Origin of the sequence: Flavobacterium sp. (assembly GCF_027484705.1) — a bacterium.
Lineage (GTDB): Bacteria > Bacteroidota > Bacteroidia > Flavobacteriales > Flavobacteriaceae > Flavobacterium.
Map to the genome: position 1 here is coordinate 1 of NZ_JAIXSL010000015.1, position 57,671 is coordinate 57,671.

Genomic DNA, 57,671 nt, shown 5'->3' on the forward strand with positions numbered 1-57,671 from the left:
CAAAGAGGCGTTTCTTTAGAGAAAGTTTTTAAAGGTTAATTCAAGGAAATTATGGCTAAATTATTAGTAAAACAAGTTAGAAGTAAAATCAACTGTCCTCTTACACAAAAAAGAGGTTTGGAAGCTTTAGGTCTACGTAAAATGGGCCAAGTTGTAGAGCACGATTCTAATCCTGCGATCCTTGGAATGATAAATAAAGTTAAACACTTAGTTTCCGTTGAGGAAGTTAAATAACACTATACAGTTATGAATTTAAGTAACTTACAACCTGCTGAAGGTTCTACGCACAATCAGAATAAAAGATTAGGTCGTGGAGAAGGTTCTGGAAAAGGTGGTACCGCTGCAAGAGGTCACAAAGGAGCCAAATCGCGTTCTGGTTATTCTAAAAAGATTGGTTTTGAAGGAGGTCAGATGCCACTTCAAAGACGTGTACCTAAGTTTGGTTTCACCAACATCAATCGTAAAGAATACGAAGGTGTAAATTTAGATACTTTGCAAGCTTTAGTTGATAATGGAATTGTTACTGATGCTGTTGACATGACAGTCTATGTAACCAACCGTTTGGCTACCAAAAATGAAATCGTTAAGATTTTAGGTAGAGGCGAACTAAAAGCGAAATTGAAAGTATCTGCTCACAAATTTACTGCAACTGCAAAAGCCGCTATCGAAGCTGCCGGAGGAGAAGCTGTAACCCTATAATTTTTCTATTACGATGAAGAAATTTTTTGAATCATTAGCCAATGTTTGGAAAATCGAGGAACTGAAAAACAGAATCTTGCTTACGTTAGGTTTGCTTTTAGTTTATCGTTTCGGAGCACACGTGACTCTTCCAGGTATTGATGCTACACAGTTACACAGTTTAGCAGGCCAGACTAAAAATGGTATTGGTTCAATTCTCGATATGTTTACAGGAGGTGCTTTCTCGAAAGCTTCTGTATTTGCACTTGGGATCATGCCTTACATTTCGGCGTCTATTGTGGTTCAGTTGATGGGAATTGCGATTCCTTATCTTCAGAAATTGCAGAAAGACGGCGAAAGCGGCAGAAAAAAAATCAACCAGATTACACGTTGGTTGACGATCCTGATTACCTTGGTACAAGGTCCTGGTTATATCTATAACCTTTACAGAACTTTGCCAGGTAGCGCATTCATGTTAGGATTTGATTCGTTCAGTTTCTTATTCTCCTCAGTTTTGATTTTGACTACAGGAACCATCTTTGCGATGTGGCTTGGGGAAAAGATTACCGACAAAGGAATCGGAAACGGAATCTCATTATTGATCATGGTCGGGATTCTTGCAAGATTGCCACAGGCTTTCATTCAGGAATTTACTTCTACAATTACAAATAACAACGGAGGCCCAATGCTATTGGTTATCGAAGTGATTATTTGGTTATTGGTAATTATCGCTTGTGTACTTTTAGTCATGGCGGTGAGAAGAATACCGGTACAATATGCACGTCGTACGACCACCGGTGATTTTGAACAAGATATGATGGGCGGTAACAGACAATGGATTCCTTTGAAATTAAATGCATCTGGTGTTATGCCAATCATTTTTGCTCAGGCCATTATGTTTATACCGGCAGCATTGGCAGGGTTGTCTCAATCTGAAACTTCTCAGTCTATTGCTGGTGCCTTCAGTAATATGTTTGGATTCTGGTATAATTTCGTATTTGCATCGTTGATCGTTGTGTTTACGTTCTTTTATACTGCGATTACGGTTCCAACCAACAAGATGGCGGATGATTTGAAACGAAGCGGCGGATTCATTCCAGGTATCAGACCCGGAGTTGAAACTTCTGACTACTTAGATCACATCATGTCATTGATCACATTCCCTGGCTCATTATTCCTTGCCTTGATTGCTGTGTTCCCAGCCATTGTAGTAAGTTTTGGTGTGCAACAATCTTGGGCGATGTTCTTTGGAGGAACTTCTTTAATCATTATGGTTGGTGTGGCGATCGATACGATCCAACAGATCAATTCATACTTATTGAACAAACATTACGACGGTTTGATGAAAAGCGGTAAAAACAGAAAAGCGGTAGCTTAATTTTATGGCAAAACAATCAGCAATAGAACAAGACGGATCCATCATCGAAGCCCTTTCGAATGCGATGTTCCGTGTAGAATTAGAAAACGGACACATAGTAATTGCCCACATTTCCGGAAAGATGCGCATGCATTACATCAAATTATTACCTGGTGATAAAGTGAAACTGGAAATGAGCCCTTACGATTTGTCAAAAGCAAGAATTACTTATAGATATTAAAAGGCTGTAGGCTGTAGGCTGTAGGCAATAAGCTTAAAGCATAAAGCATAAAGCATAAAGCAATTTACAATGAAAGTAAGAGCATCAGTTAAAAAAAGAAGTGCCGAGTGCAAGATTGTACGCAGAAAAGGCAGATTATACGTAATCAACAAAAAGAATCCTAGATTTAAACAAAGACAAGGATAGTTATGGCAAGAATAGCAGGGGTAGACATCCCGAAAAACAAAAGAGGAGTTATCGCTTTGACCTACATCTTCGGAGTAGGCAGAAGTCGTGCAAGCGAAGTATTGGCAAAAGCTAATGTAAGCGAAGACATTAAAGTTCAAGATTGGAATGATGACCAGATTGGAGCAATTCGTGAGGCCGTTTCATTTTACAAAATTGAAGGTGAACTACGTTCTGAAGTTTCCTTAAACATCAAACGTCTTATGGACATCGGATGTTACAGAGGAATCCGTCACAGATCTGGTCTTCCGTTAAGAGGACAAAGAACTAAAAACAACTCCAGAACGAGAAAAGGTAAAAGAAAAACTGTTGCGAACAAGAAAAAAGCAACTAAATAATAAGTAATATGGCTAAAGCAACAACAAAAAAACGTAAAGTTATCGTTGAATCAACGGGTGAAGCTCATATTAGTGCCACTTTCAACAACATCATTATTTCATTAACCAACAAAAAAGGTGAAGTGATCTCTTGGTCTTCAGCTGGGAAAATGGGTTTCAGAGGTTCTAAAAAGAACACTCCGTACGCAGCCCAAATGGCCGCAGAAGATTGTAGTAAAGTAGCGATGGAAGCTGGACTTAAAAAAGTGAAAGTCTATGTAAAAGGACCAGGAAACGGACGTGAGTCTGCGATTCGTTCTTTGCATAACAGTGGGGTAGAAGTAACTGAGATCATCGACGTTACACCAATGCCGCACAACGGATGTCGTCCTCCTAAAAGACGTAGAGTTTAATTACTCAAAATTTATAGTATAACCTAGACAGGAACACGATTATCGAAGGATAAGACCTGAATTCATAATCGCTGTCTTAAACAATTAAAAATGGCAAGATATACTGGTCCAAGTACAAGAATCGCCCGTAAATTCGGCGAAGCAATCTTCGGAGAAGACAAAGCCTTCGAAAAAAGAAATTACCCGCCGGGACAACACGGAATGGCGAAAAAAAGAGGTAAAAAATCGGAATATGCTGTCCAATTAATGGAAAAGCAAAAAGCGAAGTACACCTACGGAATCCTTGAAAAACAATTCAGAGGCCTTTTCGAAAAAGCATCTGCAGCTCGTGGAGTTACAGGTGAAGTTTTAATCCAACTTTGTGAAGCAAGACTTGACAACGTAGTGTACAGAATGGGTATTGCTCCTTCTCGTCGTGCTGCCCGTCAAATCGTTTCTCACAGACATATTACCGTAAATGGAGAATTGGTAAACATTCCATCCTACCATTTAAAAGCTGGCGATAAAGTAGCCGTTCGTGAAAAATCAAAATCAGTAGAAGCTATCGAGCGTTCTTTGGCGAACTCCTCTCATGTATATGAGTGGATCACTTGGAACAACGATACGAAAGAAGGTGTTTTTGTTTCGGTTCCTGCAAGATTGCAGATTCCGGAAAATATCAAAGAGCAGTTAATCGTCGAATTGTACAACAAATAATAATTGACTTAGTCGAAATTATGGCAATATTTAATTTTCAGAAGCCCGATAAAGTTATCATGATCGATTCTACCGATTTCGAAGGGAAATTTGAATTTCGTCCTTTGGAACCAGGTTACGGATTGACCGTTGGTAATGCACTTAGAAGAGTGATGCTTTCCGCTTTAGAAGGATATGCAATCACCTCTGTCAGAATTGAAGGTGTAGACCACGAATTTTCTACTATCTCAGGAGTTGTTGAAGACGTTACCGAAATCATCCTTAATTTGAAACAAGTGCGTTTCAAACGTCAGATTGAAGACGTAGATAACGAATCTGTGACCATTTCTGTAACAGGGAAAGACCAACTTACTGCGGGTGATTTTCAAAAATTCATTTCAGGTTTCCAAGTGCTGAACCCAGAATTGGTGATCTGTAACTTAGATAGCAAAATCAAGCTTAATTTCGAACTAACGATCGAAAAAGGGCGCGGTTATGTTCCTGCAGAAGAAAACAAAAAACAGAATGCGGCGATCGGAACCATTTTCACTGACTCTATTTTTACGCCTGTAAAGAACGTAAAATACGCGATTGAAAATTTCCGTGTGGAGCAAAAAACAGATTACGAAAAACTGATTTTCGAAATCAAGACTGACGGTTCCATCAATCCAAAAGATGCGTTGACCGAAGCAGCCAAAGTTTTAATCCACCACTTCATGTTGTTTTCTGACGAAAGAATCACTTTAGAAGCTGACGAAATTGCACAAACGGAGTCTTACGACGAAGAATCATTGCACATGCGTCAGTTGCTTAAAACCAAATTAGTCGATATGGACCTTTCAGTCCGTGCGCTAAACTGTTTGAAAGCTGCAGAAGTAGATACTTTAGGAGACTTAGTGTCTTTCAACAAAAACGACTTGATGAAGTTCCGTAACTTCGGTAAAAAATCTTTGACAGAATTAGACGAATTGGTCGCTGTGAAGAATCTTACCTTCGGAATGGACTTAGCCAAATACAAATTAGATAAAGAATAAATGACTTCATATTTTGCTCTCCAAAGCGGATTGAGCAAGATGAAGTTTTAAAAAACACGTCATGAGACACGGAAAAAAATTCAATCACTTAAGCAGACAGAAAGGTCACAGAGCAGCAATGCTTGCTAATATGGCTTGTTCTCTAATCGAGCACAAACGTATCAACACCACTGTTGCTAAAGCCAAAGCGTTAAAACAATTCGTTGAACCGCTTATTACAAAATCAAAAGAAGATACAACCCACAACCGTCGTATCTGTTTTTCTTACTTGCGTAGCAAATATGCCGTAACTGACTTGTTCAGAGACGTCGCTGCTAAAGTAGGCGATCGTCCGGGTGGTTACACACGTATCATCAAAGTGGGGAATCGTTTGGGAGATAACGCTGATATGGCGATGATCGAGCTTGTAGATTTCAACGAACTATACAACGGTGGTAAAAAAGAAGAGAAAAAAGCAAAAAGCCGTCGTGGTGGAAAAGCTAAAGGCGCTACTACAGCTCCAGCTGCTGCTCCTAAAGCCGCTCCGGTTGCTGAAGCTCCAGAAGCAAAAGTGGAAGAGCCAATCGTTGAAGAAGCGGTGGTGGAAACTCCAGTAGCTGAAGTTGAAACTCCAGAAGCGGAAGCTCCAGAAGCACCAGCCGCTGAGGATAACACCGAAGAAAAAGCCGAATAATGAATTTCATCATTCAATACAAATCAAGGATAAACTTTTAAAGTTTGTCCTTTTTTTTTGCTATAATTATTCCTTTATGAATCGCGTGTTGAAATTGCCCTTGTCAGTTGATAGCTTTGCTAAATAATAGCCTGGTTCTATGTTTGAAACATCAACGATTGACGTTTCAGATACTAAAATTATTTGCCCCAGCAAATTATAAATGCTTACATTCCTTATGACAGCGTCAACTTCTATGGTTAGAATGTTTTTGGCAGGATTCGGATACACTTTTATTTTGTTCGTTGGAATGGTTACTTCTGTAACCGATAAATTACAGTCGGAAGTAATGACGCAGTTGGGATTGCTAATACGGCTGTCGATCGCCCATAATTGGAATTCATCCGCACAAACATAATTAATGTTATTGTTGTGGTTTGCATTTAGACTTTCATTAGCGCCATTTTTTATATATAAAGAAGATAGTTGGTAATTGTTTTGACACCCTAAAAACACTAAATTCGGGGTTTCGCTTGCGTTCAATGTTGTGAGTTGATTATATCTACATTCCAACATCTGTAAATTATTTAAACCACCCAAATTTAAGACATTGAGTTGATTATAAGTGCAATCTAAATACAACAAATTACTCAAACCGCTTGCATTTAATGTAGTCAGATCATTGTTATTACAATATAACGCTTGTAAGTTTAAACTACTAGCTATGTTTAATGTGGTGAGATGGTTGTAACCACAATGCATAGTTTGTAAATTACTCAAACCACTTGCATTTAACGTATTGATATTATTGTCTTCACAATTTAATTCTTGTAAACTGCCTAAGTTTTGTAAATCTATTTCAGTGAGTAGGTTATAGCGACAATCAAGAAATTGTAAATTGCTCAACGCTACGGTGTTTAATGTAGAGAGTTGGTTATTACTGCAAATTAGATTTTTTAAATTATTCAAACCACTTAATCCTAAAATAGTAATTTGATTATTCCCACAATTTAAACTTTGCAAATTACTTAAACCAGTTACTTCTAACATGGTAAGTTGGTTATTTATACAGTTTAGATCTAGTAAATTATTCAAGCTATTTACATCTAATGCATTGATTTGGTTGTTCTCACAATTTAAAAATTGTAAATTAATAAAGCTTTCGATACCAACTAAAGATGAAATATAAGCATCTGATATATTTAGAGCACTTACATTGGCTGCTTCATTTATTTGTATTTCTTGATCACTATTATTATCAATTTTAAAATAATTTCCGTTTAAATCTTTTGCTATTTCGTTACTCGGATCTGAAGATAATAGTTTGTTCTTAAAATTGGCATCAGGTATATTTACAATTTGTGCATTCAAATTCCACACAAAAGCAATGCTCAAAAATAATATGTAGTTTTTTTTCATAACGTTAAAGTATAAATAAATAATCGATTTGTCAATTATCTAATGAAATTAGTCTTTGTGGGCTAAATAATATTTGAAAAGATTTCATAAATCAATCTACAATTTTAAGTTCTAAAAGTTTAAATTTGCGCCACACAACTACTGCAAAATGAACTACACAACAAGACAACCCGCCATCCTCTTACTCAACGACGGCACCATTTTCCACGGCAAATCTATCGGAATCTCCGGAACCACGTTTGGAGAAGTCTGCTTCAACACCGGAATGACCGGCTATCAGGAAATCTTCACTGATCCTTCTTATTTCGGACAAATCATGGTCGCCACGAATCCGCACATCGGAAACTACGGCGTCAACGAAAACGAAGTTGAATCTGATTCCATCAAAATCTCGGGCTTGGTCTGCAAGAATTTCAGCTTCAATTATTCCAGAGAAAATGCGTCTGAAAGCCTCGAAGATTATTTCAAAAAGCAAAACCTAATCTGCATTTCCGACGTCGATACGCGTGCGCTCGTGAGTTACATCCGTGACAACGGCGCCATGAATGCTGTCATTTGCACCGACGGAACTTCCATTGAAGATTTAAAAATCCAACTCGCTCAAGTGCCTGATATGAAAGGTTTGGAACTCGCATCCAAAGTCTCCACCAAAGAACCTTATTTTTTTGGCAACGAAACTGCCAAATACAAAATCTCAGCTTTAGATTTAGGCATCAAAACCAACATCCTGCGCAACCTTGCCAAACGCGACTGTTACATCAAAGTGTTTCCTTACGACGCGACTTTCAAGGATTTGGCAGAATTCAATCCCGATGGTTATTTCCTTTCTAACGGCCCCGGCGATCCGGATCCATTGTTCGGGGCGATTCAGGTCGCGAAGGATATTTTAGAAAATAACAAACCCTTATTCGGAATTTGTCTCGGCCATCAAGTGATTGCGTTGGCGAACGGAATTCCAACCTATAAAATGTTCAACGGACACCGCGGTATCAACCATCCCGTGAAAAACATCATCACCGGAAAAGGCGAAATCACATCTCAAAATCACGGATTCGCCGTTAACAAAGAAGCGCTGGAACAGCATCCGGAAATGGAAATCACACACTTACATCTCAACGACCATACAGTAGCCGGAATGCGTCTCAAAAACAAAAATTGCTTCTCGGTGCAATACCATCCCGAAGCGAGTCCGGGCCCGCACGATTCTTCGTATCTGTTCGATCAATTCATAGAAAATATTGAATCCCAAAAGAACTAAATCGTTATCGTTGATAACATTCATTATAAAAAAAGAAACATGATTGAAGATTAAATATCTTTGTAAACAAGTGTTAAAACTTCCATTCAAAATTTATAATTCAACATTTAAAATAACAGACATGAGCATTATTATCAAAATCCACGCAAGACAAATTTTTGACTCCAGAGGAAATCCTACGATTGAAGTGGATGTAGTTACCGAAAACGGAGTTCTCGGAAGAGCCGCAGTACCATCAGGAGCTTCGACCGGAGAACACGAAGCCGTAGAATTGCGTGATGGCGGAAAAGCTTATCTTGGCAAAGGTGTGCTCAAAGCCGTTGAAAATGTCAATACCAAAATAGCCGAAGAATTGCTCGGCACTTCTGTTTTCGAACAAAATCATATCGATCAAAGAATGATCGAATTAGACGGCACAGCCAACAAATCTAATCTTGGCGCCAATGCCATTCTAGGCGTTTCTTTAGCCGTTGCCAAAGCAGCCGCAAATGAATTGGGCATGCCTTTATACCGATACGTCGGTGGGGTTTCTGCCAATACGCTTCCGGTTCCGATGATGAATATCATCAACGGTGGTTCGCATTCCGATGCGCCGATTGCGTTTCAGGAATTTATGATCATGCCTGTAAAAGCGACTTCTTTCTCACAAGCTTTGCAAATGGGAACGGAGATTTTCCACCACCTCAAAAAAGTATTGCACGACCGTCATTTATCGACAGCCGTTGGTGATGAAGGTGGATTCGCTCCAAATCTCGCTGGCGGAACAGAAGATGCTCTGGATACGATCAAAAAAGCCGTAGAAAATGCAGGTTACAAATTCGGAGATGAGATCATGATCGCCTTGGATTGTGCTGCGTCTGAATTTTATGTGAACGGAAAATACGACTACACTAAATTCGAAGGCGAAACCGGAAAAATCAGAACTTCTAAAGAACAAGCGGAATATCTTGCCGAACTCGCTGCGAACTATCCAATCATTTCTATTGAAGACGGTATGCAGGAAGACGATTGGGAAGGTTGGAAATACTTAACCGAACTCATCGGAAGTAAAACCCAATTGGTCGGCGACGATTTGTTCGTAACGAATGTGGAACGTTTATCCACAGGTATCGAAAAAGGAATTGCAAATTCTATTCTTGTAAAAGTAAACCAAATCGGAACTTTAACCGAAACGATTGCCGCGGTAAACATGGCGAAAAACGCGGGCTACACTTCTGTAATGTCGCACCGTTCGGGTGAAACTGAAGACAATACGATTGCGGATTTAGCGGTGGCATTAAACTGCGGTCAAATTAAAACGGGTTCGGCATCACGTTCGGATCGTATGGCAAAATACAATCAGTTGCTACGCATCGAGGAAGAATTGGGCGACACTGCGTATTTCCCGGGATTGAAAGCGTTTAAGTAAGATTATATCAAAATAAATTATAAACACCTGATTCAGCTAAAATGAGTCAGGTTTTTTTATATCCTATGCTCAAATGTTTTTAGTACTTTTATAAATCCAATTTTTAAACGTTTAATATTCAGAGATTTTGAAAAAACTATACTACCCTTTAATATTTTTTACAATATGCATTCAGGCACAAATTGTCAATATTCCTGATGCGAATTTTAAGCAGATTTTGGTTTCGGCTAATTATGATAATCAAATTGCATCAGCCAACGAAGGCGGTGCCTACATGACTATTGACAGTAATAATGATGGGGAAATTCAAGTGGATGAGGCACTAATGGTAAGAGGTCTGAATCTTGAAGGTTACAATATCAGTAATCTCACCGGTATAGAATACTTTACGAACCTTATCAACTTAAGCTGTAAACATAATAACCTGACACAACTTGACCTTTCGACGCTCGACCATCTGAGCGGACTAAGCTGTTCTTACAACCAACTTACAAGTCTTGTCTTACCTCATTGGGTATGGTATTTATATTGCGATCATAATCAATTAACCAGTTTGGATTTGACGAATTCTCCCCATGTTATCAATTTTGATTGCAGTGACAATACACTTACTTCTCTGACTTTTGCACCAGATAATTTTTACTTGATGCATATCTTTTGCGACAATAACCAATTGACTACATTGAATACGGACGAATTGCATAAATTATATACAGTAAGATGCCGCAACAATGCGATTACGTCTTTGGATTTTCAGTACAATCCACATTTTTGGGCTTTACTATGTAATGACAACAACCTAAATTTTGTCAATCTAAAAAATGGAACCAATATGATTGATGGGAATTTAAGCAATTCTTTCTATAATAATCCGAACTTGAGAAGTATATGTGTCGACGAAACCGAAGAAGATACCATTCTGGCTTTGTTAGCCCAAAGCAATATGCAGAACGTTTCGGTAAGTACTTATTGCTCGCTTTCGCCTGGGGGTAGTTACAACACCATTGTCGGATCAGTACGTTTTGATGCCAATGAAGATGGATGTAGTCTAAGCGACCCTGCTCTTCAAAATATGAAGATCGATATTAATGATGGTGTTTCGGCTGGTGCTGCATTTACTTCATTAAATGGCGTCTATACTTTCTATGTTCAGCAGCCTAATCTTACGCTTACTCCCGTTTTTGAAAATTCACTTTATTTTACAGTTGATCCAAGCAGTGCGACAGTAGATTTCCAATCAAACAATAATAGCATGCAGATCCGAGATTTCTGTGTTAAACCTAATGGTTTTCATCCCGATATAGAAGTGATCATAGCGCCCTTAACCAACGCACGACCGGGTTTTGACGCCCAGTATAAAATTACCTACAAAAATAAAGGTAATTATGCTTACACGGAAGGCGTTGTAGGTTTGCAGTTCGATGATGCTGTTTTAGATTTTGTATCGGCTTCTGAAAACCCATTGACACAAGCTTCGGGTCAAATTAATTGGAATTTCATCAATCTGATGCCTTTCGAATCCAGAAGTATTGAAGTCACTTTGAATGTCAATGGACCGATGGAAACGCCAGCTGTGAATAATGGAGATTCTTTGAATTATATAGTATCATCATATCCGTCAGAAGTCGATGAAACGCCACAAGACAATACTTTCGCCTACCATCAAACTGTAGTAGGTTCTTTCGATCCAAACGACAAAACCTGTCTTGAAGGCAATGTGATCAGCCCCGAAAAGATTGGAGATTACCTGCATTACAGCATCAACTTTGAAAATACAGGAACGGCAACAGCAGAAAAAATCGTAGTGAAAGATAGCATCAACACGACAAAATTTGATATTAGTACTTTACAAGTTTTAAGCACTTCGCATCCGGCAGTCACAAAAATTACAGGAAACAAAGTGGAGTTTATGTTTGACAATATCAATCTGGCCCCGACCTTTCATGGCAATGTCGTTTTTAAAATCAAAACCAAAACCGGTCTTACAATTGGCAGTAACGTTTCGAACCAAGCGCAAATTTATTTCGATTATAACTTCCCGGTGGCAACCAATACGGCGACTTCTACATTCCAACTGTTAAAGACAACAACTTTCGATGCGGATCATGCTATTGCGGTTTACCCAAATCCAACGAAATATCAAGTTTCTGTTAGTGCCGATAATACTATAAAATCAATACAGCTTTTTGATGCGCAAGGAAGAATCATCAATTCTCGTTTGGTCAATGATTCAAAAACAAATCTCGATATCAGCACGTATGTTAAAGGAATTTACTTCCTCAAAGTGCTTACAGACAAAGGAAGCAAAGTCGAGAAAATTATTAAAGAATAATTCTGGCTTCGCCCTATTTTACAAGCCTTTCAGTTCCTTAAAAACGAGTTGAAAGGTTTTTTTATATAAGCCTGTAAAAGGAATAATAGGTGAAAACGCCCAGTTACTAAGTCAAACGCAGCTATTACTAAATGGCTTCATTTTTTACAATGATGTTCGACTATATTTGAATTGAAATTAAATCGGACTGTTGTGAAAAATACAAACTACTTATCGCTTCTTATTTTGCTTACAGGCATGAGCGTGTTTGCACAAACCTCTTCCACGGCGGTTGATAGTTTGAAACGCGTGCTTTCGGTAGTCAAAATTGATACGGCCAAAGTCAATGTCCTGAATTCGATTGCCGACAAATACAAAGAATCCAATCCGGATTCTACGGCTTCGTATGCTTTGAAAGCTGCGGCTTTATCACAAAAACTCGATTACGATTTCGGGCTGGCCAATGCGCTTGTCAATTCTGGAAATTCCAATATCATTTTAGGTAATTATCGCAAAGCCAACGAATATTTCGCAAAAGCCCAAGCCGTTTTTGAAACTTTATTAAATGCCAATACGGAAATCGAAACCAAGCGCATCCAAAACGGTTTGGCAAGGGCTTTTGCAAGCCAAGGCATCGTGTTTTCGCAGGAAAGCAATTATTATATGGCGCTCGAAATGTATCAGAAAGCTTTGAAAATCTACCTCGATATAGGGCAGAAGATCAATATTTCTAAAGCGTACAACAATATCGGTATCGTTTATAAATCCCAGCAAAACAATGCGAAGGCACTTGAATATTTTAAGAAGGCGTTCAAGTTGCAAGAAGAAATAGGCGAGCAGACCGCAGCGGTGACGCTGACCAATATCGGTGTGATTTATGCCGAGCAAGGCAACAAAACCCAAGCGTTTCAGTATTATCAAAAAGCCGAAAGGCTGTTCCAAAAAATGGACAACAAACGCGGTTTTGCTTTGCTGAACAACTACTTTGGCGATTATTACAAAGCACAAAAAGACTACACCAAAGCCACACAATATTACACCACGGCTTTGTCGATGTATGAGGAAATGCAGAGCAAATTCGGCGCATCCTTAGCGTTATACAATCTCGGGCAACTCCATCGCGACCTCAAAAAATACGATGAGGCGCTTGTCTTTGCGAACAAATCTTTAGAATATGCCAAAGCAATCGGCATTTTAGATCAGACTTACCATTCTGAAAAATTACTTAGTGAATTGTACGGTGATCAAAACAACCTCGAATTGTCGTTTTTCCATTACAAGAATTACATCGCGGCGCGCGACAGCATTACGAACCAGGAAAACAACAAAAAAATCCTGCGCTCGGAAATGGAATCGGAGTACAAAAGAAAAACTGCCGTCCTTTCGGAGCGTGCCAAACGAAATACGCAGTTTACGATCTTCTCGATCATCGGTGTCTTATTGTTGGCCGGATTGATTTTCGTGACTTACAATCGCCGACAAATCAAACGCCGGTTGACGTTGCAGAAAGAAGTGGCCGAATACGAACAGAAAGCTTTGCATTTGCAGATGAATCCGCATTTTGTGTTCAATTGTCTTGGATCGATTTCGAGTTTTATTGTGCAGAACGGAACGGATTCGGCTTTGAAATATTTGTCGAAGTTTTCAAAATTGATGCGGCTTACCCTTGAATATTCGAAAGGTTCTTTGATTCCGATTGATAAGGAAATCGAGAGCTTACAGAATTACCTCGAATTGGAGCAGTTGCGGTTTCACAATAAGTTTACGTTTGAAATCCACTCCAGTGATAAAGTCGAATTCAATATGGGCATTCCGCCACTTTTGATTCAGCCTTTCGTAGAAAATGCGATCCTGCATGGTTTGGTTCCCAAAGAAGGCAACGGAACAATCGAAGTCCATTTCGATGTGCAGAACGGACAATTCATCTGCAGCATTTCAGACGACGGCATCGGACTCTCAAAATCGAAACATCTGAAAGAAGATTCGGTGACGGCGCACAAATCGATGGCGCTTGAAATCACCAAAAAAAGGCTCGAAATTATGGAAGCCACGACCTTGAAATCAGCACAGATTGACATTAAGGAACTGACGAGCAACAATGAAGTCACAGGAACAAAAGTGATTTTAAGATTACCTATCCAATACATACAATAAAAACAAACCATAAAAATATGATCACAGCCATACTCATAGACGACGACAAACATTTACGCGAAGGCCTTAAAGCACTGCTCGCGCGCTACACCAATGACATCAACATCATCGGGGAAGCCGAAAGCGTGAAGACCGGAATCATCGCAATTGAAAAGTTGCAACCACAGGTGATTTTTCTCGACATTCATTTGAGTGACGGAACCGGTTTCGATATTCTCGAACGTCTGAAAAAAACCAATGGAAAAATCGCCTCGCACATCGTTTTTATTACCGCGCACGAAAAATATGCGGTGAAAGCGTTTAAGTTCAGCGCGCTCGATTTTATCCTCAAACCCATCGATCCTGAGGAATTGCAGGATACGATGATGAAGATCAAAGCCATTTCATCGTCTACCAAATCGTTCGATCATATCGATTTGTTGCTCGAGAACATTCGCAGGAAAGTCGATAATTTCAAACGCATCGCGCTGTCGACCAGCGACGGCATCCATCTTTTTGACGTGGCCGACATCATCCGACTGGAAGCCAAAGGGAATTATACCGAGTTTTTCATTAAGAACCATAAACCGGTACTGATTTCGAAAACGCTCAAAGAATATGAGGAAATGCTGACCGAGCATGGGTTTGAACGCATTCACCAATCGCATCTGATCAATCTGTCGTTTCTGAAATCGTACATCAAGACCGATGGCGGTTATGTGATTATGGCCGACAACACCAACATTCCGATTGCGCAGAGTAAAAGGGAAAAATTGCAGGAACTGATTAAGGCACTTTAAAAAACAGAACTCATGAACACACTATACAACACCGACAATATGAAAAAAACGCTATGGTTACTGCTGATGTTTACCGGGATGGTAAATGCGCAACCTGTTATCAACACGCCGACACCGTATCAAGTTTGCGATGACAATACCAATGGTATTGCGGCTTTTGATATTAATGTTAAAACGCCTACCATCATCACTCAAGCGGGTACTTTGGTTTCTTATCATAGAACCTCAGAAGACGCTCAAGCAGGAATTAATTCCATTGATTTAGCGGAGCCGTTTACCAATACCACGCCTTTCAATCAGACTATTTACATCAGGGCGTGGGACGTTGCTGACCCGGGCCTTCCTTCGTTTACTACTTTAAGTTTGATTGTCAGTCAAAAGCCTTCGGTTAGTATGTTCAATAACACAAATTGTGTAGGATTTGATATTACGGTGACAACAACAGCAAGTCCTCCAGGTTTGTACAACTATTTCTATACAACACCTGTTGGGTTTACGAATCCTGGTAGTGTAACTTCTTTTAATACAAATGTTGAAGGTTATTACAGCGTGATCGCTACAGATGCTGCATCGGGTTGCGTCTCCAGTCAAGCAGCAGTGTATGTTTCTTTTATTCCAAGTCCAGTAGTGACCGTAAATGCCACTTCTATTTGTGATGGCAATCCGGCAATCGTATCCACTTCGGTAAGTTCAGGTAATTCGCTTACTTATGTTTGGACAAATTTTCCAGCGGCCGCCATAGATCCTGGTAATGTTGGCAGTTTTTCAACTTTGGCTGCAGGCAGCTACTCTGTTGTTGCTATTGATGGCGGCACCGGATGCACCTCCAATACAGTTTCTGTAGAGGTGTTCAATCAAACTAGTGTAACACCTACATTTTCAATCCCGCCTTCGGTTTGTGCTGGTTTTGAATTGCCCACCACTTCCGATGATGGATTTGCAGGAACTTGGTCACCAACTTTAGACACCACGGGAACTTATATTTTCACTCCATCAGTCGGACAATGTGCCAGTACTTATTCGACATTGATTACGGTGATCAGTGGCATCAATGCCAATCAGGCGCCAGACTTGGTTCAGAATAGTGCGACTAACAATGCTGTTTTCGATTTGACGAGCCAAAATAGTATTATCAACAGTGATACGAATGTACAATTTACCTTCTTTGCGAGTCTGGCAGAGGCCGAAAGTAATAGTAATCCGATCGGAAATCCGACCACTTACGTCAATACCAGCAGTCCGCAAACCATCGGAATTAGGGTTTTCGACCCAGCCTCACCCAATTGTGCCAATATCACAAGTTTTAAATTGATCATCAATAATCCGAATAACGTATATATTCCTGATGCCAATTTCAAAGCTAGAATAATTGCCTTCGGAGTAGATACTAATTTCGACAATGAAATTCAAGTTACAGAAGCTGCTGCCTATAGCGGTGAGTTGAATGTCAGTTATGCGCTTATCGCTAATTTGACCGGAATTGAAGCGTTTACCAACCTTACTGTTTTGAGATGCAATAATAATAATTTGAGCAGCTTTAGTGTTAATGGTTTGACTTCCTTGACTTATCTGGACTGTTCTTACAACCAGTTGACTACACTAAATTTAGTAAATTTTCCAAACCTGAAATTTCTTTATTGTTCCAACAACTTGTTGACTGCTCTTGATATTACGGCTTTCCCTCAATTGGAAGAACTGAACTGTTCTTTAAATCAGCTGACATCACTCAATGTTGCTCCTTTATCGATTTTAAAGAAATTAGTTTGCAATTTTAATTCAATTCATACTTTAAGTTTAAATGACTTGCCCAATTTTGAGTATCTTGAATATGAATACAACCAAAGTACATCGATTACTTTTTCTAACGTGCCTAACATGAAATACTTAGATTGCTCTTTAAATTTTTACATCACGAATTTAGATTTAAGCGCGTTGCCTTTGCTAGAACACCTGGATTGTAGATATAATTCGTTGTCAGCATTGAATATGACCGGTTTGTCGAGTTTGAATTATCTTGATTGCAGTGTAAATCAATTTACTACGATAGATATTTCTGGATTAAATAATTTAGCGACCTTTTATGCTTACAATAATTATTTCGCCACAATAGATTTAACCAACCATCCAAGTTTATTGTCTGTTAGTATTGATAACAATCAATTAACCACTTTAGATTTTACGGGTTCCAATAATGTGACCAGTATTAGTTGTAATAACAACCTTTTAACCAGCCTGAACATCAGCGGATTGATCAGTCTAAACAGTTTATACTGTCAATACAATCAATTGTCAGCCATTGATTTTACAGGATTAAAGGGTCTTACTTACTTACTATGCGATCATAATTTATTGACGAGTTTGGATTTTTCTACAGCCATTAACTTACGGGCTTTGAGCTGTTCTTACAACAATTTGAGCAGTATCAATATCAAAAACGGGAATCCTTACATTGATACCAACAGCTATTATAACTGGAGCCAAAATCCGATTTTGACTTTTATCTGTACTGATGAAGCAAAATTAACCGCTATTGGTCTGATTTTAAGTCAAAGTACGAATGTCAATAATGGGAATGTCGTATTCAATACTTATTGTTCGTTCGTTCCCGGTGGCTATTACAATTCGATCACAGGACAAATTAAACTGGATGCCAACAACAACGGTTGCGACTCCAATGATTTGCCAAAACAATTTATAAAAGTAAAAATCAACGACGGCGGAAATCAAGGTGCGACATTCACTGATGCTGAAGGAAATTATAACTTCTATACGACGGCAGGAAATTTGAACATCACACCTGAAACTGAAAATCCTACGTGGTTTAACTTTTCGCCACCCATCGCGACGTTTTCTTTTCCGAGTATTGATCAAAGTATCAATACACAAAACTTCTGCATCGTGCCGAACGGCAGCCATCAGGATTTAGAAGTGGTCATCGAACCGATTGATATAGCCATACCGGGCGATAATGCCACTTATAAAATGGTATACCGAAACAAAGGAAACCTGACAGTTTCGGGCAACGTAACTTTCAATTATGACGATGCGCTTTTGGATTTCGTGTCAGCAACCCTGGCGCCCAATGCTCAAAATACAGGCGTTTTAAACTGGAATTATACCGATTTATTACCTTTTGAAAGCAGAAGTTTTTATGTCACGCTGCATGTGAATTCGCCAGCCGCAAGCGTTGGGACTATTTTAGATTTCAGTGCTTCACTAAATCCGGTAGCGATTGATGAAAATCCGGCCGACAATCAGTTTACTTACCACGAAACCGTTGCGGCTTTGGTTGACCCGAATTCGATTACTTGTATTGAGGGAACGGCAGTCGCTCCAGTTGAAATTGGAAACTACTTACATTATGTGGTGAATTTTGAGAATACAGGAACTTATCTTGCCCAGAATGTCGTGATCAGAATCGAAATTGATACTACAAAATATGATATCAACAGCGTACAATTGTTAAGCGCTTCGCATCATTGCTATACGCGAATTGCGGGCAATATTGTAGAATTTATTTTTGAAGGAATTGATCTTGACGCCAAAAGTGGCAATCCGCCCGTAGGAGGTCATGGCGATATTTTATTCAAAATTAGGACTAATAATGATTTGGTCGTCAATAATGTCGTGTCGAAAGTAGCCAATATTTATTTTGATTACAGCCTTCCGGTAACAACCAATACAGCAGAAACCGTTTTCGCCACATTAAGCAACGCCGGATTTGATTTGGATCAGAGCATCAGCGTGTATCCGAATCCGACAACTTCTAAAATCAATATTCAGGCGGATACCGATATCCAAATGGTTTCTTTGTATGATGTTCAGGGTCGCGTACTGCAAACGGTTTTAGGCAATCAGAAAGTATTAGACACCGTCAGCCAATCCAACGGAATCTACTTCCTCAAAATCACTACTGAAAAAGGAAGCAAAGTAGTGAAGGTCGTGAAGCAATAAGATTTTTTAGTTAGTTATTTTGAAACCTTTCAGGTCGTTTTGATCTGAAAGGTTTTTTGCTTTTTCTAAGTTTGTAGTTGCAATATTTAATATTCTCGGTCAAATCATACCTATACTCATCAAAATCTATGATATCTTCATTGGCCTTATATTAAGTAATTGGAAGTATTACATTTGCTTATCAATCATTAGCAAAATGAAAACACCCATCCTTTTATATTTATGCTGGAGCTTTTTCTCGTTAGCGCAGGCACAAAACAAAAGCGCCGACAGTTTGTTGGTGGTTTTGCAGCGTTCTAAAAACGACCTTGATAAAGCACAGACTTTAAACGCACTAGCCGATGCGTATAAAACCAGCAATCCGAAACTGATGGCTGATTATGCTTCAAAAGCATTAACCTTGTCTCAAAAAATTCAATACAAAGTTGAAGAAGGCTATGCGCAGTTGAATTTAGGAAACGCCAGCATCATCCTCGGGAATTACGCGGAAGCCTTAAATCATTTTTCTGAAGCCCAGCATCTTTTTGAAAACGAACCTCAAACCGATTCCAAAAATAATCGGGTCATCCAAAAAGGACTCGCCAAATCCTACGGCAGTATCGGGATTGTTTTCGCGGAGCAAAGCAATTATGCCAAGGCGTTGTTATACCATTTAAAATCAGTCAAGATTTACGAAAGCATTCACGACGACAAAAAATGTGCGCAGGTATATAATAATATCGGTGTGGCATACCAATCACAAGAACAGATTTTTAAAGCGTTGGAGTATTTCATCAAGGCGCAGAAAATACAGGAGAAAGTTAACGATACACAGGTTGGTATTACGCTGACCAACATTGCCAATTGCTATCTGAAGCAGAAAAATTACGACAAAGCGTTTGAGTATTATACGAAAGCAAAATCCAGCATTGACCGCAATCCGGGCGCCCGTGCCCTTGGCGAATGGTATAACAATATGGGATTGTATTATGCAACAACCAAAAATCCCGCAAAAGCCATTGAAAGCTGGAATGCCGCGATTCAGCAATTTGCCGAAATTGAAGACAAATTCGGAGTGGCCGATACTTATATTTACTTAGGACAATTGTATCTCGACCAAAAAAATCCGGCGGCTGCATTATCCAACACCAATAAAGCGTTGCAACTGGCTAAAGAAATTGGGGTTTTAGAACAGATTGTGGTCGCTGAAAAATTGCTTAGTGCGATTTACGATCAGCAAAGCAATACGGCGCAATCGCTGTTGCATTTCAAATTATACAGCCAAGCCAAAGACAGTCTGACCAATGCAGAAACCATCCGCAAAAGTGTGGAATCGGCAATGAATTTCGAATTCGAAAAACGCGAAGTGATTCAGAAAGAAGAATTGCAGAAGAAAGAATTGCTGCTGCAGGAGCAAGCCAAACAGAACAAACTGCAGTTGTTGTTCGCCGGTTTGTTTGCGCTGATGCTCGCCGGAATTGGGTTTTTGTTCTTCAACAGAATGCAGCTTAAGAAAACACTGACGCTTCAGAAAGAACTCGCGGAATACGAACAAAAAGCGTTGCACTTGCAGATGAATCCGCATTTTGTGTTCAATTGTCTGGGTTCGATATCGAGTTTTATTGTGCAGAACGGAACGCATTCGGCGGTAAAATATTTGGCGAAGTTCTCGAAATTGATGCGACTCACGCTTGAATATTCGAAACAATCGTTAATCCCAATCGATAAAGAAATCCAAAGCCTGGAAAATTACCTGGAGCTCGAGCAATTGCGGTTCAACCACAAATTCCTTTTCACCATTACCAAAGACAAAGCGATTGAAGATGACATTGCGTTGCCTCCGCTGTTGTTGCAGCCTTTTGTAGAAAACGCCATCATTCACGGAGTCATTCCAAGCAAAGAAACGGGAACAATCTCGATTGCGTTTTTCATCGAGCAGCAACATTTGGTTTGCATCATCAAAGACACGGGAATCGGTTACACCGCATCGAGAGCCATCAAAGAAAAATCGGTGACCGTACACCAATCCATGGCACTCGATATTACTAAAAAACGTTTGCAGATGATTGCCACATCGACTTCCAAAAAAGCGGAAGTATCGATTGAAGATATGACGTTTGAGAAAGACGGAACCAAAGGCACCAAAGTTACTTTATACCTGCCTTTGCAATACATTTCAAAACAAAACCAAAACCGACAACTGATCACAGATACTTTATAAGATGATTACAGCGATATTAATAGACGACGACAGTAACCTAAGGAACGGCATGCGCGAATTGCTCGCCTTTTACGCCCCGGATATCCGCATCATCGGGGAAGCGGAAGACGTGGAAACCGGTGTGGCCGCGATGTATAAACTCAAACCACAAGTGGTGTTTCTCGATATTCAGCTCAATGACGGAACGGGTTTCGATGTACTCGAACAACTTGCCCAGAAAAATGGCAAAACGACTTCGCACATTGTGTTTATCACGGCGCATGAAGAATACGCGATCAAGGCTTTCCGTTTTAGCGCACTCGATTTTCTGTTGAAGCCCGTAGATCCGGACGAACTCGAAATGGTCGTCGGGAAAATCAGAACGGTACTCGAAAAAAACAACAGCTACGCACACATCGATTTGCTGCTCGAGAACATCCGCAAGAAAGTCGATAATTTCAAACGCATTGCGCTGACCACAGCCGACGGCATTCATCTTTTTGAAGTCAGCGATATCATCCGGTGCGAGAGCGAAGACAATTACACGACGTTCTACATCAAGAACAGCAAGCCGATCATCATCTCAAAAACACTCAAGGAATACGAAGATTTACTTTCGGAATACGGATTTGAACGCATTCATCAGTCGCATCTGATCAATCTGGCTTATCTGAAATCGTATGTCAAAAAAGAAGGTGGTTATATCGTGATGGCCGACAATGCGCAGCTGCCGATTTCGGCTCGCAAAAAGGAAAGGTTGCAGGAATTGATTAAAGCACTATAAAAGAATAACAATCAAACAGAACAAACATAAATCAAACGCTATGAAAAAGATATTTTTACTTCTGTTGCTCTTTGCTGGTATAGCAGAAGCACAAATCGTCAACATTCCGGATGCTAATTTTAAAGCGGCATTGCTTTCCTCCAGTGAAACCAATGGGATAGCCACCGACAGCTTTGAGGTCGGAATTAGAATTGACACCAATAACGATGGGGAAATTCAAGAAACTGAAGCCCTGGCGGTGAGTCGGATTAATCTTGGGAATAATGGGTTTGAGGTTGCTTCCTATAACATTGCTGATCTTACCGGCATTGAAAGTTTCATCAATGTAACACAACTGAACTGTCGCGGCAATCAAATCACCAATTTGGATGTGAGCGCATTGACTTTGCTCGAAGTATTAGATGCTGCGGAAAACCAAATCACTGCTATAAATCTCACGGGTTTGGTGAATTTAAAGTTTGCTTATCTGTATTCTAATCAAATTCAGTCGATCAGTTTAGAGGGGTTGATCCGTTTAAACAAATTGGATTTGAACAATAATAACCTGACAAGCATCAACTTAACAGGACTTGCTGATTTGGGTTTTTTAAATCTTTCAACCAACCAATTGACTGCTATTGATTTTTTGGCTACGCCTAATATCTCGGAACTTTACATTAGCAATAACCAATTGACCGCTTTAAATTTGTCAGGGTTTACGAATTTAATTGCCTTAGAATACAATCAAAATCAAGTTTCAACATTGGATTTGTCGAACTTGTCCACCTTACAATATCTAGCCTGTGGCTCTAATGGATTGACTTCACTGGATGTTTCTACTCTGGTGAATTTAAATAGTTTGACTTGCAGCAACAACAGCCTTACCGTTTTGAATGTCGGTACGCTTCCAAATTTGCTATCCCTAAATTGTGCTTTCAACAACCTTACGAGTTTAGATTTGAGTGCTACACCACTTTTGCAATCCTTAGATTGTAGTTTCAATCAGCTCACCAGCCTGGATGTTTCTAACCTCATGTCGTTGTATTCGTTGCATGTTCAAAACAACAGCATCGCTACCTTAAATATTCCTGAAAGCCCATATCTGTTTGAGCTTTTTTGTCAGAACAATGCAGTGAGTACATTGAATTTGAATAGCAATCGGTTGTTGGCGTTTTTAGATGTATCCAATTGCATCAATCTAGAAACCTTATTCCTCAACAATGGTGCTTTTACAACCCCAGCGCCACCGGTTCTTATCCAGTTGAATGCTTGTCCAAATCTGCGCTATATCTGCGTACAAGAAGAAGGTATAGCTTATCTGCAAAGCCTTGCAGATCTTAATTCGGGTGCAAGCAATGTCGTAGTAAATTCGTATTGCTCTTTTTCGCCATCAGGCTTTTACAATACGATTGCCGGGAATATAAAATTTGACGCTGATAACAATGGATGCGATGCTTCAGACGAGGCCTTTCCTTATCTGAAAGTCAATATTGTTAATGGCGACGATCAGGGTAGTTCCTTTGTTGACAATACCGGGAATTATAAATTTTACACGCAGGCCGGAACTTATACCGTAACCCCAGCGATTGAAAATGCGGCTTGGTTCAATTTTACACCACCATCGGTCGATATTAATTTTCCAAACGTCAACAACAACAGTACTGTTCAGGATTTTTGTCTCGCACCCAATGGCGTGCACCCGGATGTTTCGGTAGTGATCGCACCTATTTTGTATGCGCAGCCCGGAAGTTCGTCTTCCTACCAGTTGGTGTATACCAATAAAGGCAATCAAACGCTTTCGGGTACGGTAGATTTTAATTTTAATGATGATGTTTTAAATTTTGCGACAGCCACGGTCTTGCCTTCATCGACTGGTGTGGGCAATCTGCAATGGAATTACACGAATTTAAGACCTTTCGAAAGTGTCAGTGTGGAATTGGTTTTCAATGTGAACGCTTCTACGGACACGCCACCAGTAAATATTGACGATGTATTGAGTTTTTCATCATCCATAACACCTATAGCTGGTGATGAAACGCCGTCAGACAATGCGTTTGCGTTCGATCAGACGGTAGTGGCGGCCGATGTTTTGAATGATATTATTTGTTTGGAAGGTACGGTGATCGACCCGAGTTATATTGGCGATTATTTGCATTACATGATCAATTTTGAAAATGTTGGAACGCTGGCCGCTGAAAATACGGTGATTCGATTTGAAATTGATCCGTTGGTTTTTGACATCAATTCGTTGCAATTGCTCGATGTTTCAGATATCGTTTACATTAGAATCACCGGTAATGTAGTAGAATTTATTTTTCAAAATATCAATTTAGAAATTGGTGGACATGGTCATATTTTGTTAAAAATCAGAACCAACCCTGATTTGGATGCCTCAATAATAGTATCAAACCGCGCCAGCATTTTTTACGATTACAATGCGGCGGTCGATACCGGAACCGTCAATACGGTGTTTCAAACTTTAACCAACACCAAATTTGATGTTGATGCATCGGTGGTGATGGCTCCGAATCCAGCTTCGAATGAAGTTCTGGTAAAAGCGGACCATAACATTCAATCAATACAGATTTACGATGTTCAGGGCAGAATCATCACGGCCAGTTTGGTCGACGCATTAGAATCTAAACTCGATATATCAAGGTATAACAAAGGCACTTACTTAATAAAAATCACCACGGCAAAAGGCATTAAGGTGCAAAAGCTTTTGAAGAAATAGTCTGCAAAATCACTTAAAATCAGCATCATGAATTCGAAACAAAACATAAAAACCATCGCAATGAAAAACTATTTTTTGATCCTATTGTTATTTACCGGAATGGTAAAGGCGCAAATTGTGACTATTCCTGATGTGAATTTTAAGGCGGTTTTATTAAATTCAACCACCTTTGATGGTATCGCATTCGATATAAATTCTCAGCGCATAAGAGTGGATACGAATTCTGATGGTGAAATTCAAGAGACAGAAGCTTTACTGGTTTACAAAATATTGATTCCTGTTCCTCTTACTCCGGAACCTAATCCTATTTCTTCAATAGAAGGAATCAATAGTTTTACTAATTTAAGGGCTTTAGATTTTCCATATTGTCAAGTTTCATCTATCAATATAACATTACCGAATTTAGTAAGTTTAAATTGCATGAATAATTTATTGACCGCTTTAGATTTATCTGGTTGTCCAAATCTAGAGAATATTAATTGTTCAATTAATTCGTTAACAACATTAGATTTAGCGACAAATACAAACTTAAAAAGAATTGAATGTGACAACAACCAATTAACATCTTTAAACATAAGTGGTTTAACTGATCTTGAAGTATTATTTTGCAATTCTAATCAACTTACTTCTCTAAACTTAAATGGACTTACAAATCTTAAGTCACTATCATGTTCAGGCAACCAATTTACAACACTTGATGTTAATGGTTTAATCAATCTTGAAGGTTTAATTTTTAGGGGCAGTAATCTTACAGCTATAGACTTAACGGGTTTGACTAATCTCAAGCAATTACTATGTGATGGCAATCAACTCACCACTTTAAATTTGAATGGATTAACCAATCTTGAAACCTTGTGGTGTTATGATAATCAACTTACATCTGTAGACTTCAGTCAAGTTCCAAATCTTAAAGTTTTGCAACTTTTCGATAATCAAATAGCCACATTAGATATAACAAATCTAACAAACCTAACCGAATTAGGTTGCGGTGGCAATCTCTTTACCTCATTAGATTTAAACAATCAAAGAAAATTAAAAGCTTTTAATTGTTCTAATAGTTTATTAACTACGATTGATTTAAGCCAAATGGGTATAGATAATAGTACAGGAATAGCGAACAACTATTATTTAACATCAAATTCTAATTTGACTTATATTAATCTAAAAAACAATAGAGCAATTGAATCATTTAAGACTGGTTTATCTAATAACATAGATTTTATTTGTGCCGATGAAAATAATATTTCAACAATACAATCTGATTTAATCCTCGATAATAATTTTAATGTACAGGTTAATTCTTATTGTTCATTTGTTCCGGGCGGGCATTACAACACCATTGCAGGAACCACAACGTTCGATGCTGATGCTAATGGCTGTGATACTAATGATGTTAAGCTGACCAACATCAGAATCAATATTAATGACGGAACCAATCAAGGCGCAGCGTTTACAAACACTACTGGAAATTATACTTTCTTCACCCAAACCGGAAGTTTTGAGATTACACCCGCAGTCGAAAACCCGACTTGGTTCAATTTTTCTCCGACAAACGTAACGATTCCATTCGCAGATAATAACAACAATACGGCAACACAAGATTTCTGTATCGCCGCAAATGGTTCGCATCAGGATTTAGAAGTGGTGCTTTCACCGGTAACTCCGGCGCGACCGGGTTTTGAGGCTGTGTATAAAATCGTGTACAGGAATAAAGGCAATACCACATTAAATGCAGAATCCGCAGGCTTGATCCTGTATTATGACATTAATAAAATGGATTATGTTGCTTCAAGCCAACCTGTAACCAGTCAAGGGTCAAATTCGATTAATTTTGGGTATACAACGTTCGCTCCGTTTGAATCAAGAAGTCTTTTGGTAACTATGCGTATGCACAGCCCAACAGATGCAAATCCAGTTAATATTGGAGATGTATTGAATTTTACGGCCGGAATCAGTCCGAACAATCTCGATGAAAACATGGACGACAACTCCTTTGTTTATCATCAAACCGTCGTGGGTTCGTTCGATCCGAATAGTATTGAATGTCTTGAAGGCGCTGTGGTTCCGCCAACCGAAATCGGGAATTACCTGCATTACGCCATCAATTTTGAAAACACAGGAACTTTTCCTGCTGAGAATATTGTAGTGAAAACTGAAGTTGATGCTTCGAAGTTTAATATCAATTCTTTACAATTGATGAATGCCAACTTTCCGGTGGATGCCAGAATTACAGGAAACAAGGTCGAATTTATTTTCGAGAACATTAATCTCGATATAGGCGGTCACGGGCATATTTTATTGAAAATTAAAACGAACAATGCTTTGGTTACTGGCGATGCGGTGGCCAATCGCGGTGACATTTTCTTCGATTACAATGCGCCGATTGATACAGGTATGGCGAATACGGTTTTTCAGACTTTGTCAAATACCGGCTTCGATGTGGATTCGTCAGTTTCAATGGCGCCAAATCCGGCTTCGAATGAAGTAACCATTAATTCCGACAACACTATTAAATCAATAGAACTTTACGATGCGCAAGGAAGAATCGTCATGACGAGTTTGGTAAACGGATTAGAATCGAAACTCAATATATCAAGTTATAGTAAAGGAACTTACTTTGTGAAAATCACCACTGAAAAAGGCATTGCCGTTCAAAAATTATTGAAAAAATAGCAAATCAACTAGCATTAAAATTCGAATCATGGGAACTAAACAAAACATACAATCAAGCGTAATGAAAAATATATTTTTACTGTTGTTGCTATTTACTGGTGTGGTAGAGGCGCAGATTGTGAATATTCCGGATGCCAATTTTAAGGCGAAGTTGTTAAGTGTGAATACGACAAGCAATCAATTTGCGCTAGATCAATTTAGCAATTATATGGTTATTGATGCCAATAGCGATGGTGAAATACAAAATGCCGAAGCGGAAGCCGTGTATCAGTTAACTGTTGCTGGTGGAAGTATGCAAAATTTGATTGGTATAGAAGCCTTTACAAATTTAAGTAAGCTCAAGATAGTACAAAATTCAGAGTTGATTTCCTTAGATTTGTCAGGTTTGGCAAACTTATATGAAGTAAATATTTACGCTAACGCTTTGTTAACGTCAATAAATTTTAATGGACTAATAAATTTAAGTCGATTAGAATGTCAATACAACCCCCAATTATCTTACCTTAATCTATCCCCTTTAATTAACTTAGAATATGTATCATGTTCGGATGGAAATTTGACTAGCTTAAGTTTGCAAGGGCTAAGTAAATTGAATTATATAGACTGCGGATTCAACCTTCTCACTACAATTGATGTTTCAAATTGCCCAGTTTTATACGGTTTACGTTGTCTTGATAATCCTTTACTTACAAGTATTTTTTTGAAAAATGGGAGTAATGAAAGTTATTTGGATTATAGCTTGTGTCCTAATTTAGCCTTTATATGTGCTGATGATTTTCAAATTGCTGCAATTCAGTCTAACTTAGTACTTAATGCTCCCGATACACAAGTAAATTCTTACTGCTCTTTCTCACCTGGCGGTAACTATAACACCATTACAGGAAATATTAAATATGATGCTGATAATAATGGTTGCAATGCTACCGATTTGCCACAACCTAACATTAGAGTAAACATTAACGATGGCACAAACACAGGGGCAAGTTTTTCAAGCAGTACCGGAAATTATACATTCTACACCCAAGCTGGAAGTTTTGACATTATACCATCAATTGAAAACCCGACTTGGTTTAATGTTTCTCCAACAACGACAACCATTCCTTTTGCCGATAACAACAATAATGTTGCAACCCAAGATTTTTGTATTGCTCCAAACGGTTTTCACCCCGACATAGAAGTAGTTATTTCGCCAATATCTTTTGCCCGCCCGGGTTTTGAAGCAAGCTATCAGATTACGTTCAGAAATAAAGGCAATCAAACTTTTACGGAAGGCCTCGTAGGTTTGCAATTTGACGATTCGGTTTTAGATTTTGTTGCTGCTTCCCAACCTGTTTTTGCACTAGCCACGAACCAGATCAACTGGATGTATACCAACTTGGCGCCCTTTGAATCAAGATCAATCGTAGTAACTTTCAATATCAACAGCCCGACTGCTATACCAGCGGTGAATATTGGAGATTTGTTGAATTTTACGGTGTCGACCTTTCCATCAGAAGTTGATGAAAACCCACAGGACAATACCTTTGAATACGTCCAAACTGTTGTTGGTTCTTACGATCCGAACGACATCACTTGTCTTGAAGGCGATGTGGTTCCGCCATCGGAAATCGGGAATTACCTTCATTACGCGATCAACTTTGAAAACACAGGGACTTTTCCTGCTGAAAACGTGGTCGTGAAAACAGAAGTCGACGCTTCAAAATTTGACATCAATTCTTTACAATTGATGAATACAAACTTTCCTGTTGATGCCAGAATTACGGGAACCAAAGTCGAATTCATTTTCAAAAACATCCAGTTGCCCATTGGCGGTCACGGGCATATTTTATTGAAAATCAAAACTCAAAATGTCTTGGTTACCGGAGATGAAGTGGCCAACCGCGCCGATATTTTCTTTGATTATAATGCACCGGTCGATACGGGATTGGCCAATACGGTTTTTCAGAATTTATCGAATACTGGTTTTGAAGCTGATCCGTCCGTTTTCGTCGCTCCGAATCCGGCTTCGAATCAAGTCATCGTTAAAGCCGACAGTAATATAAAATCGATACAGCTTTACGACATACAGGGAAGAATTATAACGGCCAGTTTGGTTAGTGAAACGCAATCAAAACTCGATATATCAAGCTTTGCCAAAGGAACTTACTTTGTGAAAATCACCACTGAAAAAGGCATTACTGTTCAAAAATTGCTTAAGGATTAATTCAAAATTACTTTTTTTAATCAGAAACGCATGGTTCGAAACTATGCGTTTTTTGTTTGAAAAACCTGCTATACTTAATTTGCAATTTTTATAATTTAATTAACGATTTCATTGCCAAATTCTTTTTTTAATTCATTTGGAATTCCATAGATTTGTTAAATTATTATTTCAACAGACAAATTTCCAAAACACACTATGTCAAAAACTGCAATATTAGAATTAGATGGCAAGAAATACGAGTTTCCGGTAATCGTAGGAAGCGAGAACGAGGTCGGAATCGATATCAACAAATTACGTGATTTATCTGGCGCCATTACGATGGATCCGGGCTATAAAAACTCAGGTTCGTGCACAAGCGAGATCACGTTCCTCGACGGAGAAGAAGGTATTTTGCGTTACCGAGGGTATGCTATTGAAGACTTGGCGGACAAAGCCGATTTCCTCGAAGTAGCCTATCTGGTAATTTTCGGAGAATTGCCTACTAGAAAGCAGCTCGAACAGTTTGAAACCGATATCAGAAAATATACTTTGGTCAATGAAGAGATGAAAAACATCATCGACGGATTTCCAAAAACTGCGCATCCGATGGGCGTTTTGTCTTCGCTGACTAGTGCACTTACGGCTTTCAACCCTAAAGTAGTGAATGTTGACAATGAAAAGGAAATGTACGAAGCGGTTTGCAAAACGATGGGTAAATTCCTAGTGATTGCCACCTGGACGTACAGAAAAATGATGGGTTATCCATTGAATTATTACGACAATACGAAAGGTTACGTTGAAAACTTCATGCACCTGATGTTCGAATTGCCAACCGGACCTTACAGCGCCAATAAAGTCGTAGTTGATGCTTTGGATAAATTGTTCATCCTTCACGCAGACCATGAGCAAAACTGCTCAACTTCAACGGTTAGAATTGTAGGTTCTTCCCACGCTGGATTGTTTGCTTCTATTTCGGCAGGTGTTTCCGCACTTTGGGGACCATTGCACGGTGGCGCAAATCAGGCGGTTTTGGAAATGCTTGAGGAAATCCATAAAAACGGAGGCGATTGCGACAAATACATGGCCAAAGCCAAAGATAAAGATGATCCATTCCGTTTGATGGGATTTGGTCACCGTGTTTACAAAAATTTCGATCCGAGAGCACGTATCATCAAAAAAGCAGCCGATGAAGTTTTACAGACTTTGGGTGTTGATGATCCAATCCTCGAAATCGCTAAAAAATTAGAAGCTGCAGCATTGGTTGATGATTATTTCGTATCCAGAAAATTATATCCAAATGTCGATTTTTATTCCGGAATCATCTACCGCGCTTTAGGAATCCCGACCGATATGTTTACCGTAATGTTCGCCATCGGACGTTTGCCCGGCTGGATTGCCCAATGGAAAGAAATGCGCATCAACAAAGAGCCAATCGGAAGACCGAGACAGATTTATGTAGGCCATCCGTTGCGCGATTTTGTTCCTGCGGATAAGAGATAAAAAAGATTTACCGTTTTATAAAAAGTAAAGCCATTCTGAAAAGAGTGGCTTTTTTATTTATGCAAAAGCAATTGATTTCGTATTTATTTTTCTTACAATTAATTTTAAGGAATAAAAAAAGAAATTTAACAAGCTACGAATTATAATGATTCTAAAAAAAGCTTTTCGATTTTGAAAGGGTTTTCTGATATACTAAAAAATATTTGTTTAAAAGGATTAAACAAATAATATAATTTTAATGTATAACTTTTAAAAACAATACATTATGAAAACACGAAATCAAATTTTAGCAGTAGCTTTACTTTTCTTGGTCGGAATTGTAAAGTTTTATGGACAGACAAATGCTGTTTATTATCCAAATACAGCTACACCCAATGGGGCTAGTGTATCGTTAGGCAATAATGCAAATCCATTTACAAGCGCTTCAGCAACATGGAATACTTTTATAGGCGCAAATGCAGGCATTACTAATACAACAGGAAATAGCAATACTTTTATTGGATATGTTTCTGGTAGTGGAAATACAACAAGTACTGGTAATACGGCATTGGGTGTTGGATCATATCAGAGCAGTACAGGAACTGAGAACATAGGAATTGGTTTGAATGCTGCTACACTTGTTGTTGGCAATACTAATGTTTTTATTGGTAGAACTACCGGAAATAATGTAAACGGAAGTGGCAACCTTTTCTTAGGAGGGAATATTAATTTTGGAGCAGCTACCAACATCAGCAATACTTCAATTATAGCAGATGGAGTCGGAAATCAAAGAATCTATGCCCACAGTAACGGATGTGTTGGTATTGGTTTAGGAAACTTTACAATTCCACAAAACAGACTAGAGATTAATTCGGTTTGGAATGTTGCCGGATTGGCCCCCGGAACTTTAGGCCTAAGATTTAGAGGGGTTGATGTGACTACGGCGACTTCAATTGTCAATCCTACCAATAAGGTGTTAAGTGTTAATACAAACGGAGACATTATTTTAGTTAATGATGTTGCAGGAACAGGATCTGGTACCACTTTTACGACAACTTGCGGAACTAATAATTTTATTCCAAAATCGACCAGTGCAAGTAGCATGGCTTGCAGCCAAATTTTCGATAACGGAACAAGTGTTGGGATTAATACCACAGGACCTTTCACGTACAACAACGCCACCAATCCTCCCTTTTCAGGTGGAACTGTTCCCAATACAGGTACAGTAAGATTAGATGTTAATGGTGTGATTAGAACTGTTGGGATATTTGCCACTTCTGATAGAAAATTCAAAAAAGATATCAAATCGATTGAAAACCCATTAGAAGCAATTCAAAAATTAGATGGAAAAACCTATTTCTGGAACAAAGAAGCCAATAAAGAAATGGAATTTGACAATGGATTGCATAGTGGTTTTATCGCACAAGAGTTAGAAAAAGTATTCCCTCATTTGGTTGCAACGGATGAAAAAGGAAATAAAGCTGTAAACTATATGGAGCTAATGCCTTATTTAGTCGAAGCCATCAAAGAACAACAAACCCAAATTAACGATTTAAAATCTCAAATTTCAGAGCATTTTAAAGCGCAAAACCAGGATTTAATAAAATTAACGAATACCAAAATCATTAGTGTTTCGCCAAATCCATCTAATGATGTCATTACCATTTCTTTCAACATCGAGCCATCCGTACAATCAGCAAAATTGCAAGTTCATGATTTGAGTGGCAATGTAATCAGTAGCTTAAATATCAATGATAGGGAAAATAACATCACCAGAACGCTGCAAAAAGACAATTTCGGGAAAGGAATCTATGTGGTCACTTTGGTAGTCAATGGTAAAAGCATCGATGCTAAAAAAATAATTTTCAATTAATAAGATATCATAAATACTTCTCAATAAAAGCTTCTCTTAATCGGGAAGCTTTTTTATCTTTGTCCAAATCCAAAAATTTTATGTTAGCATTAAATGTCAAGAATGAAACTTCACGTTTGCGTGCTGTAGTGCTCGGAACAGCTGTCAGCAATGGTCCAACACCAAAAGCAGCAGAAGCCTACGATCCCAAATCCTTAGAACATATCCTCGCAGGAACTTATCCTGTCGAAGCCGATATGGTCAGCGAAATGGAAGCCTTCAACAAAGTATTCGAAAAGTACGATGTGAAAGTCTACCGCCCCGAATTGGTTCAGAATGAAAACCAGATTTTCACGCGCGATATCGCTTTTGTGATTGACGATATCATCATCGAAGCCGGAATTTTACCGGATCGCAATAAAGAATTTCCGGCGATTCAATATGTCATAGACCAAGTTGATCCGAAGAAATTCAAAAAAATCGAAGACAAAGAAAAAATCCACATCGAAGGCGGCGACGTGATTCTCTGGAACGACTATATTTTTATCGGCACTTACCATGGCGCAGATTACAGTCAAGTTAAAACTGCCCGTACTAACAAAGCCGGCATCGATTACATAAAAGAATTATTCCCGCATAAAAAAGTACTCACGTTCGACCTCGTAAAATCATGGGAAGACGCACGTGACAACGCCTTGCATCTTGACTGCTGTTTCCAGCCGGTCGGCACCGACAAAGCGATTATTTATAAAGGCGGTTTCAGAAACGAAGCCGAATACCAGCAACTCGTCGATTTGTTCGGAATGGAGAATATGTTTCACATCACCAGAAATGAAATGTATCACATGAATTCCAACATTTTTTCCATTGCGCCCGATGTGGTGGTTTCAGAAAAAAACTTTACGCGATTAAACACTTGGTTGCGAGATCGAGGCTTTACTGTCGAAGAAATCCCATACGCAGAAATTGCCAAACAGGAAGGACTTTTAAGATGTTCGACCTTGCCGTTGATCAGAGATTAATTTAGGGCGATCCCTACGGGCCGGGCTTTTCGCAGTGCACGGCACATAGCTGCAATCCCTATCGCGGTCCGAGGTGCTACATCCTAAACAGCAAAAATGGAACATCCAATAGTCAATAACGAATTTTGAAGTTAAAAAAATATGAAACAATCCACCAACGCCATACTCATGATTCGCCCTGTGGCGTTTCGCATGAACGAACAGACCGCCGTCAACAATTACTATCAGAAAGTGCTTGATGGTTTGTCGCCTGAAACGGTCAATGCCAAAGCACAGGAAGAATTCGATACTTTCGTGAGCAAACTCCGCATGGTTGGTGTTGATGTCACGGTCGTAGAAGATACCGTAAATCCAGACACGCCGGATTCCATTTTCCCGAACAACTGGATCTCGTTTCACGAAAGTGGCGATGTGGCTTTATATCCGATGTTTGCTGAAAACCGCCGCCACGAACGCCGTGAAGATGTGCTCGATATCCTCGAAGACAAAGGTTTTGTAATCAACGAAATCATGGATTACACTTCCGCCGAAGAAGATGGTTATTTCCTTGAAGGCACCGGAAGCATTTTGCTCGACCGCCAGAATGACAAGGCTTACTGCGCACTTTCACCAAGAGCCGACGAAGAATTGTTCATAGAATTTTGCGAAGATTTCGAATATACGCCTGTCATTTTTGAAGCATTCCAAACCGTTGCCGGGGAAAGAAAACTGATTTATCACACCAACGTCATGATGTGTATCGGAGAAACTTTCGCAGTGATCTGCGCCGATTGCATCGATGATAAAAAAGAACGTAAAATGGTACTCGACAGCCTGCGCGGCGACGAAAAAGAAATCATCCTGATTACTGAGGATCAGGTCAATAATTTTGCAGGAAATATGCTTGAAGTCCAAGGAACTGACGAAAGAAGATATCTTGTCATGAGCCAATCAGCGCACCAAAGTCTGACCAAAAAACAAATCGCCCAAATAGAAGAACACGTGACCATTTTAAGCTCAAGCCTCGACACCATTGAAGCATGCGGCGGTGGAAGCGCGCGTTGCATGATGGCCGAAATCTTTTTACCTAAAGAATAATTTTTACCATAAAATAAAAGGCGCAAAGAATTCAAATAGAATCTTTGCGCCTTTTTGTTTTTAAAGCGTGGTTTTACGGCAACTTATCAAAGATATATCCGGCCTTTGTGGCGCCCCAGACCTGTTGGTCATTTTTATCAAAACCCTGATCCCACGATAAAATCTGCTCAGGCGTGATGGTTACTTTTGAAGTAGCGTAACTCGCGCCACGCAATTCGCTCGGACAGGTTTTCGCACCGGTGCTACCGGAGAATTTGTTTTTTCCAATGCGCTTTAAAACCACTTCGCAACCTGATTTGAGTTCGATGTCGTTTTCGGACAAAGCATCAAAAGCTTCGGGCGTTTTCCATTTTCCGATCCAGTCTTTTTCGTTTTTTAAGGTGTGAATTTCACTGATAAATTCGTCCGCGCCACGTTGCGAAACTTTATAAATCCTGACACGATAAGGTTTGTCCTGTTTTTTAAATAACGCTTGTTCCACATACAAATAATGCCCTTTGTTTTTCCAAATCGGAACCATGCGCAACGAAATGTTGTAGTATGAAGTATCAGCAACCGATTGTTTTTCGGAAGAATATGTGCCTTGCATGATGCCGATCAATTCTTTCAGACGTGCATCATTTTTCGAAACACCGGATTGTCCGGATTTGCAACTTGCCATCATTATTGTAATGGCTGTTAAAAGCAGAAGTTTTTTCATGTTGAAGATTTTAAAAGCAAAGATAAAAAGAATTATTTCCTGTAATCCATAAGTTGTTAAATGCCGCGAACAATACTCAAAACGGAACTGATGATATATTGAATTCCAATGGCAATCGTCAGAAATCCGACAATCCTGGAAATCGCGACAATGCCCGAAGTTCCTAAGATTTTGGAAAGGTAATGCGCACTTCTCAAAATCAAATAAATGATAATCGAAGTAGCCAAAATTGCACAACTAGAAGCGATTATCTCGTCAGGTGCATGGTGCTCTTGGTAATAAGCAATCAACAAAGACATCGAGCCCGGCCCGGCCAACATCGGCATGGCCAAAGGCGTGAGCGCAATATCATTCCGAACCTGAACTTCCTGTTCGACTTTCTTATTGATTCCTTTATTCTTATTGAACCTTCCGTTGAGCAAAGAAAAACCAGAACTCGCAATGATAATCCCGCCCGTAATGCGCAACGCAGTAATCGTAATCCCGAAAAAGTTCAACACATATTGACCGATGAAAAACGAAATCATCAGGATGATAAAAACGTCAATCGAAGTCCAGAGCGAAATGCGCGACCGCTCTTTTTTAGTGTCGTCCTGCGTCAAACCTACAAAGATAGGCACCGTTCCAATCGGGTTCAAAACCGAAAATAAGGCGAAGAAAAGATAAATGAAAATGTCCATGTTTTTGGTGTAAAGTTACCGCTGCCGACTTCCACAAAGTTAAAAGATAAATTAATCTAACGTTAAATTTGACGCTCAAAAACCCATATTTATCGTAAATTTGCCGCATGAAGAACAAAAAAACCCTGGTGCTCGGCGCCACAGCAAAACCAGACCGTTACGCATACATGGCGATCAATTCTTTAGTAGGCAAAGGCCATTCCGTCGTGGCGATTGGTCAGCAAACCGGCGAAGTAGCGGGCGTAAAAATCCAAACGAAAGCAGTTCCGGTCAAAAATATCGATACGGTCACTTTATATCTGAATCCGAAAAACCAGCGCGAATACTACAATTACATCATCGAAGCGCAGCCCAAACGCGTCGTCTTCAATCCGGGCACCGAAAATCCTGAGTTTTACCAATTGCTCAAAAGCAATAATATTGAGGTTGAGGTGGCTTGCACTTTGGTGTTGTTGAGCACAAATCAATATTGAATTTAATTTTTAGGAGCCGGGAACCTGCTGTCCAATACAATCTTTTACGGCGAACACCGCCGCAAAAGGATTTCCATTACCATCAGGGCTAGGGCATCAATATCACTTTGCGCCTTTGCGTCTTTGCGAGAACCTTTAAAACTTCGTCTGCGAATCCGCTGGTCTACTAATAAGTAGCAATCCCAAAAACGTAATCAAACCATTCACGATGATCAATTCATTATCGAACACATAATCACCAAAAAGTAACGCCGAATTCTTACTAATTAAAAAGCAAATCGCCGGCGATAATAAGCAAATGTAAGGCACGAACTTATCATGCACCGTTTTCGATTTCACAAACAAACCGAACGCATACAATCCTAAAAGCGGTCCGTAAGTATAAGAAGCGATTTTAAAAATCATGCTCACGACCGAAGCGTCATTGATCGCGTTGAATATCACAATCACTAAAAACATCAGCAACGAAAACCCGATGTGCACGAAATGTCTGGTTTTGACCATATCCGTTTTGTGGCTGTTTTCGGTTTTGTCCATGCCCAAAAAGTCTACGCAGAATGAAGTTGTCAAGGCTGTCAAAGCGCTATCCGTCGTCGCAAAAGTCGCCGCCGTCAATCCGAGTAAAAATACCACAGAAGGAATGAGGCTCAAATGATGGAACGCGATTTCAGGAAATAATAAATCCGTGCGCGGTTTTCCTGTAATCAAATCATTCGGAATCGCAATATTGTTTTTCGCAGCATAGATATAAAGCAACGCACCAACGCTCAAAAAGAAAATATTGATCAGCACAAAAATTCCGGTAAACGTAAACATGTTCTTCTGCGCATCGCCGATGTTTTTGCAGCTTAAGTTTTTCTGCATCAAATCCTGATCGAGCCCAACCATAGCAATGGTTACGAAAATCCCGCCGAGAATCTGTTTCCAGAAATACGTGCCTTTCATATAATCCTCAAAGAAAAACACTTTCGAATAATTGCTGTTCTTGACTTGCTCGAAGGCTTCAAAAACTGATAAATTCAGGCTGTCGCATACAAAGAAAATCGTCAGGAAAACTGAAGAAACCAGGAAAAAAGTTTGTAAAGTATCGGTGATAATAATCGTTTTCAAACCGCCGCGATACGTGTAGGCAAAGATTAAAGCGAGCGAAATCAAAACTGTCAACGCAAACGGAATTCCATAAAAATCAAATACATAACGCTGCAACACAATCACCACCAGATACAACCGGAAAGAAGAACCAATCGTGCGGCTCAACAGGAAAATAAACGCCGCGGTTTTATAACTGATCGTGCCCAATCGTTTCTCGATGTATCCGTAAATCGAAGTCAGATTCATCCGGTAATACAACGGCAGCAGCACTTTAGCGATAATCAGGAAACCAATCGCATTGCCGAGTACAAACTGAAAATACTTGAACTGGTTGTCGGGATTTCCAACTTCGCCAGGAACTGATATGAAGGTCACGCCCGAAAGCGCTGTTCCGATCATACCAAACGCCACGAGATACCATTTCGAATTCTTATTGGCCTTAAAAAAAGCGTCGTTTCCGCTGTTTTTTTTGCTTGTATAATGGGAAATCAGAAACAGCATACCGAAATAAACGACGATCAAAGAAAGGATGGCGAATGGAGTCATGAAGGATTTTTTAGTGGAAGCCAAAATACAAAAAAAGATTATTAGATGCTTAGATTTTTAGAACCTTCAAAATCAAATAAGGTAACAATCCGATAATCTGACAATCGGAAAATCTAACCATGCAATTTACTATCTTTGCGCCCATGGAATTCTCATCAAAATTACTAGAAAAAGCGGTGCATGAAATGGCGCAATTGCCCGGTATCGGAAAGCGGACGGCTTTGCGTTTGGTGCTGCATTTACTCAAACAACCGCAGGAGCAAACCCGATTTTTGTCTGAAGCTTTGACGACGATGCGCGAGGAAGTTAAATTCTGTTCGAGTTGCCACAATATTTCCGACGTTGCGATTTGTGAAATTTGCGCGAATGAAAACCGCAACCATCAGATTATTTGCGTCGTTGAGGATATCCGCGATGTCATGGCGATTGAAAATACACAACAATTTAAAGGAATCTATCATGTTCTCGGCGGCAAGATTTCCCCGATGGATGGTGTTGGTCCGAGCCAGTTGAACCTCACTACTTTGGTCGAAAAAGTCAAAACCGGAACCGTGCAGGAACTGATTTTTGCGCTGAGCTCGACGATGGAAGGCGACACGACCAATTTTTTCATCTACAAACAAATTAAAGATTACAATATCATAACCACGACTATTGCCCGTGGAATCTCGGTTGGCGACGAACTGGAGTATGCTGACGAAGTCACTTTGGGTAGAAGTATCCTGCAAAGGATTCCGCTCGAAATTTCGTTTAAAAACAATTAATCATTTTGTTGAGCTTCTTTTTTGTATTTATAAATGAAAAACTATCTTTGTTTGCTAAATTTTTTAAACAAAATGAATAAAAGAATATTGTTTCTATTGGTTGGTATCGGACTAATATTTACTGCCTGCGTACCCATCAAGGACCTAGTATATTTACAAAACAAAAACAATTCGGATGCTACTGCTACGGTAAACCCGATAACTTCCAAGCCTTATCGACTCCAGATTAATGATGTCATCAGTATTTCAATCAAAGCCAACGACCCGAAATTAGCGCAGATTTTCACTTCAGGAAACCAGCTTACTGAGACCGTGAAGAACGATGTGTCGCTTTATTTTGACGGTTTCACAGTCAATGACCACGGGAATATCCGCATGCCGGTTTTGGAGGAAATCAATGTCGTGGGTTTTACTTTGGATGAAATCAGACTGCAGATTGAAAAACGCCTGCTTGAGGAATATTTCAACAAGGAAGCCCGGATTTTCGTCACGGTCAAATTGGCCGGATTGCGTTATACGGTCAATGGCGAGATCACTTCACCAGGAACCAAATTGCTCTATCAGGAAAAGCTTACGATCATGGAAGCTATAGCCAACGCCGGCGATATTACGATGACCGGAGATAGAAAAAACGTCACTGTTTTGAGACAAACACCTTCAGGAACCGAAATACATACGATTGACCTGACCGATGTCAAAGCCATGCAATCGCCTTATTATTATATACAATCGAACGATTATATATATATTAAACCTTTGAGACAAAAATCTTGGGGTACGGGTAGAACAGGAATCGAGTCTTTGTCGACCATTTTGTCTTTATTGGCATTGGTCACAACTACAATTCTACTCTTAAGAAACTAATACAGGCATGATAGATACTAAAGATTTTTCGTTTTTTGAAAGCCAGAACAGCTTTGATTTTAAAGGATTCCTGATCAAGATCACGAGTTATTGGAAATGGTTTGCGCTGAGCCTGATCATCACTTTTGCCATCGCGCACCAAGTTAATGTACGGAAGGACAAAGTATACGAGATGGAAACTTCGATTGCGATCAAGGAAGAGAACAATCCGTTTTTTACCTCCAATACGAGTTTGGTCTTCAACTGGGGCGGTACTTCCGATCAGGTGCAGAACATCTCGAATACTTTAAAGTCGCGTTCGCACAACGAATTGGTGGTGGAGAAGCTAAAATATTACACCGATTACCTCCAAAAAGGGAAATACAATTTTCAGGATGTTTATGGCGCAGTACCTTTTTCGATGGTCTTAGATCAGGACAGGAAACAGTTGTACGGCACGATGATTTTAATAAAATTCATCAGCGAATCCGAATATGAAATGCGGATCAATTTTGAAGGATCGAGTGCTGCACTGGTCAATTATAAAGACAATTCCAAAAGCGAAACTTCGGTTGTTCCCGGAGAATTCGTAAAAAGATATAAGGTCGGACAACAGGTTTCGCTTCCTTTCTTAAGTGGCAAGTTAGAGATCAAAGACAATCCCGGAATGTATAAAGGCAACGAATACTATATCCGTTTTAACGAATTCAATGACGTCGTGGCCAGATACCAAGGCATCAAAGTCGAAATCGACCCGAAAGCGCCATCGATTCTAAGGTTATCTTTACAAGGCACGAACAAAGCCAGAATGGTCGATTACCTCAATGCGACCGTGAAGATGCTGATCAACGAACAACTCAACCGCAAAAACCAGTTTGCGACCAACACGATTGAGTTTATTGACAGTACGCTGATCGCGATGGGAAAACAACTCAAGGAAACGGGCGACGTGCTCAAGCAATTCAACCAGAACAAGGATATGATTGCGATTCAGGATGAAGGCGCCGCGATTTCGGATCAGTTGCTGAGTTTTGAAGTCCAGAAAGATGGTATTCTGCGTAAAATCACGTATTACAATACCTTGCGGACTTATTTGAGAAACAGCCTTGATTATTCTAAACTTCCAGCGCCAACGGTAGCCGGAATCGATGATCCGAATATTTTGAGCAATGTTTCTAAGCTGATTGAACTCTCTACACAAAGATCGCAACTTGCGTATTCGGTGAAAAGCGAAAAACTGTTCAAGGATTTCGACATTCAGATGGAAGCCGTCAAAAGCGTTCTGCTTGAGAATATCAACTCCGCTACAAGTTCTCTGAAATATGACTTGACTTTAGCGAACAATAAAATCAACCAGCTTGAAGGCAACATCAAAAAACTGCCTGAAGACAAACAGGAATACCTGAAAATTATCAGAAAATACGATCTGAGTGATAACATCTACAATGCTTTCCTTCAAAAAAGGAATGAAGCCGAGATTGTCAAAGCCGCGAACTTATCAGACATCCATTTTATCGATCCTGCGAAAGATACCGGCGGTGGATTGATTGGTCCGAACACGAGCGTCAATTATGTTTTGGCGACTTTCTTGGGGCTTCTGATTCCGCTGATGATTGTGTTTGTGTTGTTCTTCTTGGAGAACTCAATCCTCAATACCGAGGATATCAGCAAACTCACGAGCATTCCGCTGATTGGGGTTGTCGGTGTAAAACATTCCAATTCGAACCTTTCTGTTTTTGAAAAACCCAAGTCGGCGTTATCGGAATCGTTCAGGGCGATACGTTCGTCGTTGCAGTTTCTTTACAAGAAGTACGACATTACAGGCTCCAAAACACTGATGTTGACGTCATCCATTAGTGGGGAAGGAAAAACGTTCTGTTCGCTCAATTTGGCAACCGTATTTGCGATGAGTGAAAAGAAAACCGTCATTGTCGGACTCGATTTGAGAAAGCCGAAGATCTTTGAAGATTTCAACATCAAGAATGATATCGGAGTTGTCAATTATCTCATCGGACAAAAAACGATTGATGAGGTTATCCAAAGTACGCACATTCCTTATCTCGATGTAATCACGTCTGGCCCGATTCCGCCAAATCCTTCCGAGATTATCATTGGCGAAAGCATGAAAGAATTTATGCGCATCCTGAAATCGCGTTATGACTATATCATACTCGATACGCCGCCGGTAGGATTGGTTTCCGATGCACTCGAATTGGCCGAGTACGCTGATTTGACGCTTTACATCATGCGTCAGAATTACACTAAAAAAGATATGATCACCTTATTGAACAACAGGCTCAAACGAGGCGAATTAGACAACATCAGTATCATTTTCAATGGTTTTGAAAACAAAGCCAAATACGGAACCGGTTACGGTTACGGTTATGGTTACGGATACGGATACGGTTACGGGAATTACGGAAACGGTTATCACGAAGTCGAAAAACCCAAAAACATTTTCCAGAAATTCTTTGCGCTTTTCAATAAAAATTAAAGTTCCTTTTTAATCAATCCTAAAATGGCAAATTCTTCTGTTTATAAAATACTGATCACGGGCGGTGCCGGATTTATCGGTTCTAACTTGTGCGAATATTTTATAGGTAAAGGCCATCAGGTAATTTGCCTTGATAATTTTGCGACGGGGCATCGTCACAATTTGAATAGCATCATCAACCATCCCAATTTCCGTTTGATTGAAGGCGACATCAGAAATCTGGACGATTGCAAAAATGCGGTTGAAGGCTGTGATTACGTATTGCATCAGGCCGCATTGGGTTCCGTTCCAAGATCAATCAATGATCCGGTGACGACCAATGATGTCAATGTTTCTGGGTTTTTGAATATGCTGGTTGCTGCCCGAGATGCTAAAATAAAAAGGTTTGTGTATGCTGCGAGTTCGTCCACTTATGGCGATTCGGAAGCGCTTCCGAAAGTGGAGCAGAACATCGGAAAACCTTTGTCGCCTTATGCGATTACTAAATATGTAAACGAATTATACGCCGATATTTTTGCTAAAACATACGGTTTGGAAACCATAGGATTGCGCTATTTCAACGTGTTTGGAAGAAAGCAGGATCCGAACGGTGCTTACGCCGCAGTCATTCCAAAATTTGTGATGCAATTGATGAACCACGAAAGTCCGATCATCAATGGCGACGGGAATTATTCGCGCGATTTCACCTATATTGACAATATCATCCAGATCAATGAATTGGCTATGCTGACGAATAATCCGGAAGCTGTAAACACCGTTTACAATGCTGCTTTTGGCGACCGGACGACTTTAAACGATCTGGTTTTTTACCTCAAGGAATCACTTTCAGAACTCGATGCAACCATTGCAACCGTTCCGATTGTTCATGGCCCCAACCGCGCGGGCGATATCCCACATTCATTGGCAAGTATAGGAAAAGCACAAAATTTACTTGGGTATCAACCTAAGTATTCCATGCAGAATGGTTTGAAAGAAGCTGTGAAATGGTATTGGGAACATTTAAAATAACTAGAATTTAATTCAGGAATAATGAAAATAGCTGTAGTAGGATTAGGATACGTCGGATTGCCCTTGGCAAGGCTTTTCGCTACCAAATATTCAGTCGTTGGGTTTGATATCAATCAGTCTAGAGTTGATGAATTGAATTCAGGCATCGATAGTACGCTCGAAATTGATGCAGCATTGCTAAACTCAGTGTTGTTGAAAAAGCCTACCAATAATGCCGTCGGACTGCTTTGTTCAACACAATTGGAAGATATCAAAGATTGTAATTACTATGTGGTTACGGTTCCTACACCCGTCGATAAAAACAACAGACCTGATCTTACGCCTTTATACAAATCGAGCGAAACCGTCGGGAAAGTATTGAAAAAGGGCGATATCGTGATTTACGAATCTACGGTATATCCCGGAGTTACCGAAGATGAATGTGTGCCTGTTCTTGAGAGAATCAGTGGTTTGAAATTCAATGTCGATTTCTTTGCGGGCTATTCTCCGGAAAGAATCAATCCGGGCGACAAATTGCATACCGTCGAGAAAATATTAAAAGTCACTGCCGGTTCTACTCCTGAAATCGGGATCAAAGTGAACGAACTTTACAAATCAGTCATTACTGCCGGAACCCATTTGGCGCCTACCATAAAAGTGGCCGAAGCGGCGAAAGTCATCGAGAATTCCCAAAGGGACATCAACATTGCTTTTGTCAACGAATTGTCTAAAATATTCAATATACTTGGCATCGATACGCATGCAGTTCTGGAAGCCGCTGGAACGAAGTGGAATTTTCTTCCTTTCAAACCCGGTTTGGTTGGTGGGCATTGCATAGGCGTTGACCCGTATTATCTAGCGCAAAAAGCACAGGAAATGGGTTATCATCCAGAGATTATTTTGGCCGGAAGAAGGCTCAATGACAGTATGGGTGAATATGTAGCTTCGCAAGTCGTGAAACTGATGATCAAAAAAGGGGTCGTGGTTAATGGCGCGAGGTTATTGATGCTGGGCATTACCTTCAAAGAAAATTGTCCTGATGTACGCAACACCAAAATCGTCGATGTCATTGCAGCCTTGTCAGAATACGGTATTGAGGTCATGATTTATGATCCTTGGGCCAACCCTGCGGAAGTAAAACACGAGTACGGATTGACGACTTCAGACAGCCTACCAGACGAAAAATTTGATGCTATCGTTTTGGGTGTTGCCCATGATAATTTTAAGAATATTGATTTTACATCCATAAAAAAAGAGCATGCGGTGCTTTATGATGTTAAAGGGATATTAGGAGCTATTGCTGACGGTAAGCTATAAATAAAATTAAGAAAAATCACATGAAAATTAATTCTATCTGTTGTATAGGTGCAGGATATGTTGGAGGCCCAACCATGGCTATGATAGCCCAAAAATGCCCACATATTAAAGTCACCGTAGTGGATCTTAATGTCGAACGCATTGCTGCTTGGAATGATAAGGATGTCAATAATATCCCAATTTACGAACCAGGTCTCAGCGATTTGGTCGCTCAAACCAGAGGAAGGAACTTATTTTTCTCCACGGAAGTTGACAAAGCCATTGATGAGGCCCAGATGATTTTCATTTCCGTCAACACACCTACCAAAACCTATGGTTTGGGAAAAGGAATGGCGGCTGATTTGAAATATATTGAACTTTGTGCCAGACAAATCGCAAGTGTCGCAAAAGACAACAAGATTATTGTAGAAAAATCGACTTTGCCGGTCAGAACGGCAGAAGCTATCAAAAATATCCTCGACAATACCGGAAACGGCGTGCAATTCCAAATCCTGTCGAATCCTGAGTTTCTCGCTGAAGGAACCGCGGTTCAGGATCTTGAAAATCCAGATCGCGTGCTCATTGGCGGCAATAATTCCGTTGAAGGCAACGAAGCAATCAATGCTTTGGTCGAGGTTTATGCCAATTGGGTTCGCAAAGAAAACATTCTCACGACCAATTTGTGGTCTTCCGAATTGTCAAAATTAACAGCCAATGCGTTTCTTGCGCAAAGGGTTTCTTCCATCAATGCGTTGTCGGAACTGTGCGAAAAAACAGGCGCTGATGTCAATGAAGTAGCTAAAGCCATCGGAATGGACAGCAGAATTGGCTCAAAATTCTTGAAAGCTTCAGTTGGTTTTGGAGGTTCTTGTTTCCAGAAAGATATCTTGAACTTGGTCTATATCGCCAAATCATACAACCTCCATGAAGTGGCGGATTATTGGGAGCAAGTGGTGATTATGAATGACCATCAGAAAAGAAGGTTTGCACATAATATCGTCCATACTTTATACAATACTGTAGCCGATAAAAAAATCGCTTTCCTAGGTTGGGCCTTCAAAAAAGACACCAACGATACGCGTGAATCTGCAGCCATCAACGTAGCGGATTATCTGTTGCTCGAAAAAGCCAACATTACGGTTTTCGATCCGAAAGTCAGAAAGAAACAGATTATTTCAGATTTGAATTACATCAATGAAGTTGAAATTAGCCAACTTGAAAAGACGGTCGAAGTGCAAAATGATCCTTATGAAGCCTGCAAAGATGCGCATGCTATTGCCATTTTAACCGAATGGGATGAATTCAAATCGTATGATTGGAAACAAATATTTGATGGCATGAAAAAACCTGCTTTTGTCTTTGACGGAAGAAATATACTTGATGCGGACAAGATGCGTGAAATCGGTTTTATCTTCAGTGCAGTAGGCAGTTCGAAGTAATTTTTAAACATTATTTGAAGCTGTAAAATCAACGTGCAAGTATTGATTTTACAGCTTTTTTTTATGTTGAATATTAAATAAATATTATATTTTTAACATTATTTTATAATTCAAATAAAACGAGTACTTTTGTTACTCGCTATTAATTTGCCTTTTCATGTTAGAAACCCTCATAACTTCGAAAACAAGACTCAGAATACTCGTTAAATTTTTTATTAACGTTGCCAATAATGGTTATTTAAGAGGATTGGCCGAAGAACTCAACGAATCCACCAATTCGATTCGCAAAGAATTAAACAACCTTTTGGATGCGGGTTATTTAGAGAAAGAATCCATTCAGAACAAGGTCATTTACAAAGCCAACACCAAACACCCGCTATTTTCTATCCTGCAAAAAATTGTTCGCCAGCACATCGGTTTGGATGCTATGGTCGAGATGATTCTGCAGCGTATGGGTACTGTAGAAAACGTCGTACTTATAGGCGACTATGCGAAAGGAATCGACAGCGGAACCATTGAAGTCGTGCTTGTAGGAAAAGATCTGAATTCAGAATATATCGAACAGTTGATGGTCAAAATTGAAAAGGAGATCAAGCGCAAGGTCAGTTTTCAAATCACCGACCAACATAATGGGGAAGGCCTGATTATATACGAAGCCACTTAAATTTCAGCTATGCCTTGGTATGTAATTTATACAAAACCCAGAAACGAAAAGAAAGTAGCCGAAAGATTGCAACAGATAGGCATTACGGTATATTGTCCGATGATTACGATGGTCAAACAATGGTCGGACCGTAAAAAGAAAGTGCAGGTACCATTACTGAACTCTTATGTTTTTGTGAGTTTGGAAGACAAGGAAAGGGAAAAAGTGTTTGAAGTTAGTGGCGTGGTAAGGTATTTATTCTGGCTCGGAAAACCAGCCATAGTAAGGGATGAAGAAATCAATGCGCTCAAAGAAGGATTGAAAGACACCATGACTTCGTTTGAAGTCAAAGGTATAAAAGTAGGCGATCTGATGCCGATTCCAAGCGGCCCGTTTCAAGGGAAAGAAGGAATCATCAAACAGATCAGCAAAAATAGTTTACAGTTGATTCTGACCCAATTGGGCGTTTTAATTACGCTGCATAAGGAAGAAAACAAGTAAACTTAAATAATTATAAATGAGATTGTTAGTCGCATGATGTGTGACTGATGTGGCGAAGCCGTAGTAAAAATTAAAGTTATTTTAGCATGAGAAAAATACTAATCACGGGCGGTGCCGGATTTATCGGTTCGCACGTCCTCAGAAGAATGGTCAAAAATTATCCCGGAGATCAGATTTTTAATCTCGATGCCCTGACGTACGCAGGAAATTTAGAAAACATAGCTGATATTGAAAACGAACCCAATTACGAGTTCATCAAAGGCGATATTGTCGATGCGGATTTTATCAACAAACTGTTTCAGCAACACCAATTCGACGGCGTCATTCACTTGGCAGCCGAATCACATGTTGACCGTTCGATTACCGATCCTTTGGCTTTCGTGAAAACCAATGTGATTGGCACAATGAATTTGTTGAACGCGGCAAAAGAAATCTGGAATCACAACTTTGAAGGAAAAAGATTCTATCATATCAGCACTGACGAAGTCTACGGAACTTTAGGCGCTACAGGATTGTTCACCGAAACCACGCCATACGACCCGAATTCCCCATATTCCGCCTCCAAAGCGAGCTCGGATCATTTCGTACGCGCTTATGGCGAAACTTACGGATTGCCTTATGTCATCACGAATTGCTCAAACAACTACGGGCCGAACCATTTTCCGGAAAAGTTAATTCCATTATTGATCAATAACATTCTCCAGAACAAACCTTTGCCGGTTTATGGTGACGGAAAATATACCCGCGATTGGCTTTTTGTAAAAGACCATGCGGTGGCGATCGACTTGGTTTTTCATCAAGGGAAGAACCATGAAACCTACAACATCGGCGGTTTCAACGAATGGCAAAACATCGATTTGGTGCGTTTGCTGTGCCAAAAAATGGATGCCAAGTTGGGTAAACCAGAAGGCACTTCCGAGCAGCTCATCACTTTCGTAAAAGACAGACCCGGACACGATTTACGTTATGCGATCGATGCCAATAAAATCAATAAAGAACTCGGTTGGAAACCTTCAGTAACTTTTGAAGAAGGCTTGGAGCAAACCATCGATTGGTATTTGGATAACAAAACCTGGCTCGAAAATGTCACAAGCGGCAACTATCAGAAATATTACGAAAAGCAATACCAATAAACCATAACTTCATGGAAACGACGCAAGATTTCACAAAACCGTACCTCATTCACTTACCCAAAATTATGGATGTGCGCGGCAATTTGTCTTTCCTGCAAAACCAGGATCAGATTCCTTTTGATATCAAGCGCGTCTTCTGGATTTACGATGTTCCGGGCGGCGAAACCCGTGGCGGCCATGCATACAAAACACAACTAGAAATCATCATTGTCATCAGCGGTAGCATTGATATCATCGTTGTGGATGCCCAAGGCAACGAAACCAAATTTTGCCTGAACCGTTCGTATTACGGTTTGTACATTCCACCGATGCATTGGCGCCATTTAGAGAATTTTTCGACGAATTCCGTTTCGGTGCACCTGTCGAGTTCGGACTTTTCAGAAGCCGATTACATCCGCGATTACCACGAATTCATAGCAAAGCAATAACTTATGAGAACCTCCACCGTCTTTGATTGCACTATGGTCGAATTGCCGATCAACCACCAGGCCAACGGAAATCTGACTTCAATTAGCAACAGCGTTGAAGTGCCGTTCGATGTCAAAAGGGTTTATTATCTGTACGACGTTCCCGGCGGTTTTTCGCGCGGCGGACACGGACATCTGGAATTGCAGCAACTCATCGTAGCGCTCAGCGGAAGTTTCGATATCACGGTTGATGACGGCAAAGTAAAACGAACCTTTACGCTTTCGAGACCCAATATGGGATTGTATATGCCGTCAGGTTTGTGGCGTGAATTGGACAATTTTTCAAGCGGCTCAATATGTTTTGTTTTGGCTTCGATTGAGTATGATGAAAAAGATTATTTCAGGGATTACGATAAATTCACCGCATGGAAATCCTCGAAGTAGACGCAACGCAATACGGAGAATTATTTCCAAAACCGTATCACATTTTTAATGCGGCGGCGTTCAACAGCATCAATGCTTACAAATGTGAACAGGTTTTTTATTTGATTTTCAAAGATTCAAAAGTCCGGCTCGGCATCATTTTCGGTTTGCGCGATAACAAGTTGGTGTCGCCATTTTCTGCGCCTTTCGGAGGTTTTGTAAGTGCAAGCGACGATATCCGTTTGCAACAAATAGATGCCGCACTTGAAGTTTTGATCACTTGGGCAACGAATAAAAAATTTCAAGGCATGCGCATCGTGTCGCCTTCGTTTTTTTATCATGAGAATTTCCTCAACAAAATATACAACTGCTTATACAGAAGCGGTTTTGAAAGCCATAACATAGAATTGAACTATCAGTTTCCGACCGCTAAATTCACCGAGAATTACCAAAATGATATTTGGTATAATGCACGTAAAAACCTAAAACGCGGTTTTCAGGCCAACCTCACTTTTGAGAAATTACCGACCGAAAACGCAAAGCAAGCTTACGATGTCATTGCCCAAAACAGAAAAGAACGAGGTTTCCCATTGCGCATGACTTGGGAACAAGTTCAGGAAACCATGACTGTGATTACTGCGGATTTTTTCATTGTCAAAAAGGAAGCAATTGCAATCGGTGCAGCGGTAGTTTTTCACGTAGCAGACCAAATCGTTCAAGTCATTTATTGGGGCGATTTGCCTCAGTATTCCGAATACAAAACAATGAATTTCCTATCATACAATATCTTCCAATATTACCAGCAGCAAGGCGTGGCGATGATTGATATCGGCCCGTCAACGGAAGATTCTGTTCCGAATTACGGCTTGTGCGAGTTCAAGGAAAGCATCGGTTGCGACATCAGTATCAAGACAGAATTTTATAAAAAACTGAATTAATGTTCGAAGCGAATCCAGATCCTTTTTTGTTGCCGACTTATCGCATCAGCCCTTTCAGGACCGAAGATTTGACGCGCAATGAAACTTTGCCAGAAGACGATTTTGCGGCGGAATATTTCAACAACCGATTTGGCAAAGGAAACTGGAATTACACGTTCAACGGACGTGAAGCCATTCATCTCGCGCTCGAAAATTACCATTTGCAACCCGACGATTTGGTAACGATACTGACGACTTCAGAAAATTTCTACATCAGTTCGTGCGTCACTAAAAGCATCGAAAAGTTTTGCAAATGGAACCGCGAAATTGTTCCCGAAACCAAAGTGATTCTGGTCAACCACGAATTCGGTTATCCGCATCCGCAGATGGGACAATTGCTGGCTACAGGATTGCCAATCATTGAAGATTGCTGCACCACTTTTTTTAGTCAGGATGAAGCTGGAAAATTAGGTCAATACGGCGATTTTTCCGTCTATAGTTTTCCGAAGTTTTTCCCGATTCAAATGGGCGGATTGTTGGTGTCGAATGGAAAATTTCCAGTCAAAGAAAGTCAGGAATTAAGTGGCAATCACACGAGATTCATTCAAAATGTCATATCGCATTTCCTAAAACAGGAAACAGCAATCTTACAAAAAAGAAAAGAAAATTGGGAATATGGCGTCAATCAATTTTTAAAATTGGGATTCACGACACGCTTTAAAACGTCAGAAAATATAGTGCCTTCAGCGTTACTTTTAAACAATAAAGGCCTTATTGAAAATTTGAATGCGCTAAAAATATTCCTAAACAACCATGGGATTCAAAATAGCGTGTTCTATGGCGAAGACGCGTTTTTTATACCAATCCATCAAAATTTAACCCCAACGGATCTGGATTATTTCAGTTTCGTTTTTTCGATATTTATGAACCATAACAGCAACGCGGATGTACGATAAAAATGAGTATCAGATCAAGTATCAAAGTCTCACTTTCGAGGATAAGCTCAGAAAATACAGAATGGAATATATAGTCGATTACCTCAAGACTATCAAATCCGGAAAAATTTTAGAGATCGGTTGCGGCAACGACCCGATTTTTGCGCAGTTCGATGATTATGAAATCATGGATATCGTCGAACCGGGAAACCATTTCTACGAATCGACCAAAAACAGAATCGGCGACAATTCCCGAATTTCAATCCAGAATTGTTTCATCGAAGAAGCGACTTTGGATTTGAAAAACCAATACGACGTCATTGTCATCGGTGGATTTTTACACGAAATCGACAACCCGCAGGAAGTTTTATCGGTGATCAAAAAAATCGCTACCAAAGAAACAATCGTGATTACTTACGTTCCGAACGCCAATTCGTTTCACCGTTTGCTCGCTTTAGAATCAGGTTTGATCCAATCGAATTACGAGTTTTCTAAAAACGACCAGCTTTTCGGAAGGCAGAATGTGTTCAATCAGGAATCGATTGGTGCTTTGTTCCAAAATGGCGGTTTCGAGGTTTTAAAATCAGACACTTATTTCGTAAAACCGTTCACACACGAACAGATGGATGCTTTGTCAACCTTGCCTTCGTTCAGTGAAAAAATCCTAGACGGTTTTTACAAAATGACCAAATACATGCCCGATTTAGGTTGCGAAATCTTTTTGTCGGCGCGCTTAAACGCATAAAAAACTTACAATGATTAAATTTTTAGACCTCCAGAAAATCAACGCTCAATATGCTGACGAACTCAAAAAAGCGGCTTCAGAAGTGATCGATTCGGGTTGGTTTTTGATGGGCGGCAAACTCACGAGTTTCGAAAATAAATTAGCCAATTACGTCGGCGCTTCGCATGTGATTGGTGTTGCGAATGGTCTCGATGCGCTGCGTCTGATTCTAAAAGCGTACATCGATTTGGGTGTCATGTCAGCGGGCGACGAAGTGATTGTTCCGGCGAATACTTATATCGCATCCCTTTTGGCGATTTCGGACAACCATTTGAAACCAGTTTTGGTGGAACCGAATAGCGCTTCTTACAACCTCGACATCGATTTGATCGAAAAAAGTATCACGCCCAAAACCAAAGCCATCATGGTCGTGCATTTGTACGGTCAGGTTTGTTGGAGTAAAGATTTGGAAGTTCTGGCTAAAAAACACAACCTCAAAATTATCGAAGACAACGCCCAAGCGATAGGAGCCGAATGGAACGGAATCAAAACCGGAAATTTAGGCGATGCTGCGGGTTTCAGTTTTTATCCCGGAAAAAATTTAGGCGCTTTAGGTGATGCAGGTGCTGTAACCACCAACGACAAAGCTTTGGCAGAGCAAGTCCGCGCTTTAGGAAATTACGGGAGCAAACAAAAATACGTCAATGAGTTTCTAGGTTTGAACAGCCGACTTGATGAAATTCAGGCTGCTTTCCTAGAAGTCAAATTGAACAATATCGACGCTGAAAACCAATACAGAAGAAAACTCGCTGCGACTTATTTGAATGGAATTACGAATCCCGATATTCAATTACCGGTTCCCAATAATGCTTCATTCCAACCGGAAGAAAATACAGAACACGTCTGGCATTTGTTCGTCATCCGCCACAAAAGAAGAAATGAATTGCAGGAATACCTGACGCAAAATGGCATCCAGACCCTGATTCATTATCCGATTCCGCCGAACAAACAATTGGCTTATCAGGAGTTGAACCATTTGGATTTTCCGATCACCAACGACATTCACGAAACGGTGTTGAGTTTGCCCATCAGCCCGGTTTTAACCGAAGCCGAAGTTGCGACCGTAATCGATGCCTTGAACCGTTTTAACTAACATAAAAATGAACGACACTACAGAAATGCAGGAATGGGAATCAGAAATCAAAGCTGAGGATTCGCTGTTTTCCATCAATTTTAAAGAAGTCTGGCAATACCGCGATTTGCTATTGATGCTGGTCAAACGCGATTACATTTCGACATACAAGCAAACCATTCTCGGCCCGATTTGGTTTTTCGTGCAGCCGATACTGACGATGATTATTTACGTGATTCTGTTTGGTCAGATCGCAAAATTATCGACCGATGGCGCGCCGCAAATCGTGTTCTATTTATCCGGAATCACGATTTGGAATTACTTTTCAGAATCGTTGACCAAAACTTCTTCCGTATTCCGCGACAATGCAGCGATTTTCGGCAAAGTGTATTTTCCGAGATTGATTATGCCTTTATCGATAGTGGTTTCGGCGCTGATTAAATTTGGAATCCAGTTTACTTTGTTTATTGCCGTCGTGCTTTATTACACGTTCATCGAGCACCGCATCGAACCCAATGTGTGGGTTTTAGCCACGCCGTTTCTATTGCTGTTGATGTCGTTGTTTTCGTTGGGATTGGGAATGATTTTCTCTTCGATGACGACCAAGTATAAAGATTTAGTGTTTTTATTGACGTTCGGAATTCAGTTGTTTATGTACGCGACGCCAGTGGTTTACACGATGAATTCGATTCCGTTGAAATACCAATGGCTCGTCAAGGCCAACCCGCTTACGGGAATATTTGAATGTTTTCGTTATGCCTATTTGGGATCGGGAAGTTTCCATCCGGGCAGCTTACTTTATAGCACAGGTGTCATTATTATTTTGCTGGGTTTCGGCGTTGTCATTTTCAACAAAGTCGAGAAAAGCTTTATGGATACCGTCTAGTTCACCCAATTAAATTCTATTTTATAATTCATCCGAATGAAAAAATTAGCGATAAAAGCTGAAAATATTTCCAAACAATACCGTCTCGGCGAAGTCGGAACCGGAACCTTGAGCCACGATTTGAACCGTTTTTGGCACAAATTGCGCAACCACGAAGATCCTTATTTGAAAATCGGGGATTCCAATGATCGCAGCAGCAAAGGCGACAGTGATTACGTCTGGTCTTTACGAGACATCAATTTTGAAGTCGAACAAGGTGATGCTTTAGGGATTATCGGACGCAACGGTGCAGGAAAAAGTACGTTGCTCAAATTGTTGAGTAAAGTAACCAAACCCACGACAGGAAATTTTAAAATCAACGGAAGGATTGCTTCGTTATTGGAAGTCGGAACGGGTTTCAATCCCGAAATGACCGGCCGTGAAAATATTTATCTCAACGGAGCCATCTTAGGAATGCGCCGCCAGGAAATCACACGCAAACTCGACGAGATCATCAGTTTCTCAGGCGTCGAACGTTATGTAGATACGCCGGTAAAACGCTATTCTTCAGGAATGTACGTGCGTTTGGCGTTTGCCGTAGCTGCGCACCTTGAAAGTGAAATCCTGATTGTTGATGAAGTGCTTGCTGTCGGTGACGCCGAATTCCAAAAGAAATGTCTCGGGAAAATGGGTGACGTTTCTAAAGGCGAAGGCAGAACCGTCTTGTTTGTGAGCCACAACATGAGTGCCATCGACGCACTTTGCAATAAAGCTTTGATGCTTGAAAACGGAAGCGTATTGGCGCAAGGCAAAACCAAAGACATCATCGCGATGTATTTCAAAAGCAACAGCCTTGAGGAAGGATTGTTTGATATCGGAAGGGTCGATGCGAGCGAAGTCGTGGTGATCAACCGTTCAAAACTCATGACTAGTTCCGGAAAAATTACCAAAGATTTTGAATTTGGCGACAGCATTACCGTTGAGGTTGAACTCGAATGTACTGAGATCATCAAATCGCCTTACTTCATCATACTCGTGAGAACCATCAATGGCAGTTTGTTTGGTGCCACCGGAATGCTCGACGGTTACCGGCCTGAAACGCTCAAAGAAGGTCTGAACACCATCAAATGTACGTTTTTTAACCCGCAACTTTTGCCTGGAACATATTACATTCACATGGGCATACGCGCCGCCGACGGCTTGACATTGTTGACCAATTCTAAAGATATCGCGACGTTCAACGTCATGGGCAGTCTAGTCGATAAAGGCCTCAATGGCACACTGGCTGATTCATTGGCCAATGATTCAGTTTCTCCGCTGGTACCTTACCAATGGGAATTCGAAAATGGAAAAATTTATAATTTTAATTCAAAATAAATGTTAGACAACAAATCAATATTAATCACTGGTGGTACAGGTTCTTTGGGAAAAGAGCTCACGAAAACCATCTTAAAGAAATGGCCTAACATCAAAAAACTGGTCATTTATTCCAGAGATGAGCAGAAACAATTTCAGATGGCTCAGGAATTTCCAGAATCCAAATATCCGGCAATCCGTTATTTTATTGGCGATGTTCGTGATTTGGAACGTTTGAAAAGAGCTTTCAACGGTATCGATTACGTCATTCACGCAGCAGCGATGAAGCACGTCCATATCGCGGAATACAATCCGGATGAATGTGTGAAAACCAATATCGGCGGTGCGGACAATGTCATCAAAGCGTGTTTGTCATCCAACGTGTCAAAAGTGGTCGCGCTTTCAACAGACAAGGCTTGTGCGCCGATCAATTTATACGGAGCGACGAAACTGACTTCGGATAAATTGTTCATTGCCGCCAACAATATCAAAGGTTCGCAGGACATTAAATTTTCAGTAGTGCGCTACGGTAATGTGATGGGTTCTAACGGATCCGTCATTCCTTTTTTCATGGAGAAAAGAAAAGAAGGCGTGTTGCCGATTACCGACCCAAACATGACGCGTTTCAACATTTCGCTCGAAGGCGGCGTGGATATGGTATTGCATGCGCTCGAAACAGCTTGGGGCGGCGAATTGTACGTTCCGAAAATACCGTCATATAAAATCCTCGATGTGGCGCAAGCGATTGGTCCGGAATGCGAACACAAGATTTGCGGCATTCGTCCCGGAGAGAAAATCCATGAGGAAATGATTACTTCCTCGGATTCGTTCACAACTTATGATTTGGGGAAATATTACGTGATTTTGCCTCAGGTTACGACTTGGAATTTGAATGCTTATATCGAAAAATTCAACGCGAAATTGGTGCCTCAAGGATTCAATTACACTTCAGGCGACAACACCGAATGGGAAACTGTAGATTCGTTGCGCGCCCTGATCAAAGAACATTTATACCCTGATTTTTCAGCCTAATCGATATGATACCTTACGGAAAACAAAATATTACAGAAGAAGACATTCTCGCGGTAAGCCAAGCGCTTAAAGGTGATTTCCTGACGCAAGGCCCAACGATTCTTGAGTTTGAAAAGTTATTTGCCGATTATATCGGTTGCAAATATGCAGTAGCTGTAGCCAACGGAACCGCGGCTTTGCATTTGAATGCTTTGGCGTTGAACGTAAAGCCCGGCGACAAAGTCATCACGACACCGATTACGTTTGCCGCTTCAGCGAATTGCATTCGTTATTGCGGCGGTGAAGTCGTTTTTGCCGACATCGATCCCGACACTTATTTGTTGGATATCTCGAAAGTGGAAGCTTTATTGAAAGCCGCTCCAAAAGGAACTTACCAAGGTATTGTACCTGTAGATTTCGCAGGACGCGCCGTCGATTTGGAAGCGTTTAGAAAGCTCGCCGACCAATACGGTTTGTGGATTATTCAGGATTCGTGCCATTCACCAGGCGGTTATTTCATCGACAGTAAAGGCCAAAAACAAAATTGTGGCAACGGAAATTTTGCCGATTTGGCGATTTTCTCTTTTCATCCGGTGAAGCACATCGCAACAGGCGAAGGCGGCATGATCACGACCAACGACGAAAAACTCTATAAAAAATTATTGGAACTCAGAACGCACGGAATCACTCGTGATGCGAGCATTTTCCAAAATTCGGTTTCTTTTGCTGCGGGTCAGGAAGTTCCCGAAAATTCGGCTTATCCGGGTTGGTATATGGAAATGCAGACTTTAGGCTACAACTATCGTTTTACCGATTTTCAGGCGGCTTTAGGCATCAGTCAATTGTCGCGCGCGCATCAAGGGCTCGAAAGAAGAAAAGCCATTGCTAAAAAATACAACGAGCATTTTTCAAGCAATACTAATATAAAAGGACATTCAGGTTTTGTCGAAGGCCACGCTTACCATTTGTATGTGATTGAAGTCGAAGACCGTTTAGGATTGTACAACTTTTTGCGCGAACACAAAATCTTCGCCCAAATCCATTACATTCCGTGTCATTTGATGCCGTATTACCGACAATTCGGATCGAAAGAAGGCGACATGCCGAATGCCGAAACTTATTATAAACATTGCATCAGTTTGCCAATGTTCCCAACGCTTACCGATGAAGAACAGGATTTCGTCATTGCCAAAGTGAATGATTTTTTAAACCAATAACCAGTTGAAAAGAATCGCAATCATTCCCGCACGCGGCGGCAGCAAAAGAATTCCAAGGAAAAACACCAAGCTTTTTTTCGGGAAACCTATTGTAGCTTATTCGATTGAAGCGGCGTTGCAAAGCGGTTTGTACGATGAAGTGATGGTGTCTACGGATGATGCTGAAATCGCTGAAATCGCCAAGCAATACGGAGCCAAAATTCCATTCCTGCGCAGCGAAAAAAACAGCAATGATTTTGCGACAACCGTCGATGTTT

General features: G+C 40.2%; 49 protein-coding genes and 1 pseudogene (1 of these 50 running past the window's edge). 46 read left to right on the forward strand and 4 right to left on the reverse strand.

Annotated features, from left to right (window positions below):
• Positions 1-51 precede the first annotated feature (51 nt).
• The 10 genes and pseudogenes from rpmD to rplQ form a co-directional block, all read left to right on the forward strand.
• Positions 52-234 carry a 50S ribosomal protein L30 gene (gene rpmD, locus Q0058_RS07850; protein WP_121312865.1) on the forward strand — a complete coding sequence of 61 codons (183 nt, stop codon included), beginning with the start codon at positions 52-54 and terminating at the stop codon, positions 232-234.
• Between the two features lie 12 nt (positions 235-246).
• Positions 247-699 carry a 50S ribosomal protein L15 gene (rplO, locus tag Q0058_RS07855; RefSeq protein ID WP_298222615.1) on the forward strand — a complete coding sequence of 151 codons (453 nt, stop codon included), beginning with the start codon at positions 247-249 and terminating at the stop codon, positions 697-699.
• A 13-nt stretch (positions 700-712) separates the two neighbouring features.
• The gene (gene secY / locus Q0058_RS07860; RefSeq protein WP_298222617.1) at positions 713-2,056 is read left to right on the forward strand and encodes a preprotein translocase subunit SecY; all 1,344 of its coding nucleotides are present in this window, start codon (positions 713-715) and stop codon (positions 2,054-2,056) included.
• Positions 2,057-2,060: 4 nt separating this feature from the next.
• A complete protein-coding gene (gene infA, locus Q0058_RS07865) occupies positions 2,061-2,276 on the forward strand; it encodes a translation initiation factor IF-1 (RefSeq protein ID WP_007136545.1) in 216 nt (71 codons plus the stop codon).
• 69 nt (positions 2,277-2,345) lie between these two features.
• On the forward strand, positions 2,346-2,462 hold the full coding sequence (ykgO, locus tag Q0058_RS07870; RefSeq protein WP_073370549.1) for a type B 50S ribosomal protein L36: 117 nt from the start codon (positions 2,346-2,348) through the stop codon (positions 2,460-2,462).
• Positions 2,463-2,464: 2 nt separating this feature from the next.
• Positions 2,465-2,839: a 30S ribosomal protein S13 gene (gene rpsM / locus Q0058_RS07875; RefSeq protein WP_298222625.1), complete on the forward strand. Its 375-nt coding sequence runs from the start codon at positions 2,465-2,467 to the stop codon at positions 2,837-2,839.
• A gap of 8 nt (positions 2,840-2,847) precedes the next feature.
• Entirely contained in the window at positions 2,848-3,231 is a 384-nt protein-coding gene (gene rpsK, locus Q0058_RS07880) for a 30S ribosomal protein S11 (protein WP_298222627.1), read from the forward strand.
• 90 nt (positions 3,232-3,321) lie between these two features.
• The gene (gene rpsD, locus Q0058_RS07885; RefSeq protein WP_298222629.1) at positions 3,322-3,927 is read left to right on the forward strand and encodes a 30S ribosomal protein S4; all 606 of its coding nucleotides are present in this window, start codon (positions 3,322-3,324) and stop codon (positions 3,925-3,927) included.
• Positions 3,928-3,947: 20 nt separating this feature from the next.
• Complete coding sequence (locus Q0058_RS07890; protein ID WP_298222631.1) at positions 3,948-4,940, forward strand: DNA-directed RNA polymerase subunit alpha; 993 nt, start codon at positions 3,948-3,950, stop codon at positions 4,938-4,940.
• A 61-nt stretch (positions 4,941-5,001) separates the two neighbouring features.
• Positions 5,002-5,424 (forward strand): annotated as a pseudogene (gene rplQ, locus Q0058_RS07895) (50S ribosomal protein L17); the annotation flags it as partial.
• A gap of 255 nt (positions 5,425-5,679) precedes the next feature.
• On the opposite strand, the gene Q0058_RS07900 reads toward rplQ, so the two are convergent.
• Positions 5,680-7,011: a T9SS type A sorting domain-containing protein gene (locus Q0058_RS07900; RefSeq protein WP_298222635.1), complete on the reverse strand. Its 1,332-nt coding sequence runs from the start codon at positions 7,009-7,011 to the stop codon at positions 5,680-5,682.
• Positions 7,012-7,159: 148 nt separating this feature from the next.
• On the opposite strand from Q0058_RS07900, the gene carA reads away from it, so the two are divergent.
• From carA to ctlX, 15 genes are all read left to right on the forward strand, one after another.
• Positions 7,160-8,269, forward strand: a complete 1,110-nt coding sequence (gene carA, locus Q0058_RS07905; RefSeq protein ID WP_298222638.1) for a glutamine-hydrolyzing carbamoyl-phosphate synthase small subunit — start codon at positions 7,160-7,162, stop codon at positions 8,267-8,269.
• A gap of 121 nt (positions 8,270-8,390) precedes the next feature.
• Positions 8,391-9,677, forward strand: a complete 1,287-nt coding sequence (gene eno / locus Q0058_RS07910) for a phosphopyruvate hydratase (protein ID WP_298222641.1) — start codon at positions 8,391-8,393, stop codon at positions 9,675-9,677.
• 127 nt (positions 9,678-9,804) lie between these two features.
• Positions 9,805-12,009: a T9SS type A sorting domain-containing protein gene (locus Q0058_RS07915; protein ID WP_298222643.1), complete on the forward strand. Its 2,205-nt coding sequence runs from the start codon at positions 9,805-9,807 to the stop codon at positions 12,007-12,009.
• A gap of 192 nt (positions 12,010-12,201) precedes the next feature.
• Positions 12,202-14,142 (forward strand): tetratricopeptide repeat protein, encoded by a 1,941-nt coding sequence (locus tag Q0058_RS07920; protein ID WP_298222645.1) that lies wholly within the window; start codon positions 12,202-12,204, stop codon positions 14,140-14,142.
• Positions 14,143-14,159: 17 nt separating this feature from the next.
• The gene (locus Q0058_RS07925; protein ID WP_298222647.1) at positions 14,160-14,921 is read left to right on the forward strand and encodes a LytTR family DNA-binding domain-containing protein; all 762 of its coding nucleotides are present in this window, start codon (positions 14,160-14,162) and stop codon (positions 14,919-14,921) included.
• A 12-nt stretch (positions 14,922-14,933) separates the two neighbouring features.
• A complete protein-coding gene (locus tag Q0058_RS07930) occupies positions 14,934-18,875 on the forward strand; it encodes a leucine-rich repeat domain-containing protein (RefSeq protein ID WP_298222649.1) in 3,942 nt (1,313 codons plus the stop codon).
• A gap of 196 nt (positions 18,876-19,071) precedes the next feature.
• Positions 19,072-21,075: a tetratricopeptide repeat protein gene (locus tag Q0058_RS07935; protein WP_298222651.1), complete on the forward strand. Its 2,004-nt coding sequence runs from the start codon at positions 19,072-19,074 to the stop codon at positions 21,073-21,075.
• A 1-nt stretch (position 21,076) separates the two neighbouring features.
• Positions 21,077-21,838: a LytTR family DNA-binding domain-containing protein gene (locus Q0058_RS07940; protein ID WP_298222653.1), complete on the forward strand. Its 762-nt coding sequence runs from the start codon at positions 21,077-21,079 to the stop codon at positions 21,836-21,838.
• A 40-nt stretch (positions 21,839-21,878) separates the two neighbouring features.
• On the forward strand, positions 21,879-24,551 hold the full coding sequence (locus Q0058_RS07945; protein ID WP_298222655.1) for a T9SS type A sorting domain-containing protein: 2,673 nt from the start codon (positions 21,879-21,881) through the stop codon (positions 24,549-24,551).
• Positions 24,552-24,578: 27 nt separating this feature from the next.
• Positions 24,579-27,224 carry a leucine-rich repeat domain-containing protein gene (locus Q0058_RS07950; protein WP_298222656.1) on the forward strand — a complete coding sequence of 882 codons (2,646 nt, stop codon included), beginning with the start codon at positions 24,579-24,581 and terminating at the stop codon, positions 27,222-27,224.
• Positions 27,225-27,285: 61 nt separating this feature from the next.
• Positions 27,286-29,427, forward strand: a complete 2,142-nt coding sequence (locus Q0058_RS07955) for a T9SS type A sorting domain-containing protein (protein ID WP_298222658.1) — start codon at positions 27,286-27,288, stop codon at positions 29,425-29,427.
• Between the two features lie 195 nt (positions 29,428-29,622).
• Entirely contained in the window at positions 29,623-30,906 is a 1,284-nt protein-coding gene (locus Q0058_RS07960) for a citrate synthase (protein ID WP_298222661.1), read from the forward strand.
• A gap of 265 nt (positions 30,907-31,171) precedes the next feature.
• Positions 31,172-32,758, forward strand: a complete 1,587-nt coding sequence (locus tag Q0058_RS07965) for a tail fiber domain-containing protein (RefSeq protein WP_298222663.1) — start codon at positions 31,172-31,174, stop codon at positions 32,756-32,758.
• An 80-nt stretch (positions 32,759-32,838) separates the two neighbouring features.
• Entirely contained in the window at positions 32,839-33,759 is a 921-nt protein-coding gene (locus Q0058_RS07970; protein WP_298222665.1) for an arginine deiminase family protein, read from the forward strand.
• A gap of 141 nt (positions 33,760-33,900) precedes the next feature.
• Positions 33,901-34,836, forward strand: coding sequence for a citrulline utilization hydrolase CtlX (gene ctlX, locus Q0058_RS07975; RefSeq protein WP_298222667.1), 936 nt, complete (start codon positions 33,901-33,903; stop codon positions 34,834-34,836).
• A 73-nt stretch (positions 34,837-34,909) separates the two neighbouring features.
• On the opposite strand, the gene Q0058_RS07980 is transcribed toward ctlX, so the two are convergent.
• Together Q0058_RS07980 and Q0058_RS07985 are read right to left on the reverse strand one after the other, a co-directional pair.
• The gene (locus Q0058_RS07980) at positions 34,910-35,536 is read right to left on the reverse strand and encodes a chromophore lyase CpcT/CpeT (RefSeq protein ID WP_298222670.1); all 627 of its coding nucleotides are present in this window, start codon (positions 35,534-35,536) and stop codon (positions 34,910-34,912) included.
• A gap of 56 nt (positions 35,537-35,592) precedes the next feature.
• Complete coding sequence (locus Q0058_RS07985) at positions 35,593-36,216, reverse strand: MarC family NAAT transporter (RefSeq protein WP_298222672.1); 624 nt, start codon at positions 36,214-36,216, stop codon at positions 35,593-35,595.
• 107 nt (positions 36,217-36,323) lie between these two features.
• Between Q0058_RS07985 and Q0058_RS07990 the strand changes: the two genes are divergently transcribed.
• Positions 36,324-36,689, forward strand: a complete 366-nt coding sequence (locus Q0058_RS07990; protein WP_298222674.1) for a CoA-binding protein — start codon at positions 36,324-36,326, stop codon at positions 36,687-36,689.
• Positions 36,690-36,824: 135 nt separating this feature from the next.
• Here Q0058_RS07990 and Q0058_RS07995 read toward each other — a convergent pair whose 3' ends face one another.
• On the reverse strand, positions 36,825-38,327 hold the full coding sequence (locus Q0058_RS07995; RefSeq protein ID WP_298222676.1) for a sodium:solute symporter: 1,503 nt from the start codon (positions 38,325-38,327) through the stop codon (positions 36,825-36,827).
• 143 nt (positions 38,328-38,470) lie between these two features.
• Here Q0058_RS07995 and recR point away from each other — a divergent pair, with 143 nt between their 5' ends.
• The 20 genes from recR to pseF all read left to right on the forward strand — a co-directional run.
• The gene (recR, locus tag Q0058_RS08000; RefSeq protein WP_298222914.1) at positions 38,471-39,091 is read left to right on the forward strand and encodes a recombination mediator RecR; all 621 of its coding nucleotides are present in this window, start codon (positions 38,471-38,473) and stop codon (positions 39,089-39,091) included.
• A 72-nt stretch (positions 39,092-39,163) separates the two neighbouring features.
• Entirely contained in the window at positions 39,164-39,955 is a 792-nt protein-coding gene (locus Q0058_RS08005) for a polysaccharide biosynthesis/export family protein (protein ID WP_298222678.1), read from the forward strand.
• Positions 39,956-39,962: 7 nt separating this feature from the next.
• Positions 39,963-42,428, forward strand: a complete 2,466-nt coding sequence (locus Q0058_RS08010; protein WP_298222680.1) for a polysaccharide biosynthesis tyrosine autokinase — start codon at positions 39,963-39,965, stop codon at positions 42,426-42,428.
• 24 nt (positions 42,429-42,452) lie between these two features.
• Positions 42,453-43,436 carry an SDR family oxidoreductase gene (locus tag Q0058_RS08015; RefSeq protein ID WP_298222682.1) on the forward strand — a complete coding sequence of 328 codons (984 nt, stop codon included), beginning with the start codon at positions 42,453-42,455 and terminating at the stop codon, positions 43,434-43,436.
• A gap of 21 nt (positions 43,437-43,457) precedes the next feature.
• A complete protein-coding gene (locus tag Q0058_RS08020; protein ID WP_298222684.1) occupies positions 43,458-44,732 on the forward strand; it encodes a nucleotide sugar dehydrogenase in 1,275 nt (424 codons plus the stop codon).
• Between the two features lie 20 nt (positions 44,733-44,752).
• Positions 44,753-46,150 (forward strand): UDP-glucose 6-dehydrogenase, encoded by a 1,398-nt coding sequence (locus Q0058_RS08025; RefSeq protein WP_298222686.1) that lies wholly within the window; start codon positions 44,753-44,755, stop codon positions 46,148-46,150.
• A gap of 157 nt (positions 46,151-46,307) precedes the next feature.
• Positions 46,308-46,814: an ArsR family transcriptional regulator gene (locus Q0058_RS08030; protein WP_298222688.1), complete on the forward strand. Its 507-nt coding sequence runs from the start codon at positions 46,308-46,310 to the stop codon at positions 46,812-46,814.
• 9 nt (positions 46,815-46,823) lie between these two features.
• Complete coding sequence (locus Q0058_RS08035) at positions 46,824-47,294, forward strand: UpxY family transcription antiterminator (protein WP_298222690.1); 471 nt, start codon at positions 46,824-46,826, stop codon at positions 47,292-47,294.
• Positions 47,295-47,380: 86 nt separating this feature from the next.
• Positions 47,381-48,427: a dTDP-glucose 4,6-dehydratase gene (gene rfbB, locus Q0058_RS08040; protein ID WP_298222691.1), complete on the forward strand. Its 1,047-nt coding sequence runs from the start codon at positions 47,381-47,383 to the stop codon at positions 48,425-48,427.
• A gap of 11 nt (positions 48,428-48,438) precedes the next feature.
• The gene (locus Q0058_RS08045) at positions 48,439-48,855 is read left to right on the forward strand and encodes an FdtA/QdtA family cupin domain-containing protein (protein WP_298222693.1); all 417 of its coding nucleotides are present in this window, start codon (positions 48,439-48,441) and stop codon (positions 48,853-48,855) included.
• Between the two features lie 3 nt (positions 48,856-48,858).
• The gene (locus Q0058_RS08050; RefSeq protein ID WP_298222695.1) at positions 48,859-49,278 is read left to right on the forward strand and encodes an FdtA/QdtA family cupin domain-containing protein; all 420 of its coding nucleotides are present in this window, start codon (positions 48,859-48,861) and stop codon (positions 49,276-49,278) included.
• Positions 49,260-50,195, forward strand: a complete 936-nt coding sequence (locus Q0058_RS08055) for a hypothetical protein (protein ID WP_298222697.1) — start codon at positions 49,260-49,262, stop codon at positions 50,193-50,195. Before Q0058_RS08050 ends, Q0058_RS08055 begins: the two co-directional genes overlap by 19 nt.
• The gene (locus tag Q0058_RS08060) at positions 50,195-51,130 is read left to right on the forward strand and encodes a DegT/DnrJ/EryC1/StrS family aminotransferase (RefSeq protein WP_298222699.1); all 936 of its coding nucleotides are present in this window, start codon (positions 50,195-50,197) and stop codon (positions 51,128-51,130) included. The genes Q0058_RS08055 and Q0058_RS08060 overlap by 1 nt, the downstream gene beginning before the upstream one ends.
• Positions 51,120-51,854: a class I SAM-dependent methyltransferase gene (locus Q0058_RS08065; RefSeq protein ID WP_298222700.1), complete on the forward strand. Its 735-nt coding sequence runs from the start codon at positions 51,120-51,122 to the stop codon at positions 51,852-51,854. Before Q0058_RS08060 ends, Q0058_RS08065 begins: the two co-directional genes overlap by 11 nt.
• A gap of 10 nt (positions 51,855-51,864) precedes the next feature.
• Positions 51,865-52,986 carry a DegT/DnrJ/EryC1/StrS family aminotransferase gene (locus tag Q0058_RS08070; RefSeq protein ID WP_298222702.1) on the forward strand — a complete coding sequence of 374 codons (1,122 nt, stop codon included), beginning with the start codon at positions 51,865-51,867 and terminating at the stop codon, positions 52,984-52,986.
• Between the two features lie 7 nt (positions 52,987-52,993).
• Entirely contained in the window at positions 52,994-53,851 is an 858-nt protein-coding gene (locus Q0058_RS08075) for an ABC transporter permease (RefSeq protein WP_298222704.1), read from the forward strand.
• 36 nt (positions 53,852-53,887) lie between these two features.
• Positions 53,888-55,207: an ABC transporter ATP-binding protein gene (locus tag Q0058_RS08080; protein WP_298222705.1), complete on the forward strand. Its 1,320-nt coding sequence runs from the start codon at positions 53,888-53,890 to the stop codon at positions 55,205-55,207.
• Complete coding sequence (gene pseB / locus Q0058_RS08085; RefSeq protein ID WP_298222707.1) at positions 55,208-56,218, forward strand: UDP-N-acetylglucosamine 4,6-dehydratase (inverting); 1,011 nt, start codon at positions 55,208-55,210, stop codon at positions 56,216-56,218. It abuts the gene before it with no gap.
• Positions 56,219-56,223: 5 nt separating this feature from the next.
• The gene (gene pseC, locus Q0058_RS08090) at positions 56,224-57,414 is read left to right on the forward strand and encodes a UDP-4-amino-4,6-dideoxy-N-acetyl-beta-L-altrosamine transaminase (RefSeq protein ID WP_298222709.1); all 1,191 of its coding nucleotides are present in this window, start codon (positions 56,224-56,226) and stop codon (positions 57,412-57,414) included.
• A gap of 4 nt (positions 57,415-57,418) precedes the next feature.
• Positions 57,419-57,671, forward strand: the 5' end (the start) of a protein-coding gene (pseF, locus tag Q0058_RS08095; RefSeq protein ID WP_298222712.1) for a pseudaminic acid cytidylyltransferase. Its footprint extends 446 nt past the window's final position; 253 of the gene's 699 nt are visible here — the first part of the coding sequence; its start codon is at positions 57,419-57,421; the stop codon falls past the right edge of the window.

What these genes read in the sequence shown, in the direction of transcription:
- Q0058_RS08070 (WP_298222702.1), top strand. Translation starts at nt 51,865, where the DNA reads ATGATTAAATTTTTAGACCTCCAGAAAATCAACGCTCAATATGCTGAC.
- Q0058_RS07955 (WP_298222658.1), top strand. Translation starts at nt 27,286, where the DNA reads ATGAAAAATATATTTTTACTGTTGTTGCTATTTACTGGTGTGGTAGAG.
- rpsD (WP_298222629.1), top strand. Translation starts at nt 3,322, where the DNA reads ATGGCAAGATATACTGGTCCAAGTACAAGAATCGCCCGTAAATTCGGC.
- Q0058_RS07900 (WP_298222635.1), bottom strand. Translation starts at nt 7,011, where the DNA reads ATGAAAAAAAACTACATATTATTTTTGAGCATTGCTTTTGTGTGGAAT.
- Q0058_RS07980 (WP_298222670.1), bottom strand. Translation starts at nt 35,536, where the DNA reads ATGAAAAAACTTCTGCTTTTAACAGCCATTACAATAATGATGGCAAGT.
- Q0058_RS08075 (WP_298222704.1), top strand. Translation starts at nt 52,994, where the DNA reads ATGAACGACACTACAGAAATGCAGGAATGGGAATCAGAAATCAAAGCT.
- Q0058_RS07945 (WP_298222655.1), top strand. Translation starts at nt 21,879, where the DNA reads ATGAAAAAGATATTTTTACTTCTGTTGCTCTTTGCTGGTATAGCAGAA.
- ctlX (WP_298222667.1), top strand. Translation starts at nt 33,901, where the DNA reads ATGAAACAATCCACCAACGCCATACTCATGATTCGCCCTGTGGCGTTT.
- Q0058_RS07970 (WP_298222665.1), top strand. Translation starts at nt 32,839, where the DNA reads ATGTTAGCATTAAATGTCAAGAATGAAACTTCACGTTTGCGTGCTGTA.
- rpsM (WP_298222625.1), top strand. Translation starts at nt 2,465, where the DNA reads ATGGCAAGAATAGCAGGGGTAGACATCCCGAAAAACAAAAGAGGAGTT.
- rplO (WP_298222615.1), top strand. Translation starts at nt 247, where the DNA reads ATGAATTTAAGTAACTTACAACCTGCTGAAGGTTCTACGCACAATCAG.
- Q0058_RS08035 (WP_298222690.1), top strand. Translation starts at nt 46,824, where the DNA reads ATGCCTTGGTATGTAATTTATACAAAACCCAGAAACGAAAAGAAAGTA.
- Q0058_RS08030 (WP_298222688.1), top strand. Translation starts at nt 46,308, where the DNA reads ATGTTAGAAACCCTCATAACTTCGAAAACAAGACTCAGAATACTCGTT.
- rpmD (WP_121312865.1), top strand. Translation starts at nt 52, where the DNA reads ATGGCTAAATTATTAGTAAAACAAGTTAGAAGTAAAATCAACTGTCCT.
- Q0058_RS08025 (WP_298222686.1), top strand. Translation starts at nt 44,753, where the DNA reads ATGAAAATTAATTCTATCTGTTGTATAGGTGCAGGATATGTTGGAGGC.
- ykgO (WP_073370549.1), top strand. Translation starts at nt 2,346, where the DNA reads ATGAAAGTAAGAGCATCAGTTAAAAAAAGAAGTGCCGAGTGCAAGATT.
- Q0058_RS08050 (WP_298222695.1), top strand. Translation starts at nt 48,859, where the DNA reads ATGAGAACCTCCACCGTCTTTGATTGCACTATGGTCGAATTGCCGATC.
- rpsK (WP_298222627.1), top strand. Translation starts at nt 2,848, where the DNA reads ATGGCTAAAGCAACAACAAAAAAACGTAAAGTTATCGTTGAATCAACG.
- Q0058_RS08045 (WP_298222693.1), top strand. Translation starts at nt 48,439, where the DNA reads ATGGAAACGACGCAAGATTTCACAAAACCGTACCTCATTCACTTACCC.
- rfbB (WP_298222691.1), top strand. Translation starts at nt 47,381, where the DNA reads ATGAGAAAAATACTAATCACGGGCGGTGCCGGATTTATCGGTTCGCAC.
- Q0058_RS08065 (WP_298222700.1), top strand. Translation starts at nt 51,120, where the DNA reads ATGTACGATAAAAATGAGTATCAGATCAAGTATCAAAGTCTCACTTTC.
- Q0058_RS08060 (WP_298222699.1), top strand. Translation starts at nt 50,195, where the DNA reads ATGTTCGAAGCGAATCCAGATCCTTTTTTGTTGCCGACTTATCGCATC.
- Q0058_RS08080 (WP_298222705.1), top strand. Translation starts at nt 53,888, where the DNA reads ATGAAAAAATTAGCGATAAAAGCTGAAAATATTTCCAAACAATACCGT.
- Q0058_RS08055 (WP_298222697.1), top strand. Translation starts at nt 49,260, where the DNA reads ATGGAAATCCTCGAAGTAGACGCAACGCAATACGGAGAATTATTTCCA.
- Q0058_RS08010 (WP_298222680.1), top strand. Translation starts at nt 39,963, where the DNA reads ATGATAGATACTAAAGATTTTTCGTTTTTTGAAAGCCAGAACAGCTTT.
- Q0058_RS07960 (WP_298222661.1), top strand. Translation starts at nt 29,623, where the DNA reads ATGTCAAAAACTGCAATATTAGAATTAGATGGCAAGAAATACGAGTTT.
- infA (WP_007136545.1), top strand. Translation starts at nt 2,061, where the DNA reads ATGGCAAAACAATCAGCAATAGAACAAGACGGATCCATCATCGAAGCC.
- Q0058_RS07925 (WP_298222647.1), top strand. Translation starts at nt 14,160, where the DNA reads ATGATCACAGCCATACTCATAGACGACGACAAACATTTACGCGAAGGC.
- carA (WP_298222638.1), top strand. Translation starts at nt 7,160, where the DNA reads ATGAACTACACAACAAGACAACCCGCCATCCTCTTACTCAACGACGGC.
- Q0058_RS07950 (WP_298222656.1), top strand. Translation starts at nt 24,579, where the DNA reads ATGAATTCGAAACAAAACATAAAAACCATCGCAATGAAAAACTATTTT.
- Q0058_RS08020 (WP_298222684.1), top strand. Translation starts at nt 43,458, where the DNA reads ATGAAAATAGCTGTAGTAGGATTAGGATACGTCGGATTGCCCTTGGCA.
- secY (WP_298222617.1), top strand. Translation starts at nt 713, where the DNA reads ATGAAGAAATTTTTTGAATCATTAGCCAATGTTTGGAAAATCGAGGAA.
- pseB (WP_298222707.1), top strand. Translation starts at nt 55,208, where the DNA reads ATGTTAGACAACAAATCAATATTAATCACTGGTGGTACAGGTTCTTTG.
- Q0058_RS07995 (WP_298222676.1), bottom strand. Translation starts at nt 38,327, where the DNA reads ATGACTCCATTCGCCATCCTTTCTTTGATCGTCGTTTATTTCGGTATG.
- Q0058_RS07990 (WP_298222674.1), top strand. Translation starts at nt 36,324, where the DNA reads ATGAAGAACAAAAAAACCCTGGTGCTCGGCGCCACAGCAAAACCAGAC.
- Q0058_RS07985 (WP_298222672.1), bottom strand. Translation starts at nt 36,216, where the DNA reads ATGGACATTTTCATTTATCTTTTCTTCGCCTTATTTTCGGTTTTGAAC.
- recR (WP_298222914.1), top strand. Translation starts at nt 38,471, where the DNA reads ATGGAATTCTCATCAAAATTACTAGAAAAAGCGGTGCATGAAATGGCG.
- Q0058_RS07890 (WP_298222631.1), top strand. Translation starts at nt 3,948, where the DNA reads ATGGCAATATTTAATTTTCAGAAGCCCGATAAAGTTATCATGATCGAT.
- pseC (WP_298222709.1), top strand. Translation starts at nt 56,224, where the DNA reads ATGATACCTTACGGAAAACAAAATATTACAGAAGAAGACATTCTCGCG.
- eno (WP_298222641.1), top strand. Translation starts at nt 8,391, where the DNA reads ATGAGCATTATTATCAAAATCCACGCAAGACAAATTTTTGACTCCAGA.
- Q0058_RS07935 (WP_298222651.1), top strand. Translation starts at nt 19,072, where the DNA reads ATGAAAACACCCATCCTTTTATATTTATGCTGGAGCTTTTTCTCGTTA.
- Q0058_RS08005 (WP_298222678.1), top strand. Translation starts at nt 39,164, where the DNA reads ATGAATAAAAGAATATTGTTTCTATTGGTTGGTATCGGACTAATATTT.
- Q0058_RS08015 (WP_298222682.1), top strand. Translation starts at nt 42,453, where the DNA reads ATGGCAAATTCTTCTGTTTATAAAATACTGATCACGGGCGGTGCCGGA.
- Q0058_RS07940 (WP_298222653.1), top strand. Translation starts at nt 21,077, where the DNA reads ATGATTACAGCGATATTAATAGACGACGACAGTAACCTAAGGAACGGC.
- Q0058_RS07930 (WP_298222649.1), top strand. Translation starts at nt 14,934, where the DNA reads ATGAACACACTATACAACACCGACAATATGAAAAAAACGCTATGGTTA.
- Q0058_RS07965 (WP_298222663.1), top strand. Translation starts at nt 31,172, where the DNA reads ATGAAAACACGAAATCAAATTTTAGCAGTAGCTTTACTTTTCTTGGTC.